We start from the raw sequence: 54,469 nt of genomic DNA, 5'->3' as shown, positions 1-54,469 counted from the left end.
GCGGCAGGCGCTGCCGTTGACGCTGGCGGGCGGGGCCGCGGTGACCGGTCTGGCACTGTTGCGCGGAACCCCGATCCGGGAGGCGGTCAGCGGGGGAGTGGCGGTGGCGGTGGCGGCCGTACCCGAGGGCCTGCCTCTGGTGGCGACGGTCGCCCAGCTCGCGGCGGCCCGCCGGCTGAGCCGCGACGGCGTCCTCGTCCGCACCCCGCGCACGCTGGAGGCGCTGGGCCGCATGGACACCATCTGCTTCGACAAGACCGGCACGCTCACCGAGAACCGGCTGCGCCTGGTCCGCACCGCCGACGCGGAGGGCACCGTCCACCGCGCGGACGACACCGGGTCGGCGGCCACGATCCGCGCCGCGGCCCGCGCCTGCCCCCAGGTCGACAGCGGCGCCGACCGGCCGGTGCACGCCACCGACGAGGCCGTGCTGGCGGCGGCGGGCCCGGACCCCGACTGGACCCAGCTCGCGGATCTGCCGTTCGAGGCGGCGCGCGGATACGCGGCCGCTGTCGGACGCGCCGGGGACGGGCCGCGGGTGCTCGTCGTCAAGGGTGCGCCGGAGACGGTGCTGCCCGGCTGCGCCGGTCTGCCCGCGCATGCCTCGGAGGCGGCCCATGCCCTGGCGGGCGACGGCCTGCGGGTGCTGGCGGTGGCCGAACGGCGGCTCGGGGCGGGCGAGCAGGAGGACGACGTACTCGAAGAGCCGCTGCGGGACCTGGAGTTCACCGGGCTGCTGGCGCTGTCCGACGTACCGCGCGAGACGTCCACGGCGCTGGTGGAGGGCCTGACCGAGGCAGGTGTACGACCGGTCATGCTCACCGGTGACCATCCGCAGACCGCGCGGGCCATCGCCGCCGAGCTGGGCTGGGACGAGGACACCGTCGTGGTCACCGGGGACGAGCTGGCGGCGGCGGACCGGGCGGCCAGGGCTCGGATGCTGCGCGACGCGGGCGTGGTGGCGCGGGTGGCGCCCGAGCAGAAGCTCCAGGTCGTGGAGGCGCTGCGGGACGCGGGCCGGGTCGTCGGCATGGTCGGTGACGGCGCCAACGACGCCGCGGCCATCCGCGCCGCCGACATCGGGGTCGGCATCAACGCGCGCGGGTCGGCCGCCGCGCGCAACGCCGCCGACATCGTCCTCACCGACGACGATCTGACCGTCCTGATCGACGCGGTCGGCGAGGGCCGGGCCCTCTGGCACAGCGTCGCCGACGCCATCGCCATCCTGATCGGCGGCAACGGCGGCGAGGTCGGCTTCGGCATCCTCGGCACGCTGCTGTCCGGCAGGTCCCCGCTGTCCACCCGGCAGATGCTGATGGTGAACCTCTTCACCGACCTCTTCCCGTCGATGGCGGTCGCGGTGACCGAGAAGGACGACGAGCCCGGCGCGCTCCGGCGCACCGGATCGCCGGAGGACGCCTCCGCCGTCCTCGGCGATCCTCTGCTACGGCAGATCCGGCACCGGGCGCTCACCACCTGCCTGGGCGCGGTGACGGCCTGGCTGATCGGCCGGTTCACGCCGGGCACCGCGCGCCGCTCCAGCACGATGGCGCTGTGCGGGGTGGTCGGCACCCAGCTGGTGCAGACCTGGCTGGACCGGCCCGACAGCCGGCTGGTGCAGCTCACCTGCCTGGGCTCGGCCGTGGCGCTGGTCGCGGCGGTACAGATCCCGGGCGTGAGCTACGCCGTGGGCTGCACCCCGCTGGGCCCGGTCGCCTGGACCGGGGTGGCCGCGGCCATCGCCCTGGCCCTGGCGAGCCACCGCTCCCTGCCCCGCCTGGAGCAGACGATCACCCGCCTGCTCCCCGACTGACGCTCACCTGCTGCCCGCCTGCCGACCGGCCCCCGCTTCGGCCGGTCGGCAGGCGGGCAGCCGCAGGCCCCCCGAACCTCACACCGAGCGCAGATACTGATCCGGCACCCGCACCTGGGCGCCCAGTTCGCGGGCTGCGCGGCGGGCCCAGGAGGGGTCGCGGAGCAGCTCGCGGCCGAGGAGCACCACGTCGGCCTCGCCGTTGGCCAGGATCTTCTCCGCCTGTTCCGCCTCGGTGATCAGGCCGACCGCGCCGACCGGCAGCGGGGTCTCGGCCTTCACCCGGGCGGCGAACGGCACCTGGTAGCCCGGGCCGGTGGGGATCTCGACGCGTGCGACATTGCCGCCGCTGGAGACGTCCAGCAGGTCGACGCCGTGGGCGTGCAGGTCACGGGCGAAGCGCACCGTGTCCTCGGTGGTCCAGCCGCCGTCCTGGAGCCAGTCGGTGGCCGAGATGCGGAAGAGGACCGGCTTGTCCTCGGGCCACACCTCCCGTACGGCGTCGACGACGCCGAGGGCGAACCGGGTGCGGTTCTCGTACGAGCCGCCGTAGGCGTCCGTGCGCTGGTTGGAGTACGGCGAGAGGAACTCGTTGATCAGATAGCCGTGGGCGCCGTGGATCTCGACGACCTCGAAACCGGCGGCGAGTGCCCGGCGGGCCGCGGCCGCGAACTGGCCGGTGATCTCCTGGATCTGATCGACCGTCAATTCGGCCGGCACCGGGTGGCCCTCGGCGAAGGGCACCGCGCTCGGGGCGACCGGCTGCCAGCCGTGCGTCTCCGGGCCGACCGGAGCGCCGCCCTTCCAGGGCCGCTCCGTGGACGCCTTGCGCCCGGCGTGGGCGAGCTGGACGGCCGGGACGGTGCCCTGGCCGGCCAGGAAGCGGGTGATCCGGCGGAACGCCTCCACCTGGGTGTCGTTCCACAGGCCCAGGTCGTAGGGGGAGATCCGGCCCTCCGGCGACACGGCGGTGGCCTCGACGATGATCAGGCCGGTGCCGCCGGCGGCCCGCGCCGCGTAGTGCGCGAAGTGCCAGTCCGTCGGCGCGCCGGTGAGCGGGCCCTCGGGAGCGGCCGAGTACTGGCACATCGGGGGCATCCACACCCGATTGGGGATGGTGGTCTCTCGCAGGGTGATGGGCTCGAAGAGCGCGCTCACGACGACTCCATTCGTCACGGGACCGCTGGGATCGCTCATACGATAGTGCTCGTACTACGAGGGATGTCAAACTACGACTGCTCTCGTACGATGGCCGCAACCGAAGAGCCCTCCCACGACGAAAGGCAGTCACCGTGCCCGACACCGCCACCACCGGCCGCGAGCTGCCGCACCCGGCGCGCGACGAGATCCGGCTGGACGCGGTGCTGCACGCGCTCGCCGACCCGGTGCGGCTGCGGATCGTACGCGAACTGGCCGTGAGCGAGACCGAGTTGGCCTGCTCGTACTTCGACCTGCCGGTGACCAAGTCCACCTGTACGCACCACTTCCGGGTGCTGCGCGAGAGCGGGGTCATACGGCAGGTCTACCGGGGCACGGCCAAGATGAACGGCCTGCGCCGGGACGATCTAGACGGCCTCTTCCCTGGCCTGCTGGACAGCCTGCTCGCCGCCGCCGGCCGAGAGGCCGCCCGGCTCGGGGAGGACCTCTGAACCGCCGCGCGCCGGAAGGTGGTTGAAGAGCAGGTTGAGGACGATCGCCGACAGGCAGCCCGCGCTGATGCCGCTGTTCATCACCGTCTGGAACCAGTCGGGGAACCGCGCGTAGACCGTCGGAACCCCCACCGGCAGCAGCCCGATCGCCACCGACACGGCCACCACCGTCAGATTGTGGTTGCCCGCGAAGTCGACCCGGGCCAGGGTCCGCAGTCCGCTCGCCGCGACCGTCCCGAACATCACCAGACCGGCCCCGCCGAGCACCGGCGCCGGGATCGCCGCGACCACCGCGCCCAGCTTGGGCAGCAGCCCGAGCAGCACCAGGATCCCGCCGGCCGCCGCGACCACCCAGCGGCTGCGCACCCGGGTCATGCCGACAAGGCCCACGTTCTGCGCGTACGCCGTGTACGGAAAGGTGTTGAACACCCCGCCGAGCACCGTCGACAGACCGTCCGCGCGCAGCCCGTCGGCGAGTGAGCGCGGCTCGACCGGGCGCTCGGTCAGCTCGCCGACGGCGATCAGATCACCGGTCGTCTCGGTCATGGAGACCAGCGCAACCACCAGCATGGACACGATCGCGGACACCCGGAAGCGCGGCACCCCGAAGTGGAACGGCGTGCTGACCCCGACCCAGTCCGCGTCCCCGACCCCGCTGAAGTCGGTGAACCCGAACGGCACCGCGACCGCGAGACCCACCGCGATGCCGATCAGCACGGCGACCCGGGCGAGCGAGGGGGGCGCGAACCGCTGCACGGCCAGCACCACCAGCAGCACGAAGGCGGCCAGCGCCAGGTTCTTCGGCGCCCCGAAGTCCTGGGAGCCCGCCCCGCCCGCCGCCCAGTTGCCCGCGACGGGCAGCAGCGAAGCCCCGATGACGAGGATCACCGTGCCGGTCACCAGCGGCGGGAAGAAGCGCAGCAGCCGGCCGAAGACCGGCGCGAGCAGCATGATCGCGAGCCCGGCCACGATCACCGCGCCGTAGATCGCGGGCAGTCCGCCGCCCGTCGTCCCGATGAGCACCATCGGGGACACCGCGGCGAACGTGCAGCCCTGCATGACCGGCAGCCGCACCCCGAACCGCCAGCACCCCACACACTGGATCAGCGTGGCGATGCCGCACACCAGGAGATCGGCGGTGATCAGGTACGCCAGGTCGGCGGGCGACAGCTTCATCGCACCGCCCACGATCAGCGGGACGGCGACGGCGCCCGCATACATCGCGAGCACATGCTGGAGCCCGAAGGCGGTGAGCCGGCGTACCGGGGGTATCTCGTCGACGGGGTGCACGTCTGCGGTCGTGGCCATGGGGTCTCCATCAGCGGGGGCGGGGAGTGGCATCCGGACAGGACGAGACCGTAGAGGCCATGAACAGTTTGTTGATTTCGGCGCTGTTGCCGGTCTGTGTCATGCCCATCGACGACGGGCGGGCGGTTCCGCGTCCGTCACGCCGGCCGGGCCGCCGCCAGGAGCGCGTCCCAGTCGGCCAGCTTGACCACGCCCCGCCCCAGCCGGGCCCCCAGCTCCGCCTCGGCCCGTTCGATCGCCAGCCATCCGCTCCACGGCACGGGGTCGAACCCGGCCGCTCGCAGCGCCGCCACGGGATCCTCCGGCACCGCCACGCGGGCGAGGGCGTCCGCGTCCGCGAGCAGCGAGGCCGCCGTCTCCTTGGCGCAGGGCCGGTTGGTGCCGATGACACCGGTCGGGCCGCGCTTGATCCACCCGGCGACGTACTCGCCGGGCACGGGCACGCCGTCGCGCACGACCCGCCCGCCCACATGCGGCACGGTGCCGCGCTCCGCGTCGAACGGCAGCCCCTCCAGCGGCAGCCCGCGATAGCCCACCGAGCGCAGCACCAGCTGTGCGGGCAGCTCCTCGTACCGGCCGGTGCCGGTGACCCCGCCGTGCCCGTCCGGCGCGGTCCGTTCGAACCGTACGGCCCCCACCCGGCCGTCCTCCGCGAGCAGGGCCACGGGCCGCAGGAAGAACCGCACGCCGATCCGCCGGGCGGCCGGCGCGGGCGGCCGGTCCGCCCAGCCGCGCAGCACCTCCAGATTGCGCCGCTGTACGGCGGGCAACGCGGCCGGATCGACCGGCTCCCGCATCAACTCGTCCCGGTCCACGTGCATCTGGCAGTCCGCCAGCCCGCCCAGCTCGCGCAGCTCCTTGGTGGTGAAGCGGGCCTGGGCCGGACCGCGCCGGCCCACCATGTGCACCTCCGCGACGGCGCTCGCCGTCAGCGCGTCCAGGGCCGCCTGCGGCATGTCCGTCGGCCGCAGCTCCGCCGCGGCACGCACCAGCATCCGGGCGACGTCCACCGCCACATTGCCGACGCCGATCACCACCGCGGAACGCACCCCGCGCAGGAAATCGGTGGCCCCGGCGTCCGGATGCGCGCTGTACCAGGACACGAACTCGGTCGCCGACCAGCTGCCCGGCAGCTCCTCGCCGGGGATGCCGAGCCGTCGGTCGCCGGCGGCGCCCACGCAGTACACCACCGCGTGGTACAGCCGGCGCAGCAGCGCCACCGGGACTCCGCCGGGCCCGCCCACCCGGAGTCCGCCGAGGAACCGCACCCGGTCGTGCTCCAGCACCGTGCGCAGACTGCCCTGGAGGGACTTGATCTTCTCGTGGTCCGGGGCGACGCCGTAGCGGACCAGGCCGTACGGGCACGGCAGCCGGTCCAGCACGTCCACGTGGACCCCTGGATCTTCCTGCACCAGGCTCTGGGCGGTGTAACACCCGCTCGGCCCGGAACCGACGACGGCGACACGCAGCACAGCGGTACTCCCTGCCCGAGGGGATGGTGTCCGGACAGCTCCAGCATGGCACCGACGGACCCGCGGGGGGCAGAGGCCGGCGGGGTGATCCGAAAGCGTGTCTTTCGGATGGAATGCCAGGGAATCCGGTCACGCGGTTACGTTGCCCGTGTGCTGGAAGCATCCCCTGGCCGTGGTGCACGAGGGCCGGGTCTCCATCGAGGACGTCAGGGCCCGGCCCGCGCTGCGCACGAGGGCGCGCGGGGCGCGCGGCCGGCCTGGCCGCGCGGGAGCGAGGGGCGCCGGCTGGTGACGCAGGAGTACCGCGCCGCGCAGGACGAGGGCGTCGACCCCGTGCTCGCCGTGATGCACGCGACGGGGCACAGCCGCCGGCGTTCCCTCCGGCTGATCTCCCAGGCGCGGGACGCGGGCCAGCTGACTCCACGTCACGCGCGCGGCTGGAAAGGCGACTTCAGGGCCGGGAGTCCGGCTGCTCCTCGGTGGCGAAGAACCGGGACAGATCCCGTTCCCGGCCGTCCCCGCCCCGCTCGCTCTCCGGCGGCGCGCCCGACTCCCAGTCCAGGCCGTACCGTTGGAACAGCTCGGCGCGCAGGGCCGGGACGGGCATCGGCACGCCCGGTACCAGCGCCGAGTACACCGCACCCATCAACAGGGCCCGCAGCAGGGGGTAGTCCACCACCACCTCCGCGGAGCCGTACCGGGCGACGGTGTCACTGAGCAGCTCGGCCAGCCGCTGCTGCTCCGGACACTGCACGAACCCCTCCGCCTGGAGCAGTCCTGCCATGTGCTGGCGCATCAGCACCGGGCGGTCGCGGGCCAGGCCCAGGATCGCGTCGATGGCCCGGGCCAGGCGCTCCCGCCCGTCCTCCGTGCGCGGCTCCCGCTCCAGCGCCTCCTCCAGAGTGCGGTGCATCAGCCGGTGCACCGCGGACTGCACCAACTGGCGCTTGCCGGGGAAGTAGTACGACACCAGGCCGCGCGCCGAACCGGCCCGGTCCGCGATGTCGCCGAGCGTCGTGGCCTCGAAACCGCGCTCGTCGACCAGCTCCACGGCGGCCTGCAACAGCCGCTCCCGGGAACGCCGCCGCAACTCTTCATTGACCGAGGCGCTGCGCGGGGACATCCTGTAACTCCTGCGTTGACTGGCTGCCAGCCAACTATACTCAACGCACCAGGCACCGCCATGCGCGAGGCCTGTCCAGAGCTGCCGTCCGTCTGGGACGACACGGGGGATCGTCTCAGACGGACGGCGCACACCCTGGCGGTACCGGAAAATACGCGAACTCGCCGCCGCGCCATGCCAGTTGGCGACTCGTCAGCCGACCAGGTCCAGCACCGGGAGCAGGGCGTCGGGCCGGTGCGAGACCGGCAGGTGGTCCACGAAGTGCACACGGCAGCCGAGCGCCGTCGCACCGCCGTCCGCCGGCCTGCTGTCGCCGACCATCAGCACCTGCCGCGGATCGGCGCCCAGCGCCGCACAGGCGGTGGAGAACAGGCGCGGATCGGGCTTCTGCACCCCGTACTCGTACGACAGCACATAGGCGTTCACATACGCGTCGAGCCCGTGCTCGCGGAAGACCGGCCGCAGATCCCAGGCGATGTTGCTGACGACCCCGACGCCGATGCCCCGCTCGCGCAGCGTCCGCAGCACCTTCCCGGCGTCCGGGTACGGCGTCCACGCCGAGGGCGACATGTGCCGCTCGTACAGCGCGTCGTGCAGGGCCGGGTCGGGCAGTGGAACCAGGCGGGACAGGCCCGTGTAGGCGGCCCGGTGCGCCTCCGCGCTCTCGTCCCGCACCGCCCAGACACCGGCCAGCTCGGCCGGCAGCCGCACCGGTTCGGCGCCACCCGGCAGCGCACCGGCCGCCTCCAACGCGCCTGCGGCCGCCGCCAGTTCGGGCTCGCTCAGGGTGAGACCCGTCTCGTCGAGCGCGGCCCGCAGCCAGGATTCGGTGGACTCGACGCGGAACAGCGTCCCGGAGAAGTCGAAGAGTACGGCGGTCATGGTCCGGACTCTATCCGGACCGCACGGCGGCAGTTCCGTCCGGTCCGCCCCCGGCCACTCGCACCCCATCACGGCCGACGCCACCGGCAGCGCACCGAACACGTCCGTGCCGCGGGTGGCCTTCCGCGGTCAGCCCAGTGCGCGCAGCCCCGGGACCAGCGCCACCACGACCGGGACCGCCGGTACCAGCGCGGCGACCGCCGTCAGCCGTAGCCGGTGCAGTGCCGGGAGCCGCTCCCGGGGAGCCAGCAGCCGGTGGACGCGGTGGGGAACGTGGGCCTGCGGGGCCGGCACCGGGCCGAACACGCCCCGCTCCTCGTTGAGTTCGACCAGGGCGAGGGCGGTGGTCAGCCGGCCGAAGCGGCGTGAGGCCATGTCGTCGGCGGCCAGCTCGACCAGCCGGTGCATCTCGTCGCGGAACGCCGCGAACACCGGCACCTGCGGAAAGCCGCCCGCCAGCGCGGCCGAGCAGTGCAGCAGCCAGTCGTGCCGGGCCTGTGCGTGCCCCTGCTCATGGGCGAGCAGAGCGTCCAGTTGACGCCCCTTCAGGCGGCGCAGCGCGGCCGTGGTGACGACCAGCCGGGGCGCGGCGCCGGGCAGCCACCAGGCGTCCGGGCGCTCACCCTCCAGCACCAGCAGCCGGCCACCCGCCGCTTCCTCGCCCGGCAACAGCGGTGCCAGGAACCGGATTTCGGCTCGCCTTGCCTGCGACCGCGCCCGGGCCCGTACGACCTCGCGGACCAGCATCGCAAGGCTCCACAGCCCGCCGCAGGCGAGCAGCAGAGCGGTGGCCGCGGCCCAGGTTCCGGCCGTACCGAGGGTGTACGCGTCCACCACCGCGGGCGGAGCCGGGGCGAACAGATGCCCGCGCACCGCCTGCCAGGCCGCCGCCGCGCTCAGCGTCATCGACAGCGCGCAGCACAACAGCACGGCCGCCACGACGCACTGCCACACCCAGAGGGCGACGACGGGCTCACGGTCCGGCCAGTCGGCCCGGGCGAGCAGCCGCGGGGCGACGACGGCGGTGAGGGCGCCGAGCAGCAGCAGGGTCACGGGGACCATCATGGGCAGCACCCTATGAGCGGGCGGCCGCCCGGCGGTACGGTCCCCGGCGCCGAAGTGACGCAGGCAACGACGGCACGTCCGGCCGGGAACTCACATCGTGAGCAGCATTGCGACCATGCCGATCCCCATCGACAGCCGGCAGGCCCGCGCCAGCTCCGGGCGGTCGCCCCAGCGCCGGTCCGCCGTGCCGCCGGCGGAGGCCGCGGCCGGTACCAGGCGGGCGCCGGAACACAGGACGTACGCCGTGAAGTAGACCAGGAGCGCACCGGTGACCAGCGGCACCCCGGTCCCGCCGTGCACATGGTGGGCGGCGGGCGGCTGCGCGGCCATCGCCGCCGCCATGTAGACCATCGCCGCCGCCCCGACCAGATGGTGCAGATGGCGCGGGCTGCTGCGCGCGGTCCACAGCGCGTGCAGTGCCGCCGCGCCGAACACGCCCGCGTACGCCGGCCACGCCCAGCCCGGGGGAGTGAACGCCGCGGCCGGTACCGCCATCGCGGCCATCCCGAAGCCCATCAGCGCCTCGCCGCCCGCGGCCCGGCGCTGCTCCTCGACGCTGCTGCGCATCCGCACCAGACAGTACGCCCCGGTCGCCGCGCACAGGGCGACCAGCAGCCAGGCGGCAGGAACCGGTCCGTGCACGCGCACCTCCCCGCTCGACGCTGGACGGTCGGTCGAGGGATGCCATGCCCAGGCGGCGCAGAGCGCACCCGAGCGCACGGGTGTACACGGGGGGCACTCGGCGGAGCGCACCCCGCCGGGAGCGCATACTGTTTCACGAGTAAAACACCTGCTAAATTAATGGGATGAGCAGTGCTACTCCCCACCGACTTCCGCTCGCCGGAGCCCTCCGGCTCGGCCGGCCCTCCGACATCTGGTTCAAGCCCGCCCTGAGCGTGGTCGCCGCCGTCGCCCCGCCGAACCTGGCCCTGCTCGCACTCGGCCGTCTCGACCTCGCCATGTACACGATGGCCGGGTCGCTGTGCGCGCTGTACGCGCACAACCGGCCCTACGCCGCCCGGGCACGCACCCTCGCCTGGGTGGTGCTCGGCATGGTCGGTGGCCTCGCCGTCGCCCTGCTCGCCGCCTCGCTCACCAGCGACGCCGTCGTCCTGGTCGCCGTCGGCGCCCTGCTGGCCGCCGCACAGAAGACCGTGTGCGACGCCACCCGGATCGGCCCGCCCGGCCATGTGGTGCTCACCTTCATCAGCTCCGCCGCGCTCTTCGCACCCCAGACCCTCGGCCGGATTCCCGCGCACCTCGGGCTGGCCCTGGCCGCCGGAGCCTGGGCCTGGCTCATCTGCATGGCACCCGGACTGCTCCGCCCGCACGGCCCCGAGCGCCGCGCCACCGCGCAGGCCCTGAACGCCGTCGCCGCATACGCCGCCACCCACGGCACCGGCACCGGTACCGGCGACGGTCACGCCCGGGCCCGCGCCGCGAGCGCCGCCGCCGTGCACGCCGCCTGGCAGGCGCTGCTCGCCGCCGGCCCCCGGCCCGACCGCACCCGCCGCACCCTCGAACGGCTCCTGGTCCGCGCCGAGGTGGCCCTCGCCGCACCCGCCGACACCGACCCCGCACGACTGCGCGCCTGGGCCCGCGCCCTGCGCGGCACCGGCCCGGTCCCCGGCGTCGGGATCCCGGCCGAGGCGGCGGCCGAACTCCTCGGCGTCGACATCGAACTCGCCACCCCCCGGCCGCCGTTGCGGCGCCGCCTCGCCCCGCTCGCGCCGCTCGCCGTCCGCACCGCGACCGGCTGCGCCCTCGCCGGCTACGCCTCCCTCGCGCTCGGCGTCGGCCGCCCCTACTGGGCGCTGGTCACCGCCGCCTCCCTCTACCAGGCCAATGTCACCCTCACCTGGAGCCGGTGCGTCCAGCGGGTCGTCGGCAACCTCGTCGGAGTGCTCGCCTTCGCCGCCGTCGTCCCGCTCACCCGGGTCCACCCGGCCGCCCTGGTGCTGTGCTGCCTCGCCCTCAACTTCGGCGCCGAGGCGCTCATCGGCCGCAACTACTGGCTCGGCACCGTCTGCGTCACCCCGATGGCCCTGCTCATCACCGAGTTCGCTCGCGCCCAGAACCCCGCCGAGCTGATCACCGAGCGGGTCGGGGACACCCTCGTGGGTGCCGTGGCCGGCTTCCTCGCCGCCGTCGTCGTCACCAACCAGCGCGCCGGAGAACGCCTGGACCACGCGTTGACCGCGGCGGACCGCGCCCGGGAGAGCGCCGCCCGGCTGCTCGCCGAACCGGACCCCTCGTCCCGCGCCCTGGAGACCGCCCGCCGCACCCTCGCCGCCGCCCTCGTCGAGCTGCGCGCCGTCGCCGACGCCGCCGCCGGCGAGTGGTGGCAGCGCGCCCTGCCCACGGAGCGGGTCGTGCGCACCGAGCAGTCCGGACACCGTACGCTCGCGGCGACGGTACGGCGCCAGGGCCTCGTACCGCAGGACCACGCACCGGTCCAGGCGCAGGCGGTCGCAGGCCGCGACCCGGACAGCACGACGGAGGACACCAGGCCATGACGGCGACGAACGGCGCACCGGCAGCCGGCGGCGGGGCATCCGGCACCGACACGGCGCGCGGCGACACGGTCGCCGCCGTCGTCCGGCAGTGGCGCGCCGTCCACCCGGAACTGCCCACCGGGCCCATGGAGATCATCGGCCGGATCAACCGCTGTGCCGCGCTCCTCCAGCAGGCAGAGGACGCGCCGCTGCGCCGGGCCGGGCTCAGCCGAGCCGAGTTCGACCTGCTGGGCGCGTTGCGCCGCACCGGCCACGAGCTGACGCCGGGGGAGCTGGCCCGGGAGACCTTCTCCTCGGGGGCCGCCGTCACCAAGCGGCTCAAGCAGCTGACGGAGCGCGGACTGGTCGAACGGCGCGGCGACACCCGGGACCGCCGGGTCGCGCACGTCCGGCTCACCGACGCCGGCCGCGACCTCGTCGACGGCATCCTCCCCGAGCAACTCGCCTACGAGACGGCCGTACTGTCCGTCCTCACGCCCGACGCCCAGCACGAAGTGGCCTCCCTCCTCTCCGAACTGCTCACCGGCCTCGAGGGCCGCTCTCCGTGGTAGAGCGAAGCGGCCGCAGCCCGGGCGGGGTCGCAGCCGACCTCCAGCACCCGCCCGCCTCTCGGGCAGCGACGGCCGCGGGCTAGGGCCTTTCTTTCGGATCAGGTCGGCTGCGGCGCCGGCGCCTTCTCGGCTGACCTGTGCGTGCCAGGGCCCGCGACGCCGGCAAGATCCGAAAGAGAGGCCTTAGATCCCCGGCCGGTACCGCAGTGGATGGTCCGCCGGGATCTCCACCAGGACGATCGGGACGCCGTCCGGGTCGGCGATCCACATCTCGATCAGGCCCCAGGGCTCCCGCACCGGCGGCCGTACGATCTCCACGCCCTTGGCCCGCAGTTCCTCGGCCGCGGCCGAGGCGTCCGCCACCTGGAGCCACAGCCGTACGGCGGGGGAGGGCGGGGTGTCGGAGCGGCCGGAGACCTCCAGGAAGCCGCCACCGAGGAAGTAGACCGTGCCGCGCTCGGAGCCCTCGCCGAACTCCCGGTAGACGGAGAGGCCGAGCTGCCCGCCGTAGAAGGCACGGGAACGCTCGGGGTCGGTGGGCCGCAGAAGCGTCCGGCTGCTGAGAACGTGCACCATGCAGGCGGAGCCTAGTGGCAGGGTTACCCTCGGACCAGCCCGAGCCACGCCCGAGATCGGAGAACGCCCCATGGACACCGCCGCCACCGGACTCGTCTTCCGGGACGCCACGGACGCCGACGTCGACGCCCTCGTCGCGTTGGTCGAGTCGGCCTACCGCGGGGACGCCAGCCGGGCCGGATGGACCACCGAGGCGGACATTCTGGAGGGGCAGCGGACCGACCCCGAGGGCGTGCTGGAGATCATCAAGTTGCCCGACAGCCGGTTGCTGACGGTCGAGCAGGACGGCCGGATCGTCGCCTGCTGCCAGCTCGAACACCGCGGCGCGCACGCCTACTTCGGCATGTTCGCGGTCAGCCCGGAACTCCAGGGCGCGGGACTCGGCAAGACCGTCATAGCGGAGGCCGAGCGTCAGGCCGCCGCGACCTGGGGTGCCACGGAGATGCACATGACGGTCATCTCGGTGCGCGAGGACCTCATCGCCTGGTACGAGCGCCGCGGCTACCGCCGTACGGGACGGATGACGCCGTTCCCGTACGGCGACGAGCGCTTCGGCATCCCGCAGCGCGACGACCTCCGGTTCGAGCTGCTGGTCAAGCAGCTGGGCTGAGCACCGCGGAGGGCGTCAGGCCGTGAAGCGGCCGGTGCGCTTGATGTCGGGGTAGTCGGTGGTCGCGCCGTCCAGCTCCAGCGCGCGGACCAGCCGCAGGTGCTCCTGGGTGTTGACCACCCAGCCGAAGATCCGCAACCCGGACGCGCGCGCGTGCTCGACGATCTCCAGGGTGATCCGGCGGATGTTCAGGCACAGGGTCGCCGCGCCCACCGCCACCGCGCGCTCCACCACGTCCGTGCCGTACCGGCCGGCGACCAGCGCCGTGCGCACGCCCGGTACCAGCCGGGCGATCTCGGCGACCGCCGCGTCGTGGAACGAGGACACCTCCACCCGCCCCACCAGGTCCCGCGCGTGCAGCACCTCGGCCAGCGCGCGGGCCGCCGCCACATCCTTGATCTCGGCCTGCACCGGCAGGCTCACCGCGTCCAGCACCTCCTCGAACACCGGCACCTGCTCCCCGCGCCCCGCGTCCAGGGCGCGCAGCTCGGCGAGGGTCTTCTCGGCGATCGGCCCGGTGCCGTCGGTCGTCCGGTCCACCTCGGCGTCGTGCATGACGACGAGCGCGCCGTCCTTGCTCAGATGCAGATCGAGTTCGATCAGGTCCAGGCCGGCCTGCTGCGCGGCGACGAAGGAGCGAAGGGTGTTCTCGGGCTCGACGCCCATGACCCCGCGGTGACCGATGGTGAGGAAGTTCAAGGCTCGACTCGCTTCCGTCGACAGCGGCTCGGCGACGCTCGCAGCCTAACCGCCGGGGATGCGAAGACCCCGCATGCGCGCGGGGCGGGCGCCCGGCGCGCGTCGACTGGCCGGTTTCCGACTGGGCCGTCACCCTGTGGCGGGCGCGTCGCTCCCCGCCGCGGCGACCGGATCGGACCCCTCTCGTGCCCTCGCCCGCACCGACGGAAGTGACCGCCGTCACGGTTTCAGACCGCAAAAACATCCGTCACCAAGGGTCTCCGCAGAAAAATTTCCTGGTCAAGCTCTTGATGAGTGAAACGGGGTATGCATACGGTGTCCATACGCGAGGTTCTCCCGTGGAGGATGGGACATGACGGAAATTCTTGTGCAGGCGAGTGCGGAGGAGCGGCTTTCTCCGCTGACCAGGGTGGTTGAGCACCCGGCCTGGCCTCAGCTCAAGGATGCCGTGGAGCAGATTCGGCCATGGCAGTCGAAGGACGGGTCGATCGACTTCGACGCCGAGGGTGCCCCGGCGAAGGCGGACGCGGAGGCGGCCGTGCACCGGGTCATCGACGCGGTCGAGCAGCTCTCCCCGCTGCTCCCGCACGACGCCGCGTACCACACGGCGCTGGTGCAGGACCTGCGCCGGTGGGCCGAGGGCGGCTTCGAGGTGCCGGACTTCCTGGACTCCCTGCTGGCCTTCCAGCCCGCCGCCCAGCGCGCGGACGGCCTTCAGCACCTGGTCGTCTTCCCGATGTACACGCAGAACGGCAACCCGGACCGCAACCTCGAGGCGGTCGTGCTGCGCATGGTCTGGCCGGAGTGGCTGGCCGAGCTGGAGCGCACCCGCTACGACAACCCGCTCTTCTGCGGCATCACGTTCGAGGACTTCACCTCCGGCTACGACACCAACTCGGCCGTCCTCTTCCCGGAGACCATCGCCGTCCGCGAGGCGCCGGAACGTTTCTCCTGGGGTGGCATCTTCTGTGACCGCGAGGCCGCGCGCTTCCGCCGGGTCACCGAGGCCGCCGTCGACCTGCTGGGCCTGGAGCTGCCCGAGGACATCGCCGCGATGGTCCACGACCAGAAGCGCTGCGAAGAGGCCTTCGTGCTGTGGGACATGGTCCACGACCGCACCCACAGCCACGGCGACCTGCCGTTCGACCCGTTCATGATCAAGCAGCGCCAGCCGTACTGGATGTACGGCCTGGAGGAGCTGCGCTGCGACCTCACCGCCTTCAAGGAGGCCGTGAAGCTCCAGGCGGACGGCGTCCCGCAGGCCCGTGACGTGCAGTACGCGGTCCTCTTCGACCGGATGTTCCGCTTCCCGGTCACCGGCGACCGCAACCGCAACTACGACGGCCTCGGCGGCCAGCTGCTCTTCGCCTACCTGCACAAGCACGAGGTCCTGCGCTGGACCGACAACAAGCTCTCCATCGACTGGGAGCGCGCCCCGCAGGTCACCAACCAGCTGTGCGCCGAGATCGAGAAGCTCTACAAGGACGGCATCGACCGCCCGAAGCTGGTGCACTGGTTCGCCGGCTACGAGCTGGTCTCCACCTACCTCGCCCCGCACCCCGGCTCCACGTGGGCCAAGGGGCCCGACGCCCTGGACCTGACCCAGCCGCCGCGCAAGCTGGTGGACGACGTGCTGCCGGACGAGTTTCCGCTGAGCATGTTCTATGAGGCCCTGTCCAAGAAGCTGAAGAACGTGATCGCCTCCACCAAGGGCATCACGGCCGACAGTGCCGAGCGGATCGCCGCGTGAGCGACCGCGTCCAGAACACGCTTGCTCTGAAGGGGAAGAAGATGGCGGGGAACGGGGCTCTCAGCGGTGCGGTGATCGCGGTGGCCGGTGCGGGCGGGCCCGCGGGGCGGGCGGCGCTGATCCGGCTCGCCGAGGCCGGTGCGACGGTCGTCGGCTCTGACAACAACCCCGAGCGCCTGGCGGAGGCCGTGGACGCGGCCCGCTATGCGCGCGGCGGTGCCACGGTCACCGGTGAGACGGTGGACCTGCTCGACCTCGGCTCGACCCGGGAGTGGGCCGCGCGCATCGAGAAGGAGCACGGCCACGTGGACGGTCTGGTCCACCTGGTCGGCGGTTGGCGCGGCGGCGCGGCCTTCGCCGACTCCAGCCTGGAGGACTGGGACCTGCTGGAGAAGCTGCTCGTCCGTACCGTGCAGCACACCTCCCTGGCCTTCTACGAGCCCCTCCAGCGCAGCGACCGGGGCCGCTATGTGCTGATCAGCGCCGCCGGGGCGTCGAAGCCCACCGCGGGCAACGCGGCCTACTCCGCGGCCAAGGCCGCCGCCGAGGCCTGGACGCTCGCCATGGCCGACGGCCTCCGCAAGGCCGGGGGCGAGGAGGGCCCGCGGTCGGCGGCTGCCATCCTGGTGGTGAAGGCACTGGTGCACGACGCCATGCGCGCCGAACGCCCCAACGCGAAGTTCGCGGGCTTCACGGACGTCAAGGAGCTGGCCGAGGCCATCGAGGGCGTCTGGAGCAAGCCCGCCGCAGAAGTGAACGGAAACCGTCTGTGGCTGACCGAGAAGCCGTGAACCCTCCCAAGACCGACGCGCGTCGTCATCACGACCCCGAGGTCCGCGGTTTCGCCAGTGACAACTACGCCGGCGCCCACCCGGAGATCCTGGCCGCCATAGCCCTGGCGAACGGCGGCCACCAGGTGGCCTACGGGGACGACGACTACACGGAGAACCTCCAGAAGATCATCCGCAGCCACTTCGGTGCCTCCGCGGAGGCCTTCCCGGTCTTCAACGGCACCGGCGCGAACGTGGTCGCGCTCCAGGCGGTCACCGACCGCTGGGGCGCGGTGATCTGCGCGGAGAGCGCGCACATCAACGTGGACGAGGGCGGCGCCCCCGAGCGGATGGGCGGCCTGAAGCTGCTCACCGTGCCCACGCCCGACGGCAAGCTCACGCCCGAGCTGATCGACCGGCAGGCCTGGGGCTGGGAGGACGAGCACCGCGCCATGCCCCAGGTGGTGTCGATCACCCAGAGCACGGAGCTGGGCACGCTCTACACGCCCGAGGAGATCCGCGCGATCTGCGAGCACGCCCATGCGCACGGCATGAAGGTGCACCTCGACGGCTCCCGGATCGCCAACGCCGCCGCCTCCCTGAACGTGCCCATGCGCACGTTCACCAACGCGGCCGGCGTCGACATCCTGTCGCTCGGCGGTACCAAGAACGGCGCCCTGTTCGGTGAGGCCGTCGTGGTCCTCAACCCGGACGCGGTGCGCCGGATGAAGCATCTACGCAAGCTGTCCATGCAGCTGGCGTCCAAGATGCGCTTCGTGTCGGTGCAGCTGGAGGCGCTGCTCGCCAAGGACCTGTGGCTGCGCAACGCCCGGCACGCCAACGGGATGGCCCAGCGGCTCGCCGAGGGCGTCCGCGCGGTCCACGGCGTGGAGATCCTCTACCCGGTGCAGGCCAACGGCGTCTTCGCCCGGCTTCCGCACGACGTGAGCGAGCGTCTGCAAAAGCGGTTCCGGTTCTACTTCTGGGACGAGGCCGCCGGCGTGGTGCGCTGGATGTGCTCCTTCGACACCAGGGAAGAGGACGTCGACGCGTTCGTGGCGGCGCTCAAGGAAGAGATGGCGCGCTAGAACGGAGTGCATAGATATGCGGTCACCCGAAAAGTCATTGACTGGCGGGTGATCGCATTTCTATGCTCTGCGGGCATGGAGCTGATCCAGCACACCGCCGACCTGTCCGCATATCTGGCCGCCGACGAGGCCATCGACCACCAGCATCCGGTGGTGCGGGAGACGGCCGCCCGTCTCGCCCAGGGGGTCGCGGACTCGTATGCCTATGCGCAGGCCGCCTTTGAATTCGTCCGGGACACCATCCCGCACTCCGCCGACGCCGGCGATCCGCGCGTCACCTGGCGCGCCTCCGACGTCCTGGAGCAGCGCACCGGCATCTGCTACGCCAAGGCGCACGCGCTGACGGCCCTGCTGCGGGCGGAGGACATCCCCACCGCCCTGTGCTACCAGCGGCTGATGCACGACGACGGCAGCGGCCACGCCCTGCACGGCCTGGTCGCCGTGCGCTTCAACGGCGCCTGGCACCGGCAGGACCCCCGCGGCAACAAACCCGGTGTGGACGCGCGCTTCTCCCTGGACGGCGAGCGGCTGGCCTGGACCGCCGACCCCGCGCGCGGTGAGCGGGACTATCCGGGGCTGTTCCCTGCCCCGCACCCGGCGGTCCTCGACGTGCTCGAAGCAGCCCCGGACCGGGCCTATCTGTGGGAGACGCTCCCCGACGCCCTCTGACGCTTCACCTGGGGCACGCCGTCGCCCGGGCGCTCGCGCGCCGCAGTGGCCGCAGGGGCGGCCTGGGGTCAGTGCGCCTCGGCCGCGCGCAGCTGGTCCGCCGTCGGCGCCGTACCGCCGAGGTGCGCGGGGAGCCACCAGGAGTCGCCGGAGTCCTTCGGGCGGCCCGGGTAGGCGCGCTGCGCGGCCTCCAGCAGCTCCTGGACGCGCTCGCGCAGCCGCCGGGTGATGGCGCCGGCGTACTGGTCGCGGGGCGCCTCGACGGGCTCGCCGACGCGGATGGTGACGGGCAGGTGGCTGCGCTTGAAGTTGCGCGGCTGACCCTTGGTCCACAGCCGCTGGGTGCCCCACACCGCCATCGGGACCAGCGGCACACCCGCCTCCTGGGCGAGCCGCGCCGCACCCGACTTGAAGCTCTTCAGGGTGAAGGACTGCGAGATGGTGGCCTCCGGGAACACCCCGATCACCTCGCCGGAGCGCAGCGAGTCCAGGGCGTGCGCGTACGCCTCCTCGCCCTGCTTGCGGTCCACCGGGATGTGCTTCATGCCGCGCATCAGCGGCCCGGAGACCTTGTGCCGGAAGACCGACTCCTTGGCCATGAAACGCACCAGGCGCTTCTGCGGCAGCGCGGCCAGACCGTTGAAGATGAAGTCCAGGTAGCTGATGTGGTTGCTCACCAGGACGGCACCACCGGACCGTGGGATGTTCTCCGAGCCCTGGCAGTCGATCTTGAGGTCCCAGACCTTGAACATCGTCTTGGCGAAACCGACGACGGGACGGTAGACCAGCTCTGCCATAGGTGGGACAGGCCCTTTCTGCTCTGCTCGGGAAAGGGGCTCCCGGCGGGAAAGTTACGCAGCCGTAGGTTTACGGCGTCTCGCAGATCGTGCCCGAAGAACGGACGGACAGCCAGTCCTGGTGCCCCGGAGTCGCGAGATCCTCGTCACGTCGGCCTACATCCCACCTCGTATCTTTAAGTCCCCTTTACGCTGGTGTCGCCACGGAAGAGGCGGTGGAACGGGAGGTCAAGGTGCGTCAGCGGGACGACGTGAGGCGGCTGGAGGCGGCCGAACTGGGCGGTGAACTCGGTGAGCGGGCCACCCTGGTCCAGTTCTCCAGCGCCTTCTGCGCACCCTGCCGGGCCACCCGGCGCATCCTCGGCGAGGTCGCCGCCATGGTGCCCGGCGTGACCCACGTGGAGATCGACGCGGAGGCCCGCCTGGACCTCGTACGCGCCCTGCGGATCGTCAAGACCCCCACCGTGCTGGTGCTCGACGCGGCGGGCCGGGAGGTGCGGCGCGCCGCCGGACAGCCCCGCAAGGCCGACGTCATCGCGGCCCTGGGAGAGGCGGTCTGAGGGGGTTTCGGATCACCGTGAGGGATCTCCCAGTTCGCAGGCCGCACTTGACGGCGCACACCGGCTATCGTCAGCCTGACCGTATGCCGATCGATCTCCTTCTCCACGGACGGGCCCACGTCGACCTCGCCCGCACCGCGAGCGCCTGCTGTCCGGGGCGTTGAGCAGCCACCGACCCGCTCGTCCCGCCCGGCAGAAGGACAACTCCATGACGGCCACGCCCGATCTCGGCACCCACCAGCTCGCCTCCCCCGACCTGCTGCGCTCCACCTTCCGCCGGCACGCCGCCGGTGTCGCGGTGATCACGGCGCGCGGCGCCTCCGGCCCGGTCGGCTTCACCGCCACCTCCCTCACCTCGGTCTCCGCCGAACCGCCGATGATCTCCTTCGGTATCGGCACGGGCGCCTCCAGCTGGCCCGCGATAGCCGAGACGGACCACGTCGGCATCCACCTGCTCGGCGAGCACCAGACCGAGCTGGCCACCACCTTCGCCCGCAGCGGCGCCGACCGCTTCGGCGCGCCCACCGCCTGGCGCGAGGGCCCGGAGGGCGTTCCCCTGCTCGACGACGTGCTGGCCTGGCTGGTCTGCCGGATCGTCGGCCGGGTGCCCGCCGGTGATCACCGCATCGTGCTGGCCGAGGTCGTCCTCGGCGACCCCTCCGGCTCCGGCCGCCCGCTCCTCTACCACCAGGGGCGCTTCAACGGTCTGCGGGATTGATCACGTCCTCCCCGCCTGCGCGGCCGTCCAGTTCCGGTTACGCTGCGTTGCGAAGGTCACAGTTCAAAGCGCTTGCTTAGCGGGCATGAACTGGGTGTACTGACGAGTAATATTTCGGTCGGAGCGCGCCGACGCCCCGACCGGGATCGGCCGCTTCAGGCGCCTATGCTGCCTGCAAGAGGCAGCCAGGAAATGACGATGCAGTAGGAGAGCCGGCGTGAGCTTGAGGATCGTTGTCACTGTGAAGTACGTGCCCGACGCCACTGGCGACCGGCACTTCGCCGATGACCTGACCGTCGACCGCGACGACGTGGACGGTCTGCTCTCCGAGCTGGACGAGTACGCGGTCGAGCAGGCGCTGCAGATCAAGGAGAACGCGGACGACGACGCCGAGATCACCGTTCTGACGGTCGGTCCGGAGGACGCCAAGGACGCGCTCCGCAAGGCCCTGTCGATGGGTGCCGACAAGGCCATCCACGTCGAGGACGACGACCTGCACGGCACCGACGCCATCGGCACCTCCCTGGTGCTGGCCAAGGCGATCGAGAAGGCCGGTTTCGACCTGGTCGTCTCCGGTATGGCCTCCACCGACGGCACCATGGGCGTCGTACCGGCGCTGGTCGCCGAGCGTCTGGGCGTCCCGCAGGTCACCCTGCTGTCCGAGGTCTCGGTCGAGGACGGCGTGGTCAAGGGCCGTCGCGACGGCGACGCGGCCTCCGAGCAGCTCGAGGCCTCCCTGCCGGCGGTCGTGTCCGTCACGGACCAGTCCGGCGAGGCCCGCTACCCCTCCTTCAAGGGCATCATGGCGGCCAAGAAGAAGCCGGTGGAGTCCTGGGACCTGTCCGACCTGGACATCGAGGCCGAGGAGGTCGGCCTGGAGGGTGCGTTCACCGTGGTCGACGCCGCGAACGAGCGCCCGGCGCGCACGGCCGGCACCATCGTCAAGGACGAGGGCGAGGGCGGCAAGCAGCTCGCTGAGTTCCTCGCGAGCCAGAAGTTCATCTAAGGGCTCGCCCCCGCTGACCGCCCCTCAACTTCGTTACGCAGGAGAGCAATCCCATGGCTGAAGTCCTCGTCTACGTCGACCACGTGGACGGTGCCGTCCGCAAGCCCACCCTGGAGCTGCTGACGCTGGCCCGCCGCATCGGCGAGCCCGTCGCCGTCGCGCTGGGCAACGGCGCCGCCGACACCGCCGCCGCGCTCGCCGAGCACGGCGCGGTGAAGGTCCTCACCCACGACGCGTCCGAGTACGCCGAGTACCTGGTCGTGCCGAAGGTGGACGCCCTCCAGGCCGCCTACGAGGCCGTCTCCCCGGCCGCCGTGCTGGTCCCGTCCTCCGCGGAGGGCAAGGAGATCGCCGCCCGTCTGGCGCTGCGCATCGGCTCCGGCATCATCACCGACGCCATCGACCTCGAGGCCGGCGACGAGGGCCCGGTGGCCACCCAGTCGGTGTTCGCCGCCTCCTTCACCACCAAGTCCCGGGTCGTCAAGGGCACCCCGGTCATCACGGTCAAGCCGAACTCGGCCGCCGTGGAGGCCGCCCCGGCCGCCGGTGCGGTCGAGGCCCTGTCCGTGTCCTTCTCCGAGAAGGCCACCGGCACCAAGATCACCGGCCGTACGCCGCGTGAGTCGACGGGCCGCCCGGAGCTGACCGAGGCCGCGATCGTGGTCTCCGGTGGCCGCGGTGTCAACGGCGCCGAGAACTTCTCGATCATCGAGGCGCTCGCCGACTCCCTCGGTGCGGCCGTCGGTGCCTCGCGTGCCGCCGTCGACGCCGGCTGGTACCCGCACACCAACCAGGTCGGCCAGACCGGTAAGTCGGTCTCGCCGCAGCTGTACATCGCCAACGGCATCTCCGGCGCGATCCAGCACCGCGCCGGCATGCAGACCTCGAAGACCATCGTGGCCGTCAACAAGGACGCCGAGGCCCCGATCTTCGAGCTGGTCGACTACGGCGTCGTCGGCGACCTGTTCGACGTCGTCCCGCAGCTGACCGAGGAGATCAAGGCCCGCAAGGGCTGAGCCTTCCCACGGCTGACCGAAGGCCCCTGTGACCGCGCTGGTCACGGGGGCCTTTCGTGCATCCTGAAGACGCGCCGGTGGGTGTTGACCAGCGGGAACCCGGCCGGATAACTTCATTCTGCGGATTATCGATTCCGTACAGCGGAAAATTGGAGGGTCTGGGATGGGTCAGCAGGAGAAGGTGGCGACGAGCCTCGCGGGCGCCGTCAGCGAGGAGATCAGCGCCTCCCTGGCACCGGTCGACGCGGAGCTGGAGCGCCGCTACCCCGGGGACCCCGGCACCCGGCAGCCCGTACACACCGTCTACGTACCCGGTGACGCCTTCGCCGCCGACACCCTCCGCACCTGGGGCGACCAGGCCCTCGCCCTGCTCGACGAACACGCCCCCGACGCCGCCTCCTTCGCCGCGGTCCTCGGCCTCGCCGACGACCTCGCCGAGCCGGTCTACTCCCGCGTCCGCGCCAAGCTGGAGCGCGAACCGATCGAGGACCTGCGCGTCGACTTCGAGGACGGCTACGGCCCCCGCTCCGACACCGAGGAGGACGCGGCCGCCGCCCGCGCGGCCCGCCTGATCGCCGAGGCCTACCGGAACGGCACGGCGGCGCCGTACATGGGCATCCGCATGAAGTGCATGGAGGCCGCGGTACGCGACCGGGGCATCCGCACCCTCGACGTCTTCCTCACCGGGCTGATGGCGGCCGGCGGCCTGCCCGAGGGCCTGGTGCTGACCCTGCCCAAGGTGACCTACCCCGAGCAGGTGAGCGCCTTCGTCCGGCTGCTGGAGGCCTTCGAGAAGGCGCACGGCCTGGACGCCGGCCGGATCGGCTTCGAGATCCAGATCGAGACCAGCCAGTCCATCCTCGCCACCGACGGCACCGCCACCGTCGCCCGGATGATCCAGGCCGCCGAGGGCCGCGCCACCGGACTGCACTACGGCACCTTCGACTACAGCGCCTGCCTCGGCGTCTCCGCCGCCTACCAGGCCAGCGACCACCCGGCCGCCGACCACGCCAAGGCGATCATGCAGGTGGCCGCCGCGGGCACCGGCGTCCGGGTCTCCGACGGCTCCACCAACGTCCTGCCGGTCGGCCCGACGGAGAAGGTCCACGACGCCTGGCGGCTGCACTACGGCCTCACCCGCCGCGCCCTCGGCCGCGCCTACTACCAGGGCTGGGACATGCACCCCGGCCACATCCCCACCCGCTACGCGGCCGTGTTCGCCTTCTACCGGGAGGGCTTCGAGCAGGCCGCCGCCCGGCTCGCCCGCTACGCCAACCACACGGGCGGCGACGTCATGGACGAGCCCGCCACCGCCAAGGCGCTCAGCGGCTACCTGCTGCGCGGCCTGGACTGCGGCGCCCTCGACATCGCCGAGGTCGCCCGGCTCACCGGCCTGACCCGCGCCGACCTGGAAGGCTTCGCGGCCCCCCGACGCGGCGACCTGACGGCCTCCGCGAAGTAGGCCTCCAGGGCCTGTCTTTCGGACCCTGCCCGCGTCACGGGGCGCCGGCGCCGCGGCCGACCCGATCCGAAAGGGAGGCCCAGCCCCTCTCCCCGCCCCGCCGGGCCTCGGCGTACGGTTCCAGGCCGGACTCCGTCACCCACCGCTGCTCGGCGAAGAGCCGGGTGCCCCGGGCGCACAGCGCCGCGTCACCGCGGGCCCGGCCGGCGAACTCCTCCGGTGTCTGCCCGAACAGCTGCCGTAACCGGGCCGACCGCCCGAGCAGTTCGGTGAGCAGGGGCCGCTGGCCGGGGTGCCGGCGGGGAGCGCCGTCGCCGTTGCGCAGCACGCCGTGCCGGTTGACGTACGCGTACACGCCCGGCAGCACCGAGCCGTCCGCCAGCTCGACCCGTACGTCCGGTGCGGGCAGCCACGCCCGCCGGAAGTTGCCGTCGGGCAGCGGCACCCCTTCGCTGGCGTCGATCGCCTCCAGCTGCCGCCGGTCGAGCCAGATGACGAACAGTTCGCACCACCCGCGCCGCGCTCGCACGGGGGAGGCGGACACATAACCCAGCCGGCTCACGTGCGCCGAGACGCCGACGTCCACGCCGGACACCCGGGCCCGCACCATGGGCAGCGGCGCGTCGATGCGGAACTCGGCCATCTTGTGCCGCAGTTGGCCGGGGCCGGCGTTGGAGCCGACCGCGAGCACCGGCGCCCGGTCGGCGTGCACCAGGCGCTCCAGCGGCAGCATCCGGTCGCCGTGCAGCAGCCCCGAGTCGGCGGGCCAGGCGCCGGGATAGGCCAGCGGATGGTCGCGCGGAGCCACGGCGAGGCCGAGTTCCTCCAGGGTGCGCCCGGTCATCGGCGGCTCAGTCGGCGGGCGGCAGCTCGCCCGAGCCCCGGGTGATCAGCCGGGTCGGCAGCTCGATCCGCTCCGGCGCCACCAGTGTGCCGTCGAGCTGGCGGAAGAGCCGGTCGGCCGCGGTACGGCCCAGGGCGGCCGCGTCCTGGGCGACCACCGTGACACCCGGCTGGAGCAGGTCGGCCAGTTCGAAGTCGTCGAACCCGACCAGGGCGACCGGACGGGACCGCTCGGCGAGCACCCGGACCACCGTCACCGTCACCCGGTTGTTGCCCGCGAAGACCGCGGTGACCGGGTCGGGCCCGCCGAGCATGTCCTCCGCCGCCCGGCGCACCCGCTCCGCGTCCGTCGCCCCGAGGGACATCCAGTGCTCCGCGACGGGTATCCCCGCGTCCTCCATCGCCGCCCGGTAACCGCGCAGCCGCTCGGCCGCGGTGTGGATGCGCGGCATGTCGCCGATGAAGCCGATCCTGCGGTGGCCGTGGGCGATGAGATGGGCCACGCCGTCGCGGGCGCCGCCGTAGTTGTCGGACAGCACCACATCCGCGTCGATCTTCCCCGCCGGACGGTCCACGAACACCGTCGCGACGCCCGCCCGGATCTCCGGCTCCAGATAGCGGTGGTCGTCCCCGGCCGGGATCACCACCAGACCGTCCACCCGCCGGGCGCACAGGGCCAGCGCCAGCTCCTGCTCGCGCTCCGGGTCCTCGGCGCTGGAGCCGTTGATCAGCAGGGCGCCGTGGGCGCGCGCGACCTCCTCGACGGCGCGGCTCAGCGGGCCGTAGAACGGGTCGGCCAGATCCTCCAGCACCAGCCCGATGCTGGCCGTACGGCCCTTGCGCAGCACTCGCGCGCTGTCGTTGCGGCGGAAGCCGAGAGCGTCGATCGCCTCCTGCACCCGGCGCTCGGTGTCGGGCGTGACCCCCGGTTCGCCGTTGACCACCCGGGAGACCGTCTTCAGCCCGACCCCGGCCCGGGCCGCCACGTCCTTCATGGTGGGGCGGGTGCCGTAGCGGGTGCCGGGGACGCGGTCTGCGCGGCGGGTGGTCTCGGGCACGGTGCGCCGTCCTGTCTGATCGTCGGTCATGTCCGCCACCGGGATGCATGATCCGTGGGCTTGTATGAGGATGTGGCGTCGAGCATAGAGTGTGGACAACGTTGTCAGATGCGCGAGAGACTGTCCACCGCTGTCTGTCGGCCTGCGCCCCACCGCTTGACCGGCCTGTCTCATTCTGGGTTCTCGAGCTTCAACGGGGAGATCTGACTCTGATGCACACCGACCTCGTGGCAGCACTGGACATCGGCGGCACCAAGATCGCCGGCGGGCTGGTGGACGGCCGTGGCCGGATCCTGGCCCGCGCTCAGCGCGCCACCCCCGCCCAGCAGGACGGAGAAACGGTCATGCGGGCCGTCGAGGAGGTGCTCGGCGAGCTCGCCGGATCGCCCCTGTGGGACCGGGCCGGATCCGTCGGCATCGGCAGCGCGGGCCCGGTGGACGCCTCCGCGGGCACCGTCAGCCCGGTGAACGTGCCGGGCTGGCGGGACTATCCGCTGGTCGACCGGGTCGGCGCGGCCACCGGGGGACTGCCGGTCGAGTTGATCGGCGACGGCGTCGCCATCACCGCCGCCGAGCACTGGCAGGGCGCCGCCCGCGGCCACGACAACGCCCTGTGCATGGTGGTCTCGACCGGCGTCGGCGGCGGCCTGGTCCTGAACGGCCGGCTGCACCCTGGCCCGACGGGCAACGCCGGGCACATCGGCCACATCAGCGTCGACCTCGACGGAGACCCGTGCCCGTGCGGCTCGCGCGGCTGTGTCGAGCGGATCGCCAGCGGCCCCAACATCGCCCGCCGGGCCCTGGAGCAGGGCTGGCGGCCGGGTCCCGACGGGGACACCTCGGCCGCCGCGGTGGCCGAGGCCGCCCGGGCGGGCGACCCGGTCGCCCGGTCCTCCTTCGAGCGAGCGGCACGGGCCCTGGCCGCGGGTATCGCCGCCACCGCCACGCTGGTGGAGATCGACATAGCGGTGATCGGCGGCGGCGTGGGCAAGGCGGGCGACATCCTCTTCGCCCCCCTGCGCAAGGCCCTCGCGGACTACGCGACCCTGTCCTTCGTCCGCCGCCTCACGGTCGTCCCGGCCCGGATGGGCACGGACGCGGGCCTGGTCGGCGCGGCAGCGGCGGCCCTGACCCGGGGACCGGCTGTCCACGGCTAGGCGCTTCCGCCGGACGTCAGCAGCTCAGCAGCTCAGCCGTGCATCCGCCCAGTCCGCGTGGTCGGAGTCGACGCCGTCGCCGCCGTCGGTGACGACGAGCCGGATCACCTGGGCACCGGTGACGTCCGCGGTGACCGGCCGGGCCGGCATCGCGTTGGTCAGCACTCCGGTGGAGGCGACCTTGGTGCCGTCCGCCCAGATCTCGAAGGCCACGGTGCCGTCCGTGCCCTTCTCGTCGTCCACTCCCACCTCCGCGGTCACCTCGGTGCAGCTCCCGCCGGTGTAGAAGGAGACGTCGCTCAGGGCGTGCACCCCGAGCCCCTTGGCGTGCACCGCCCCGCCGATGGTGATCGGATGCCCGTCTCCCGCGGCGCTCTCCCCGTTGCTGGTGTCGCGCTCCACCGGCCCCCAGCCGTTGACCGCGGACAGCCACGGCAGATCGCTCAGGTAGGACGTCCCGGAGGGCGGCGGTACGACGACCGTGGCGGTCAGCGGCAGCACGCCGTCGACCCGCTCCCCGGACGGCCCGCGGTAACTCGTCCTGAGGGTGAGGTCGTAGGACCCGGTCGGGGTGCCGGCCGGGGCGGTCACCCGCCAGCCGGTGCGCAGGGAGCGGCCGGTGGCGAGGGTGGTGGCCGTGGTCGCGGAGGCGGGCCGTACGGTCCACCCGTCGGGGCCGGTCAGTGAGACGGACACCGTGTGTGCCGGGGTACGGCCGAGATCGGTCGCGGTGCTGGTCAGGGTGGCCGGGGTGCCCGCCTTCAGCAGGGGGCTGCCGTCCAGGCCGAGTTCGACCGCGGGCGGATGAGCCGCCCAGCCCGGGTCGGCCGAGACGCGCAGCAGGACGGTGCCATGGGCCGGAACGGTGGCGGCGAGGGTGCCGGCGGTGTTGTAGCTGCGGTGCTGCCACAGGTCCCGCAGGGTGTAGGCGTCGGCGGCGGGCAGGCCGACCGCGCTCGCGGTGGTGCCGATCCGCTGGGCGGTGCCGGACTCGTTGAACAGGGCGACCGCGCGGCTGCCGTCCCGCATCTCCTTGGCGACGACCCAGCGTCCGCCCGCCGAGGAGACGACCGTGCCCTGCTTGCCGAGCGGGTCCTGGTCGACCGCGATGACCTCCTTGTTGCCGAGGATGCCGAAGGTCGCGGGGGATGCCTTGCGCAGATCGGTGCCGATGAGCAGCGGTGCGGCCATGACCGACCAGAGCGAGAAGTGCGAGCGGTACTCGGTGTCCGTCATGCCGCCGTTGCCGACCTCCAGCATGTCCGGGTCGTTCCAGTGGCCCGGGCCCGCGTACGGCGCGAGCGGGAGGTTCTGCTTCAGGATGGACAGCATCGAGGACCAGTTGTCGCTGATGTCACCGGTGGTCCGCCACAGGTGGCCGACGTCCGAGGCCCACTCCCAGGGCTTGTTCTCCCCCCATTCGCAGATGCTGTAGACGATGGGCCGCCCGGTCGCCTTGAGCGCGTCCCGCATGGTCCGGTAGCGCGTCCGGGCGTCGACGCCCTGGTTGTTGCAGTTGTCGTACTTGAGGTAGTCCACGCCCCAGTCGGCGAACTGCCGGGCATCGCTGTACTCGTGGCCCAGCGCGCCCGGGAAGCCCGCGCTGTTGCAGGTCCTGGTGCCGGCGCTGGTGTAGATGCCGAGCTTGAGCCCCTTGGCGTGGACGTAGTCGGCGACCGCCTTGATGCCGTGCGGGAAGCGGGCCGGGTCGGGCACCAGCTTGCCGTCCGCGTCCCGCTGCGGCAGTGCCCAGCAGTCGTCCAGGTTGACGTACTGGTAGCCGGCGTCCTTCAGTCCCTTCGCCACGAAGAGGTCCGCGATGCCCTCGACCATGGTCTCGTCGAAGTCCGCCCGGCAGTGCGTGGAGTTCCAGTTGTTGAAGCCCATGGGCGGGGTGGCGGCAAGGCCGTCGGCCAGGGCGGGGGCGACGGGTTCGGTGACCGGGGCCGCGACGGCGGGGGCGGCCAGCCCCGCCGTGCACAGCAGGGCGGCGGCGAGCGCTCCGGCCGCTCTTCGCAGGGGTGTGCGGGTCGTGCGGGGGTGAGGCTGACGCATCGTCGATCCTCCGACTCGCGAAAAGGCGGGATGACGGCAGGCGCTGCCCGAAGGGCATGCACGCGTCATCGGTGCGCGTTTACGGTAGGACCTGTCGGACTCTGTTGGAAGAGCTGTGCCCGCTGTGCTCGATGACCCGTCAGAACACCTGATTGCAGCGGATGGTGGACGGCAGGGCGTTCGGATCTGTTCGGCCCGGCGGTGGTCAGGGTTCGTCGCCGACCCGGCCCCAGCCGGGCAGCGGCGGCTGGGGCCAGACGGGCGGCTCGGGCAGCGGGCCAGCGGGTCCGCCCACCGTCAGGGCGTGGGCCGAGGTGCGGCCCGCGAGCCAGCCGAGGAGCTGGTGACCGGCCCCCGCGACCGAGGGGCCGTCCGCCGAGACGGACCAGCGCCGGCCGAGATCGACGGCTTCGGCCGAGCCGATCGGGAATCCCTGGGCGCGCAGCGTGGCGAGGGTGTCGTCCAGGGCCCGGACGACGTACAGATCCGGCCAGTCGGCGGTGGCGTAGCCGGTGTCGAGGTCCAGGTGATGGGTCTCCAGCTCGCGCAGACAGCGCAGCAGCAGGTACCGGGCCGGGTGCCGCCAGCCCGCCAGCGCGGGGACGAGCCGGTCCCAGGCGGGCGCGGGCAGTGCGTGCGCCTCGGCCGCGAACCGGTCGAGGCTCTCCCGCAGGCGGGCCGTCAGGTCGCCAGGGGGCAGTACGGCGTCCCGCTCGACGCCCGCGGCCAGGGCCGCCGCGTCCGCGCGGGGCCCCGGCGCGCGGCCGGTGTGCGCGAGCCGCAGCAGCCACACATAGGCGTCCGCGCTGTGGGCGACATGCGCGAGCAGATGGCCGCGGGTCCAGGGCGCGAGCGCCGTGGGAGCCCGCAGCTCCGCGGCGGTCAGGCCGGCCGCGGCACGGACCAGCCGCGCCGCCGACCGCTCGGCCTCCGCCAGCAGGTCCGCACCGGCCGTGCCGGATGCGAGGGAACCGTTCACACACACTCCCGATCCGTCGCGCTCCGGCTCACCGGAACTCGTGTACGACCTCGATCCGGCCCACGATATGGCGGTTGAACTCGTCCAACTCCTCGGCGGGAACCCACAGTTCGAGGATCGTCTCGCCTCCGGCCCGCTGCACCGGGTACCGGCCCAGAAACTCCGAGTCCACCTCGAAGCGGGTCACGAACCCCGCGCCGTCGTGCCTGACGTTCCAGTCCCGGGCGATGCGGATCGCGTAGTCCTCGTTGAGGACGGGGTAGAAGATCGGCTGCTCGGGCAGCCGGGGCGGCCAGGCACGCCACTCCGTCGCACGCACCAGCTCCAGCTCCTCGGGGCCGGTGGGGCGCCAGAGGGTCGTGGTGGGGCGTGGGCCGGTCATGGTGCGCTTCCTGAGGTCGGGGGCGAGACGCCCGCAGTCGGCGCGGGCGGTACGAGATGCCGGACGATACCGGCGTGCCGAGCGCCCCGGCCAGCCGTTTTCGGCGCACCGGGGGTGGGCGGCCCCGGTGGGCGGCGGCCGCGGCCCCGCCCAGGTTCGGCCGCCGTTGGATTGCCGCGTGACTCCTGGCCGTCCCGGCAGTTGATCAGCACATGAAGAAGCGCAGCATGCTCGCCCTCGCGACCCTCGCCACCGGATTCGTCGTGGCCGCCGTCACCCCGTCCCACGCGGCCGCCCCCGCCGCGGAACCGGGCCCCCTCGGCGGCCTCAATCTCCCGGACACCCTCGACTCCGCCGGCCACCTCGTCAGCCAGGACAGCTTCTCCGTCGACGACCACGCCCCCGGGCAGAACTAGGGCCGACCCCACGGCCGTACGGCGTGTGTGCCGGTGTCCCCGCCGCCGGGGGCACCGGCACTGCTGTGCGGGCGCCCTCACCGGGAGGGGGTTTCCGTGGCAGGGTGTTGCGGGCAAGCCACAGGGGGCCGACACAGGAGGGGGAGTCCGTGACCGTCGTCTGGATCAACGGCGCATTCGGTGCGGGGAAGACCGCGACCGCACGGGAACTGATCGAGCTGGTCCCGCACAGCACGCTCTTCGACCCCGAGGTCGTCGGGGCGGCGCTGCCCCACCTGCTGCCGCCGAAGCATCTCGCCGAGGCCGGCGACTTCCAGGACCTGCCGATCTGGCGCCGGCTCGTGGTGGACACGGCGGCCGCGATGCTCGCCGAGCTGGGCGGCACCCTCGTGGTCCCCATGACCCTGCTGCGTCAGGAGTACCGCGACGAGATCTTCGGCGGCCTGGCCGCCCGCAGGATCCCCGTGCACCATCTGCTCCTCGCCCCGGCGGAAACGATCCTGCGCGAGCGGATAGCCACCCGGGACGTCCCGCCGGACCTGCCCGACGGCGAGCTGAGGACCCGCCAGTGGGCCTACGACCACCTCGACCCCTACCGCGCCGCGCTCGCCTCCTGGCTGACCGCCGACGCCCACCTCCTCGACACCAGCGAGCTCACCCCGTACGAGACCGCCGTGCGCATCGCCGATGCCGTGGGCAGCGGCGCCGTACCCGCCTGCGACATCGTGCAGACACCCGAGCCGACCGCTGAGACGCTCGCCGCGGGGGTGCTGCTCTTCGACGAACAGGACCGGGTGCTGCTGGTCGACCCCACCTACAAGCCCGGCTGGGAGTTCCCCGGCGGAGTGGTGGAACCGGGCGAGGCCCCGGCCCGCGCTGGCATGCGCGAGGTCGCCGAGGAGACCGGGATACGGCTGGCCGAGGTGCCCCGGCTGCTCGTCGTTGACTGGGAGCGGCCCGCGCCGCCCGGCTTCGGCGGACTGCGGCTGCTCTTCGACGGCGGCCGGCTGGCGGCCGATGCGGCGTCCCGGGTGCTGTTGCCGGGGCCGGAGCTGCGCGGCTGGCGCTTCGCCAGCGAGCAGGAGGCCGCCGAGATGCTGCCGCCGGTGCGGTACGAGCGGTTGCGCTGGGCCCTGCGTGCCCGTGAGCGCGGCACCGCGCTCTATCTGGAGGCCGGGGTACCGGTCGGCTGAGGCCCGCTCCCGGGATTCAGCCGGCGGCCGCCCCGCGCAGCGCGGCGGCGGCGCCCCCCAGAACGGGGTCGCCGTGCCCGAAGCACGCCACGTCCGCGTCCAGCCCGGCCAGCCGCCCCAGCGAATCGAGCAGGCGCGGGCGGTCGAGGTTGAACACCCCCGGGATCACCGTGCCGTCCACCGGCGACGCCGCCACCGTGTCCCCGGTGAACAGCACGCCCTCATCAGGAAGGAACAGGGCGATGCTGCCGTCGGTGTGCCCCGGCACATGGACGACCCGCGCACCCCCGCCGAAATCCAGCACCGCGCCGTCGGGGACACCGGTGACCGCGGGCGGGGGCACCGGCGGATCCCCGGGCAGGGCGGCGAGCGCCGCGGCGTGCAGCGGCCGCTCCCACTCCACCAACCGCGGTGGGGGGCCCGCGAGTTCACCCCGGACGAACGGTGCGTCCAGGGGATGCGCCAGCACCTCGGCACCGCTCAGCGCGGCGAACTCGCCCGCCCCGCCCGCGTGATCCTCATGGAAATGGGTCAGCACGATCCGCCGTACGTCCCCGGGGGCGCGCCCCAACGCCGTGAGCGCCTCGGCGATGACCCGCCCGGACCCGACCGGCCCCGCGTCGATCAGCGTCGACTCCTCGCCGTCGGACCAGAGATAGGCCTGACCGACCGGGAAGCGGAACAGGTGCAGGTGCGGCAACAGCGCGATGACGTCCATGCGCCGACGGTAGGCAACACCGCCGCCGGAGCACGAGAGCGCTCTGCCGTGGGCAGAAGAGGTCAGCGCATGGAGGGGGCTGGGGGGAATGCCGTCGCCCGAGGGCACCAGTGCTTGGGAAGCCATCGGCGGAGGGCGTCAGCGCACGGCGTGCTTCCCGGGGGAGCCGTCGGAACATGGCGTCAGCTCGCGCCGCTGTTACCGAGTGGCCTCGGCTGACGCCGCTGTCGCCGGGCAGCCGTCGGCAGATGGCATGAGCGCGCGGCGTGGTCGCCGGAATGCCGGGGGCGGAAGGCGTCAGCGCCTGGCGGAGTCGCCGGGGAGCCGTCGGCAGATGGCGTCAGCACACGCCGCTGTCACTGAGCGGGCTCGGCTGACGCCGCTGTCCTTGGGCCGCCGTCGATGGAAGGCGCCGGCCCTCGGTGTGGTCGCAGGGGCGCCGCCGGCCGGAGGCATCAGCCCACGCCCCTGTCGTCGTACAGCCGTCGGCGGAAGGCATCAGCCACGCTGCCGACACCGCGCAGCCTTTGGCAGATGGCACCAACGTGCAGCGTGATCGCCGGAATGCCGTCGTCAGACGGCGTCGGCTCACCCCGCTGTCGTCGTACAGCCATCGGCCGAAGGCATCAGCCCGCGCCGCTGGCACCGCGCAGCCGTCAGCAGATGGCCTCGGCCCGCCGCGCGGTCACCACCCTGCCGGCGGCAGATCGCCTCAGCTCACCGCCCGCCACCACCCCGTCGGCGGCAATCGCCTCAGCCCGCCGCGTAGTTGCGCAGGAACAGGGCCTCGGCGACCGACAGCCGCTCCAGTTCCTCCGGGGACACGCTCTCGTTGACCGCGTGGATCTGTGCCTCCGGCTCGTTCAGGCCGATGAGCAGGATCTCCGCCTCCGGGTAGAGCCCGGCGAGGGTGCTGCACAGCGGGATGGAGCCGCCCTGGCCGGCGTATTGGAGGGTCTCGCCCGGGTAGGCGACCGCCATCGCGTCGGCCATCGCCTGGTAGGCCGGGCTGGAGGGGTCGGCGCGGAAGGCCTGGCCCTCGCCGATCTGCTCGGTGGTGACCCGGGCACCCCACGGGGTGTGCGTCTCGAGGTGGGCCTGGAGCAGCTTGCTCGCCTGCGCCGCGTCCACGCCCGGCGGCACCCGCAGGCTGATCAGCGCGCGGGCGCTGGCCTGCACGGACGGGGTGGCGCCGACGACCGGCGGGCAGTCGATGCCGAGGACGGTGACCGCGGGGCGGGCCCAGATGCGGTCGGCGACCGAGCCGTCACCGATCAGCTCCACGCCGTCCAGCACCTTGGCGTCCGCGCGGAACTGCTCCTCGGTGTACTCCAGGCCCTCCCAGGTCTCCGCCGCCCCGAGCCCGTCGACCGTGGTGGAGCCGTCCTCGGCGCGCAGCGAGTCCAGGACCCGGATCAGCGCGGCCAGCGCGTCCGGGGCGGCCCCGCCGAACTGGCCCGAGTGCAGGTTGCCCGCGAGGGTGTCGATCCGGACCCGGACCAGGGTCATGCCGCGCAGGGTGGTGGTGACCGTCGGCAGACCGACGCGGAAGTTGCCCGCGTCGCCGATCACGATCGAGTCGGCCGCCAGCAGCTCCGGGTGCTGCTCGGCGTACCGCTCCAGGCCGCCGGTGCCCTGCTCCTCCGAGCCCTCGACGATCAGCTTCACGTTCACCGGGACTCCGCCGTTCGCCTTCAGGGCGCGCAGCGCGAGCAGGTGCATGATGAAGCCGCCCTTGCAGTCGGCGGTGCCACGGCCGTACCAGCGGCCGTCCCGCTCGGTCAGCTCGAACGGCGGAGTGGTCCAGCCGCTCTCGTCCAGCGGCGGTTGCACGTCGTAGTGGGCATACAGAAGAACCGTTTTTGCGCCCTCGGGGCCCGGCAGATAGCCGTACACCGACTGGGTGCCGTCGGGCGTGTCGAGCAGGGCCACGTCGGTGCAGCCCTCGGCGCGCAGCGCGTCCGCGATCCAGTTGGCGGCGGCCTCGCTCTCGCTCCTCGGGAACAGCGTGAAGTCCGCCACCGACTTGAAAGCGACCAGCTCGCCCAGCTCCGCTTTGGCCCGGGGCAGCAGCGAGGCGACGGTCTCGGCGACCGGATTCGACGACATGGGCACGCTCCTCGTGGGTGCGACGTTTACCTGGTGAGTAACCCGATCCTCCCACAGTGGCCTGCGACGACGGCCGCCGTAGGATGCGGGGGACACTTCGGCAGCGGCTTGATCGGAGCAGTAGACCATCGTGAGCGGCGAGAACTCTTCGGCAGACGACGTGCAGCAGGTCTGGGACGTCGTCGTGGTGGGCGCGGGACCCGCGGGGGCCTCGGCGGCCTACGCGGCGGCGGTCGCGGGGCGCCGCGTCCTGTTGCTGGAGAAGGCCGAGTTGCCCCGCTACAAGACCTGCGGCGGCGGCATCATCGGCCCCTCGCGCGACGCGCTGCCGCCCGGATTCGAGCTGCCGTTCCGGGACCGGGTGCACGCGGTCACCTTCTCGAACAACGGCCGCTTCACCCGCACCCGCCGCTCCAAGCAGATGCTGTTCGGGCTGATCAACCGGCCCGAGTTCGACCAGCAGCTGGTCGAGCACGCCCAGAAGGCGGGCGCCGAGCTGCGTACGGGCGCCACCGTGCAGCGGGTCGAGCAGCACGGCTCGGCGGTGCCGGACCGGCGCACGGTCGCCGTGGTCCTCCAGGGCGGGGAGACGGTGCTGGCCCGCGCGGTCGTCGGCGCCGACGGCAGCGCCAGCCGGATAGGGGCCCATGTCGGGGTCAAGCTCGACCAGGTGGACCTCGGCCTGGAGGCGGAGATCCCGGTCCCCGAGCCGGTCGCCGAGGACTGGAAGGGGCGGGTGCTCATCGACTGGGGCCCGCTGCCGGGCAGTTACGGCTGGGTGTTCCCCAAGGGCGACACGCTCACCGTGGGAGTGATCTCCGCGCGCGGCGAAGGCGCGGCCACCAAGCGGTACTTGGAGGACTTCATCGCCCGGCTGGGGCTGGCCGGCTTCGAGCCCGCCATCTCCTCCGGGCACCTCACCCGCTGCCGTGCCGACGACTCCCCGCTCTCCCGCGGCCGGGTCCTGGTCTGCGGCGACGCGGCGGGACTGCTGGAGCCGTGGACCCGTGAGGGCATCTCCTTCGCGCTGCGCTCGGGCCGGCTGGCGGGGGAGTGGGCGGTCCGCATCGCCGAGGCGCACGACGGCGTCGACACCCGCCGCCAGGCCCTGAACTACGCGTTCGCGATCAAGGCCGGGCTCGGCGTCGAGATGAGCGTCGGCAAGCGGATGCTGGCCCTGTTCGAGCGGCGCCCCGGCCTCTTCCACGCGGCCCTCACCGGCTTCCGCCCGGCCTGGCGGGCGTTCCGCGACATCACCCAGGGCTCGACCTCGCTCGGCGAGATCGTCCGCACCCGCCCGATCGCCCAGCGCGCCCTGACCGCGCTGGACCGGGGCCCGTCGGCTCCGGTGGAGGCGGAGGCGGAGGACGCGTCCGCCTCCTGAGGAACGGGCCGGCGGGCCGGGGGCACGTCCCTGCCGCGCCGGAGTACCGAGGGGGCGTCCGTCGACCGGGTCGGCGGGCGCCTCACCGGGTGACGGTGATGCGGAACACCGGGTGATCGGGGGCGGCCGCGAGCAGCTCCGCGTCGGAGGACGCGGCCGTCACCCCGTTGAAGTAGTCCTTGACCTGCCAGCCCCACCGCTCCAGGTAGGTCCGCAGCACCGGCACCTTCTCCGCGTCGGGCAGCTCCACCGCGGTGAAGGTGCGCACCCCGCGGCCGACGCGCAGCTCCCCGCCCCCGGCGGCGCGCATGTTCCGCACCCACTGCGAGTGCCCGCGCGCCGAGACCAGATACTGCCCGCCCTCGTACGTGTGCGGGTTGACCGGGATGCGCTGCATCCGGCCGCTCGTCCGGCCCCGCACGGACAGTTCCGCGGAGCCGGCGAGGCTGAGGCCGTGCCGGGCCAGCCAGCCGATCACGCTGTTCAGGCGGACGGTCATCGGGCTGCCCTTGAGGTAGTACGGCGAAGACGACGACATGGTGACCCCCACGGTCCGGGAGAGCGGTGCTCTCGCTTGCCCTCAGTCTGGAGCAGATCGGTGCTCCGGTGCAAGAGCAGTGCTCTCTTTTGTGTGCACCGATCTCGTTCGTGGCACACTGCTGGCATGAGCACTGCACAGGGCGCCCGCGCACGGGTCAGGTCGGAAGTCACCGCGGCCATCAAGGAAGAGGCCCGCAGACAGCTCGCCGCACAGGGGGCGGCGAAACTGTCGCTGCGTGCCGTGGCTCGCGAGCTGGGCATGGTCTCGTCGGCCCTGTACCGCTACTTCCCCAGCCGTGACGACCTGCTGACCGCCCTGATCATCGACGCCTACGACTCCCTCGGCGAGGCGGCGGAGAAGGCGCTGCGCGCCGCGAGCGACGCCCCCGCGGTGGCCCGCTGGACCGCGGTGTGCGAGGCGGTGCGCGGCTGGGCACTGGCCCATCCGCACGAGTACGCGCTGATCTACGGCTCGCCCGTGCCCGGCTATGCCGCCCCCGAGACGACCGTCCCGGCCGCCTCCCGGGTCGGCCTGGTCCTCATCGGCATCGTCCGGGACGCCCATCAGAGTTCCGGCCTCGCCGAGCTGAGCCTGTCCGACGGGCTGCGCCCCGAGGCCGAGCGCATGGCGGCGGACCTCGTCCCGGACCTGCCCCCGGAGGCGGCCGCGGCGCTGGTGGCGGCCTGGGCCCAGCTGTTCGGGCTGGTGAGCTTCGAGCTGTTCGGCCAGTTCAACAACGTGGTCGAGGACCGGGCCGCCTTCTTCCGCCACGCGGCGGCGGGACTCGCCCACGGCGTGGGGCTGTGCTGACGCGTGGGGCTGCGCTGACGGGCGGTGCCGCGCTGACCCGGCCGCCGATCGTCGCCGTACTCCCCGGGGCGTACCCGTGATCACCCTGTCGCGGCCCACGGCCGGCGGCACCGGCTGGGCGCCCCGGACCGCGCCCGACTCGCCGCCCTCGCCTACGAGTTCGGGTGGGTGCGCCCCGGCCGGCCGGGCCGAGCCGACCGGCGGAAGCGCCGCAGCACACTCACCACCCGCACCACGAACACGGCCAGCGCCAGAAACAGCCCCAGCCGCGGCAGCACCAGGACCATCGGCTTCGGCAGGTCGAACAGCAGCACCGGCCCGGCCACGGCCCCCAGCACCACGAACGCCGCGAACGCGGCGCTGGCCAGCGCGTACCCGATCTCGACCGTCGCTGCGTCCCGCTCGGCCGCGCTGCGGCGTCCCCCGTACGTGTCCATGACCCCAGTGTGCCCCAGCGCCCGCCGCCGATACGCGGGCGCGCCCGGGGCGGGCAACTGCCGCCGCCGGGCGCGCTGTCGGGCTGTCGTCGGGGACGGCTCAGTCGTGCACCGCCACGCGCTCCCCCTCCGTCTGTGCCGCGGCGGACCGGGCCACCACGAGGGAGGGCTGGGTACGACGGCTGCGCAGCCCGGGGAGGGTGAGCAGCAGCCCGGCCAGGGCGATGCAGGCGACCACGGCGAAGCCGGGCCGGTAGCTGTCGAGGACGGCCTGCGGGGTGGGATGCGCCGGGGTGTGCGCGGTCACCACGGCCGTCACCACCGCCAGGAAGATCGCGCCGCCCACCTGTACGGAGGTGTTGAGCAGCCCGGAGACCATCCCCTGCTCATGGTCCTCGACGCCGTTGGTGGCCTGGATGTTGAGCGAGGGGAAGACCAGCGCACAGGCCGCGCCGATCAGCAGCATGGAGGGCAGCACGGCCGCCGCGTACACCGGGTGCAGGTCGACGCGCAGGAACAGCGCGTACCCGAGGACCATGAACGCGAAGCCGGCCGCGATCAGCCGCGGGGTGCCGAACCGGTCGACGATCGCGCCGACCTTGGTGGAGGACACCGCCACCAGCGCCCCTGCCGGCAGGAAGGCGAGCGCCGTGTGCAGCGCCGACCAGCCGAGCAGGGACTGCATGTAGAGGGTGGTCAGGAACTGGAAGCCGACGTACGACCCGAAGAAGGCGACCGCGCCCAGCTGGGCCCGCAGCTGGCTGCCCGAGCGCAGCACGCCCAGCCGGATCAGCGGGCTCGGCGAGCGCCGTTCCACCCGCACGAACGCGGTCAGCAGCACCACCACGGCCAGGAAGGACAGCAGGGTGCGGGGCGTGGTCCAGCCGGTGTCCGGAGCCTGCACGACGGTGAAGACCAGGAGCAGCATCGACGCGGTGCCGAGGACGGCGCCCGGGATGTCGTAGCCGGCGTGCTGCTCCTCGCGGGCGCTGCGCGGCAGCAGCCGCAGCCCCGCGGCGAGGGCGATCAGCGCGACCGGCGCCGGCAGCAGCATGGTGAAGCGCCAGCTGGCCTCGGTGAGCAGGCCGGAGAGGACCAGGCCCATCGAGAAGCCGGTGGCGGCGCAGGTGGTGTAGATCGACAGGGCCCGGTTGCGCAGCGGGCCCTCGGGGAACGTCGTGGTGATGATCGACAGGCCCGCCGGTGCGGTGAAGGCCGCGCTCAGACCCTTGATGAAGCGGCTGGCGATCAGCAGTGGCCCGGAGTCCACGACCCCGCCGAGCAGCGAGGCGAGCGCGAAGACGCCGAGCGCGACGAGGAACACCTGGCGCCGGCCCAGCAGATCGGCGGTACGGCCGCCGAGCAGCAGCAGACCGCCGTAGCCCAGGATGTAGCCGCTGACGATCCACTGCAATGTCGAGGTGGACAGATGCAGGTCGGAACCGATGGACGGCAGGGCGACACCGACCATCGACACATCCAGCGCGTCCAGGAACATCGCGGCGCACAGCACCAGCAGGGTGCCCCAGAGCCGGGGCGTCCAGCGCCCGTCGGACGGGGTGGGGGTGAGCGGAGAGGTCATGACCGAGACACTACATGCGCATGCATTGGATGCAAATGCATTTAATGCCGGTGCAACAAAATCGTTTTTCTGCTACGGTGCGCTCATGGCGGCTAAGAAGCCTGAGCAGGCGCTTGTGGAGCAGTGGCGGGACCTTCTGTCCCTGCATGCCCGCACCCAGTGCGAGGTGGACCGGGCGCTGCACCAGCACGGTCTGTGCGCCAGCGACTTCGAGGTGCTCGACCTGCTGGCCGAGGGTGCGGCGGCGGACGGCGGCTGCGCCTACCGGGTGCAGGAGATCTCCGAGCGCGTCCATCTCAGCCAGAGCGCGCTGTCCCGGCTCATCGGCCGGCTGGAGAAGGACGGCCTGGTCGAGCGGGGCATGTGCGCGGAGGACCGGCGGGGCGTCCGGGTCGCCCTCACCGCGAAAGGGCGCGCGCTGCACGGCGAGGTACGGCCGGTGCAGCGCGCGGTACTGGCCCGGATGCTGTCCGACGCGGACTGACCGGGCGCCGGATCCTCCGGCGGGGCGTCAGATCGCGGACGTCTCCCGCCACAGCTCGGCCAGCGACCGGTCGCCGGTCACCTGCGGCACCGGCACCCGGTTCCACAGCGCCAGGTACAACTGGTCGGCGGGGCCGGACAGTTCGGCCTCGGCCGGGCCCGACTCCGCCCGCTCGGCCACCGGCGGCTGGTCCGACAGCCGTACGGTCCACACGGCGTCCGGTCCCGCGTCCGTCGCACGCACCCGCAGCACCCGCGGCTGCTCGGTGCGCACCCGGCTCCGCTCCCGGGCGTGGAAGCCGCGCAGCAACTCGTCGATGCCGTCGGCCGCGAAGTCCACGGCGATCGGGGACGCCACACCATCGCGCGCCATCTCGGCGTCGTACCGGTGGACGGCCGTCTCGTGCGCCTGGCGCCGGGTCCAGAAGGCGAGCGGGGAGGGGCTGTTGGGCAGGAAGGTGAAGCACTCCACGTCGGCGGGGGCGGCCGCGAGGGCGTCGACCAGCAGCCGGTGACTGTCCCGGTACCAGTCGACCAGCTCGGCCCCGTCCAGGTCCGGCTGCTCACCGAAGGGCTGCGGCTCGCGGTGCCCGTCGGTGATGAACGACGCGGCCCACCGGTGCACCGCACCCGTGTGCCGCAGTAGGTCCCGCACCTGCCACTCGGGGCAGGTCGGCACCTTGGCCTCGGTGCCCGATACGGCGGCGGCCGCCGCGAGCAGCCGGCCCTCGCGGTCCAGTGTCTTCAGGAAGTCGGCAGTGTCCATGGGGCGAGTGTGCCGGATGGAGCGCGCTCGAGGACCACGATTTTCCGGCGCCGGCCGCCCCTGCCGCGCGGCCCGGCGCACCACCGCCGCAGCCGCGTCAGTCGCCCAGCGCCCGCCGCGTCGACACCCCGACGGCGGCGGCGACCGCGGCGAGCGCGGCCACGCTCGTGAGCGCGGCGGACAGCGAGAACCACTCGGCCATGAAGCCGATCGCGGGCGGTCCGAGCAGCATGCCGCCATAGCCCAGCGTGGAGGCGACGGCCACCCCGGACGGCCCGGTCAGCGCACCGGCCCGCTCCACGGCGACCGGGAAGAGATTGGCGAGCCCGAGCCCGGTGACGGCGAAGCCGGCCAGCGCGGCCCACACGGAGGGGGCGAGCGAGCCGAGCAGCATGCCCGCCGCCGCGACCGTGCCGCCGGCGATCACGGTCCGGGCCCGGCCGAGCCGGGCCAGCAGCGTCGTCCCGGTCAGCCGGCCCAGGGTCATGGCGAGCGCGAAACACGCGTACCCGACGGCGGCCGTGCCCGCGGAGGCCGCCAGGTCCTGCTGGAGATGGAGCGCGCCCCAGTCGGCCATGGCACCCTCGCCGTAGGCGGTGCACAGCGCGACCAGCCCGAACACGAAGACCAGTCGCCGGGATCCGCCGGGCCGGGGTGCCCGCCCCTGGTCCGACGGCGCCGGACGCGTCCCCGGCGCGGGCGTGGGCGGCTCCAGCCGCAGCAGGGCGCGCCCGGCCACGGCGGTGACGAGCAGCCCGATCACCGCCAGGCCGAGCAGATGACGGGTGGGGGAGAGGGCGCCGGCGACCAGCCCGCCGAGCCCCGCGCCCAGCATTCCGCCCAGGCTGAAGGCGGCGTGGAAGCTGGGCATGACCGGCCGGCGCAGGGCGGCCACCAGATCGACGGCGGCACTGTTGAAGGCGACGTTGATCCCGCCGTACGCGCCGCCGAACAGCAGCAGTACGGCGCCGAGGGCAGGCGCGGAGTGGGTGAGCGGGGGCAGGGAGATGCTGAGCGACAGCAGCACGGCGCAGACCACGGTGACCGGATGGCTGCCGTAGCGGCGGCACAGGCGCCCGGTCAGGGTCATGGTCAGCACGGCCCCCGCGGAGACGCCGAGCAGCGCGAGCCCGAGCGCGCCGGCGGAGGCGTGCGTCTGGTGCTTGATGTCGGGGATGCGGACGACCCAGCCCGCGAAGAGGAAGCCGTCGACGGCGAAGAAGGCGGTGAGCGCCGTGCGCAGGCGGCGCAGGGAGCTGCCGGGACCCGGCACGACGCTGTGCGTTCGGGTTTTGTTTATTTGCGGCACAAATTCAGCGTAGGGTTGCCCCGGGCGACACCGCAAGGGCGGGGCGGCGCCCGCGGAAACGGTCGCGAAGGGGTACGGCGATGACGGGCGGTGCCGGGTGCAGGGCCGCCGATGTTCCGGGAGGGACCCTCGCCGCGGAGTGCCTCCGCCGAACTCTGCCGGCTCCGCACCGACTTCCCGAGGGGTGCGGCCGCAGGGCCTCACCCGGCAGGGGGCTGCCCCGACGACGGACGGGTTCTCGCCGTCACCCGGTCCGGGGACTGCCCTCCCTTTCGCCGGTGTACGGCACACCGGTTGCCCCGGCGCCCGGCTCCGGGCGTCCATGGACCCCCGAGACCGCCTTGACCTGCGGCGACTTGGAGCCGCTGGCCGGAATGCGCGGTCAACATGGCCCGCTGCGCGGCCGCTTAGGGCCCGTCGCCCACAGTCCCCGCGCGAATACAGGTCGGTTAATGCTTGCGCACGAGCTGGTTGCGGGCGGGTGAGCGCGCCATGATGGCCCCATGACGTTGGCCTCGCGCGCATTCGCGCAACTGGCGACCTGGCCGGATCTGAATCAGGCGGTACCGAGCTGCGGGCTGGGACAGGCCGTCAGCTCGGCGCAGGGCGAGATCGCCCACTTCCACTCGGACCGTGATGTCGATCTGCGGCTGACCGACCGGTGCATCCGGCGGTTCGCCAAGGACCTCCGGGGCTCGGGCGCCATCCGGATCGTGCCGGGCTCCCAGTGGGTGACCCTGCGCCTCGACGCCGCGAGCGACGTCGACCTGCTGCTCACCCTGGTGAGCGTGGCACTCCAGGCCCAGCAGTCCTGGCCCGACCCGGCCGACCGGCCACCGGTGGGGTGCAACGACCAACGCGGGGCGGGGTTCGTCAGCGCCGACCACAGCGGCAGGTGAGGTCCGGGCCGACGGTGGCTCGGCGGTTCACACGGCGAGGACGCCGACGCCCGCCTCCTCGAAGCGCTGCACCATGCGCTCGTCCACCGCCGTGTCCGTCACCAGGGTGTTCACCAGTTCGGTGCCGCAGATCCGGGCGAACGCCCGCCGGCCCAGCTTGCTGGAGTCCGCGGCGACGACAACCCGCTCCGCGCGCTCGCACAGCAGGCGGTTGATCGCGGCCTCCGCCTCGTCGTGGGCCGCCGCACCGTGCCCGGCGTCGAACGCGACGACACCGAGCACGGCCACGTCGAGCGTGATCTGCCCGAGCACCCCGTCCGCGAGCGGGCCGATGAGTTCGTACGACTGCGGGCGCGCCACCCCGCCGGTCACCACGATCTTGAACTGGGGGCGGACGGCCAGCTCGTTGGCGATGTTCAGCGCGTTGGTGACGACCGTCAGCGCCGGTGAGCCGGTGGCCAGATCCCCGCGTACGGCGAGCGCGCGGGCCACCTCCGTGGTGGTCGTGCCGCCCGTCAGTCCCACCGCCTCGCCCGGCGCGAGAAGGCCGGCCACCGCCTTGGCGATCCGCTGCTTCTCGGAGGCGCGCCGCGCCGTCTTGTAGCGCAACGGGAGTTCGTACGACACCCCGTGCACCACCGCGCCGCCCCGGGTGCGGACCAGCATCTGCTGTTCCGCGAGCTGGTCGAAGTCCCTGCGGATCGTCGCCGCCGACACCGCCAGCTCGGCCGCCGCCTCCTCGACCTCCAGCCGGCCGCGCTCGACGAGCAGCTCCAGCAGCGCCTTCCAGCGGGCGTCCCGGGACATCCCCACCCTCCGTTCTCCGGTCGTTCTTTCGACCTCCCGTGACCCTAGCGCACCTCACTCTGCGCCCGGATGCTTGATTGTGCTCGAAAATTCGCTATATCTTGCAGGAACAATCAGCAGGGAGGGTGTCGGCATGACATATGTCGAGGACGAGCTGAACAGCCAGCCCGAGTGCTGGACCCGGGCGGCGGCCGAGGCCGGACGGCACCGCGAGGCGCTCCCGCGGCCCGGCGAGCGGGTCGCCGTCGTGGGCTGCGGGACCTCGTACTTCATGGCGCAGGCGGTGGCCGCGCTGCGCGAGGGCGCCGGGCAGGGCGAGACCGACGCGTTCGCCGCCTCCGAGTTCCCGCACGGGCGGTCGTACGACCGGGTCGTCGCCCTCACCCGCTCCGGCACCACCACCGAAGTGCTGCGGCTGCTGGGCGAGTTGGGCGACCGTACGGTCACCACCGCGATCACCGCCGACCCGGACACCCCCATCTCCTCCGCCGCCGGACACCTCGTCGTCCTGGACTTCGCCGACGAACGCTCCGTCGTCCAGACCCGGTTCGCCACCACCGCCCTCACCCTGCTGCGCGCCCACCTCGGCCTGCACAGCGAGTCCACCGTCACCGACGCGCGCACGGCCCTCCGGGAAACCCTGCCCGAACAGCTCGTCAATCGCACCCAGTTCACCTTCCTCGGGCGCGGCTGGACGGTCGGACTCGCCCATGAGGCCGCGCTGAAGATGCGCGAGGCCGCGCAGTGCTGGACCGAGTCCTACCCGGCGATGGAGTACCGGCACGGACCGATCAGCATCACCACCGAGTCCACCGCCACCTGGATGTTCGGCGAGGCACCCGACGGGCTCGCCGAACAGGTCCGCGCCACCGGCGGACTGTGGACCGCGGGCACCCTGGACCCGCTCGCCGAACTGGTCCGCGCCCAGCGGCTCGCGGTCGCCGTCGCCGCTGCGCGCGGCCTCGACCCGGACCGGCCCCGCCACCTCACCCGCTCGGTGATCCTCGCCTCCTGACACCGCGCCCGGAAGGACACCCCCGTGCCTCTCGCGTCAACCGGTGAGCTGGTCGCCCGGGCCGCCGCGGCCCGCTCCGCCGTCGCCGCGTTCAACGTCATCACCCTGGAACACGTCGAGGCCGTCATCGCCGGCGCCGAGTCGGCCGGGGCGCCCGTCGTCCTCCAGGTCAGCGAGAACGCCGTCAAGTTCCGCTACGGACGGCTGCTGCCGCTGGCCCGCGCCGCGGTCGCCGCCGCCGAACGCGCCGCCGTGCCCGTCGCGTTGCATCTCGACCATGTGCAGAGCGACGACCTGCTCCGCCAGGCGCCCGGCGCGGGCTTCAGCTCGGTGATGTACGACGCCGCCCGGCTGCCGTACGCCGAGAACCTCGCCGCCACCCGGGCCGCCGCCGACTGGGCGCACGCCCAAGGGCTCTGCATCGAGGCCGAGTTGGGACAGATCGGCGGCAAGGACGGCCGCCCCCCGCTGGACGCCCACGCCCCCGGCGCCCGCACCGACCCCGACCAGGCGCGGGACTTCGTCCGCCGGACCGGGGTCGACGCCCTCGCCGTCGCCATCGGCAGCGTGCACGCGATGACCACCCGCACCGCCGCCCTCGACCACGCCCTGCTCAAGCGGCTCTCCGCCGCGCTGCACATCCCGCTCGTGCTGCACGGCTCCTCCGGCGTGCCGGACGACGGACTCGTCGCGGCGGTCGCCGGCGGCATCGCCAAGGTCAACGTCGGCACCGCCCTCAACGCGGCCATGACCCGCGCCATCCGCACCTTCCTCGCCGCCCGCCCCGAAGCCGTCGACTCCCGCACCTACCTGAGCGTGGGCCGCGAGGCGATGGCCACCGAGGTACGCCGCATCATCGGCGTGCTGGGTGCGAGGGCGACGGGGCGGTGATGGGTTGGTGGTTGTCGGGGGTGGTGCGGCGGTGGGGTTGCTGGTCGTCGGCGGGTGTGTCGGTGCGGTAGGCACACCGACTGGCCACACGCCCGCGCACGCCTCCGTGAGATGCTCAGCCCCGCTTGATCGCCCGCAGCACCACGAACTTCGGGTCGCTGGCCACCAGCTCGCTGTTGCCGAACAACCGCTTCAGCTTCACGTGGTACCCCAGGTGCCGGTTACCGATCACCCACAGCTCGCCGCCCGTCCGCAGCGCCCGCTTCGCCCCGGTGAACATGCGCCACGCCGTTGCGTCGGTCGTCGCCTGGTGGGAGTGGAACGGCGGATTGTTCAGGACCAGGTCCACACTGTCGTGGGCCACCCCGGCCAGCCCGTCCCCGACCCGGAACTCCGCGTGGCCGGGTACCCCGTTGGCCTTGTACGTCGCCTCCGCCGAGGCGACGGCCTGGAACGACTCGTCCACGAACAGCACCTCGGCCGACGGATCGGCCAGCGCCACCGCCGTACCGACGACACCGTTGCCGCACCCCAGGTCCACCACGCGCCCCGCGCCCGGGGCGGGCAGATGCCCCAGGAGGAAACGGGTGCCGATGTCGAGCCGGTCGGCGCAGAACACACCGGCTTGGTTGACGACCGTACGGCCGGAGATCGCGCCGATGCCGTCCGGCAGCGCGTAGCTGTACGGCCACGGGTTCGCGGGCCGCTCCAGCGCCGGGTCCGGGGTGCAGAAGATCAGCCGGGCCTTCTGCCGGGCCAGCGAGGTCCGGGTCGGCCCGAGAATCCGCTCGAACAACTGGAGCGTGGAGGTGTGGATCTCCTTCACCATGCCGGTGCCGACCACGACCGTGCCCGCGTGCACCCCGGGCGCCAGCCGCAGCAGCTGGTCCTCCAGCAGCGCCAGGCTCTTCGGCACCCGCACCAGCAGCACGTCCACCCGCTCCGGTGGCGGGTCCTGGGTGGTGAGCAGCTGGACCGCCCCGGGCTGCACCCCGGCGCGCGCCAGGTTGACCCGGGTCGCCTCCTGGCTCAGGAAGGAGTCGGTGATCTGCGTCGGCCGGTGCTCCGCCAGGGCGGTCACCAGCGCACCCCAGCGGTCGCCGACCACGACGACCGACCCGGTGAGCGGCACCCCCTCCTCGGCCAGATGGCTCAGCAGGTACGCGTCGGAGGCGTCCCAGGCACGCAGCCGGTCGCGGGGATCCTCGGGGAAACGGGTCAGCTCGACCTCGCCCCACGGTGTCGTCATACGCTCGCTCATCGTGCCTCCAGGCTAGCGGAGCCGCAGCTCAGCGAGGGTGGGGGCAGGATGGGGGCATGGATGCGGAGCTGTTTCCGAGGGAGCGCGCGCAGGTCGCGCCGGGCGCCGTGCACGTCCCGGACTGGCTCGACCCCGACCGGCAGCGCGAACTGCTCGCCGCCTGCCGGGCGTGGGCGCGGCCCCCGGCCGGCCTGCGCACGGTGCACACCCCCGGCGGCGGCACGATGACCGCGCGGCAGGTCTGTCTGGGCTGGCACTGGTATCCGTACACCTACGCCCGTACGGCCGTCGACGGCGACGGCGCGCCCGTGAAGCCCTTCCCGGCCTGGCTCGGCGCCCTGGCCCGGCGCGCCGCCGCCGACGCGCTCGGCCCGCAGGACCACCACGCCTACGACATCGCACTGATCAACTTCTACGACGGCACCGCCCGCATGGGGATGCACCGCGACAGCGACGAGCGGGCGGACGCGCCGGTGGTCTCGCTGAGCCTCGGCGACAGCTGCGCGTTCCGCTTCGGCAACACCGGGACCCGCGGCCGGCCGTACACCGATGTGGAGCTGCGCAGCGGCGACCTGTTCGTCTTCGGCGGACCGTCCAGGCTCGCCTATCACGGCGTGCCCCGCGTGCACCCGGGCACCGCACCGCCCTGGCTGGGCCTGACGGGACGGCTGAACATCACCCTGCGGGTGAGCGGCCGGTAACCGGCGGCGCGGGCCACCAGCGGAGCGGATCATGGGAGACTCGCCCTCATGAGCGGCAAGGATTCCCGGACGGCGGGGGAGCGGACCACCTCGAGGGCGCGGCTGGACCGGGGGCGCGGTGCGCTCGGACCCGCGCTGGAGCTGGTGCACACCGGACGCGCCCCGACCCGGGCCGTGCTCACCGCCGAACTCGGCGTCACCCGGGCCACGGCCGGAGCCGTCGCCGCCGAACTGGAGGCGCTGGGCCTGATCCGGGTGGACGCCCGGCCGGGCGCGCCGGCCGGCGCCCAGGGCCGCCCCTCGCACCGGCTGGAGGTCGCCGAGGACGGCCCGGTGGCCCTCGCCGCACAGGTCCACGCCGACGGCTTCCGCGCCGCACTCGTCGGCCTGGGCGGACGCATCGTGGCGACCGCGCCCGGCTGCGAGACCATCGACGCCGACCCGGCGAAGGTGCTCGGCTCCGTGGTGGAGGCGGGCGCCGAACTGCTGCGCAGCACCGGCCGCCGGTGCGTGGGCGCCGGACTCGCCGTGCCGTCCGCCGTCGCCGAACCCGACGGCCTCGCCCTCAACCCGCTGCACCTGGCCTGGCCCGTGGGCGCCCCGGTCCGCCGTATCTTCGCGGAGTGCGTCCGCGAGGCCGGGATCACCCAGCCCGCCTTCGCCGGCAACGACGTCAACCTCGCCGCCCTCGCCGAGCACCGGCACGGCGCCGGCCGGGGCGCCCGGGACCTGCTGTGCGTGGCCACCGGCCACCGGGGCGTCGGCGGCGCGCTGGTGCTGGACGGCCGTCTGCACACCGGGAGTTCGGGTCTCGCCCTGGAGGTCGGCCACCTCACCGTGAACCCGGAGGGCCGCCCCTGCCACTGCGGCAGCCGGGGCTGCCTGGACGTCGAGGCGGACCCGTTGGCGCTGCTGGTCGAGGCGGGCCGGGAGCCGGGCCCCGAGGTCTCCCTGCTCCAGCAGGCCAACGACCTGCTGCGCACCCAGTACGACGATCCCGCCGTCCGCACCGCGGCCGAGGCCCTGATCGACCGCCTCGGCCTCGGCCTGGCCGGGCTGGTCAACATCCTCAACCCCGACCGCATCATCCTCGGCGGCCTGCACCGCACCCTGCTGGACGCCGACCCCGGCCGGCTGCGCGCGGTCGTCGCCGACCGCAGCCTGTGGGGGCAGAGCGGCGGGGTGCCGATTCTGCCGTGCACCCTGAACCACAACAGCCTGGTCGGCGCGGCGGAACTGGCCTGGCAGCCGGTGCTGGACGACCCGCTGGAGGCACTGCGGTGACCCGTGACCAGGCCGCCGACGGTCTCCCTTCGAAGGACCTGCCCACTCCCGTACCCCCTTCGAAGGACCTCCCCGCGGTGGAACTGCTGCCCGCCGGACGCATCCGGCTGGTGGAGACGGCCCCGCCCGGGCTGTCACCGCAGCACCGCTCACTGATGGACCGCCGCTGGGCGGAGGCGGTACGGGCCAACCCCGCGCTGTTCGACGGCCCGGTGGCCGCTCTGACCGGGCTGGCCCGTGACGGATCCGACGGCGTGGTCCTGTCCTGGGCCCGGGCCACCTACCGCTGCCGGACCCTGCGCGGCGTACCGGACGCCCCCGCGCTGTGCTCGCTGTTCGTGTCGGTGGTGCAGCCGTGCCCGGACGGGCGGGTGCTGGTGGGCCGCATGTCCGCGTCGACGGCGACACCGGGCCGCTGGCAGCTGCCCGGCGGAACCCTCGAACCCCCGCCCGCCGACGCCGGGCTGGACGGCACGAGCCTGCGCCTGCACGCGGCCCGCGAACTGGCCGAGGAGACCGGATCCGGCACCCCGGCCGACGCCCTGACCCCCTGGCTGACCACCCGGAGCGCCCGCGGCAGCGTCGGCGTGCTGTTCCTGGCCCCGCCCCGCTCGGAGCGCGAACTCCGCGCCGACTACGCTCAGTTGGTGAGCCGGGAGACCGCCCGCGGCGCGGACCCCGAGTTCGACCGCGTCGAGCTGATCGGCTCCCCGGCCGGCCTCGCCCGCCTGCCCGGCCCCCGCACCGACTACCTGGAACCGGTGCTACGGCACTACACGCGGACCTCGCCCTGAACCAGGGGATCACCCGCACCCGTACCCGGCACGTCCCCCGGCCGGGACCGCTGCGCCCAGCGGACCGCCGGCGGCGCCAGCAGCCCCGCACAGACGAACACGGCGCCCATGGCGATCCAGCCCGGCTCGCCCGCACCGAGACAGAGCCAGGCCAGTGCGGACGGCGCCGCCACGCCGGCCAGTCCGCTGCCGAAGCTGAACACCCCCGAGTACTGGCCCTGTGCATGGGCCGGGGCGAGCGCGTAACGCAGCTCGAACGAGCCCGCGGCATGGCGCAGTTCACCGAGGGTGTGCACGCCCACCCCGGCCAGGATCAGCAGCACCGCGGCCCAGCCGGGCAGGCCGGCGGCCAGACCCATGAGGGACATCCCGGCCAGGAAGGCGAGGCCCGCCTGCCGCCAGGCCCGTGCGGCCCTGTCCGTGGTGTCGACCCGGCCGCCGGTCCTGACCTGGAGGAAGATCACCATGACGGTGTTGAGCAGCACACCGGCGCCGGCGAACCAGCGCGGCGCGTGCGTGTGACCGACGATCCACAGCGGCAGCGCGAAGAGCAGCACCGCGCCGTGCAGGGACATGATGCCGTCGAGCACGGTGATCAGCAGGTACCGGTGGTCCCTGAGCGCCGTCCAGCGGCCCGGGCCGGCCGCGCCCGTCGGGACCGGCACGGCCGGCAGCCCGGGCAGCCGGCTGACGATCGCGGCGGTGGCCAGGAAACTGAGGGCGTTGCCCAGCACGAGACAGAGATACGCCGTGTGCGTGTCCAGCTGCACGACGAGCGCGGCCGGCAGCGCAGCGAGGGTGTGGGCCAGGTTGACGGCGGCACGCAGATAGGCCCTGAATCGCGCCGGTTGCGGACCGGCGAGACCGCGCACCAGCGGTGCACGGGCCGCCCGACTGGCCGAGCCGGCCAGCTCGGTCAGGCAGACCACCACCGTGAACAGCCAGAACGAGCGGACCAGGACCAGCATCGACATGGCCACGGCCTGCGCCGTGAGCGTCACCAGATACACCCCGCGCGGGCCGCGCCGGTCGGCGATCCGCCCCACCGGGATCCCGGACAGCAGCCCGACCAGGGCACCGACACCCATGCCGAGACCGACCCGCGCCGCCGACAGGCCCACGGAGCGGGTGAAGAAGACGGCGGCCGTCAGCGCGAACACGCTGCTGCCGAGCATGTTCACAAAGCTGGCGACCGCCAGGGTCCGCCTCGGGCCCGGCTCCGGCAGGATGCCGCGCGCCACGAGCCAGGACGTCTCGTGGCCGCGGTTCGATGCCTGTGTTCTCAACGGTCCCCCATCTCCGCCCGTCGTCGTCCGACGGAGCCCACTGCGCCGACGGGGGAGTATGCGGAGCGCGGAGCGGCCAGCGAAAGGCCTGCTCAGCGGGGGAAGAGTCACATCCGGAACGGGAACGATCCCGGCTGCCCGCAGCGTTGGAGATACACGAGAGGGTCGCCCGGAAGGCGTTGTTGGCCGGTCGGGGCGGTGTGCTCAGACGGCCCCCGCAGGCCTACGCGGGCGCGCGACCAGTTCCCCGCCGCAGTTGGGGCAGACCTGCGCCAGCGCCTCGCCGCACGCCTCGCAGAACGTGCACTCGTACGAGCAGATCAGGGCCGGCCCGTCCGCCGGCAGGGCGGTGGTCGTACAGCGCTCGCAGCGGTCGCGCATCTCCAGGGGCATGGCGGATCGTCTCCTCGGCATGAACAGGCGGTATGTCCCGCCCATCCTCCGAAGCCGGGGATCGCGCCGAAACCAGCGGCCGGGACAGGAACCGACATGATCGAGCCACGGTCCGCCCCGCCGCCGGCTCACTTCCAGTCGACGCCGAACGCCCTCCCGGGGTGCTCGCCGAGGATGCGGTCCACCAGTTCCGCACCCACCGCCGCCACCAGCCGGTCCCGCACCCGGCGCAGCAGGTACGGCATCCCCGGCCCGCCGTCGACCGAGCGCGCACCGGCGACGACGGTGTCCCCGCCGAGGAGCAGCCGGTCCCCGAACCCGGCCTCGGCCAGCGCCCGTACGGCCTCCGGCATCCGCCAGTCCGTGGCGTGATGGGCCCGGGACGGCCCGTCGAAGGCCAGCCAGCAGCCGGACGCGGCGGCCTCCCGCTGCACCACCGGATCGGGCGAGCGGTTCAGGTGCCCGAGCACCACCCGGTCACCGGGCACCCCCAACTCGCCGCACAGCAGGTCGAGTACGTCCAGTGGACCGGTACCCATTTCCAGGTGTACGGCGATGGGCGCGCCGGTGGCATGGTGTGCCTCGGCCGCCGCGGCCATGGTCCAGCGGGCGTGCGCGTCGAGGGAATGGAAGCCACCCGCCACCTTGATCAGCCCGGCCCGCACCCCCGTCGTACCGATGCCCTCGGTCAGTTCGGTGACGAACACCTCGGCCAGCCGGCCACGCAGCCCGTCCAACAACTCCGCGCTGTAGTGCGCCGCCTGGTGCAGCCCCGTGGCGCACACCAGCCGTATCCCGGACCTCAGGGACAGCGCGGCCAGCTCCGCCGCCCGCCGGCCCATGCCGTACGGCGTCCACTGCACGACCGCGGCGCCGCCCGCCGCCCGGAACGCCTCCAGCTCGGCCTCGGCGGCGGCGACATCGGCCAGCTCCTGCCCGGGCAGCAGCGGACTGCGCAGGAAGAGATGGTCATGCGCGTCGCACAGGCCCAGCTCCTCGGGCCGGATGTCCCCGAGGACCGTGCGGACGCCGGTCACCACTGCCGGCCGCGGGGGAGCAGGGCGCGACCGGGGGCGGAGAGATGGAGCACCTGGAAGACATCGCCGTCGGCCTTCGGCGTGTCGTGCTCCCAGAGGGAGAAGTGGACGACCTCCCAGGCGCGCGTGTCCACGGCGGACGCCGCCAGCACCGCGCCGTCCTCCGCAGCCAGCCGCTCGGTCTCGGCCGCCGCGTCCGCCATGAACGCGGCCAGCTCCACGCCCTCGGGCACCGGCAGCCGCCTGCGTACGGCGTACGACGCGGCGGAACCGGAGGCGCTGCCCTCCTCGAACGCCAGACCCGACCACTGCCGTATCTCCGGCCGCCCGAAGCTGTCGACCGGACCCTGGAACAGCCCTCCCCACAGGAAGCTGTTCATGCCTTCCATGGTGTTCCAGAGGTAGAACGGTCCGTACTGGTTCACCGGGGAGCCGTGCACCCCCCGCTCGCGCATCACATAGGTCTTGATGCCCAGGCCGTCCCAGTCGTCCAGGAGATGGCCGACGCGGCCGACGCGGGAGCGGATGACGCCCATGTCGTAGTCCGCGGGCAGGGTGAACTCGTACTGCATCGCATGCATGCGGGCTCCCTCTCAGGCGGGGTAGTCGTCGTGGACATGGGCGTCCCACTCGGTCGTGGTGCCGTCCGCGGCGGCCTCCACCACGGCGAGGTGGGTCATGAACGTGCGCGGCCCGGCGCCGTGCCAGTGCCATTCCTCCGGCTCGATCCAGACGGTGTCGCCCGCGCGGATCTCCTCCACCGCACCGCCCCTGCGCTGCACCAGCCCCTCGCCCTCCAGGACGTGCAGCACCTGTCCGTGCGGATGCCGGTGCCAGGCCGTGTGGGCGCCCGGGGCGAAGTGGACGTTGAACATGCGCAGCCGGGAAGGGGCGGCCGGGGCGGCTATCTCGTCCAGCCAGACCGTGCCGGTGAAGTTCTCCGCCGGGCCCCGCACGGTGTCGGGACGCCGTCTGGTGATGTGCACGTGGCTCACTTCTCCTGTCGGGGGGTAGGGGCGAGCAGGGAGAGCAGTCCGCGGACGCCCGCGTCGAAGGCGGCGGGGGAGCCGGAGGCCCGGGCGAGGACATAGCCGCCCTGCACGGTCGCGACGACCGCGGCACCGATCTCCGCGCCGTCCAGCTCGGGCGCGAACTGCCCCTGCTGTTTGCCCTCCTCGACGATCCCGGCGATCCGCGACCGGATCCACGCGATCGTCTCGTCCACCGGGGCGCGCAGCTCGTCGCTGGCGATCACGTCCGGGTCCATGGTCAGCCGGCCGATCGGGCAGCCGCGCAGCACATCGCGTTCGCGCAGCAGATACGCCTCGATCCGCTCGTACGGCGTGCCCGGACCGTCCAGGGCCCGCTCGGCGGTGGCGCGCAGCTCCTGCGCGGTCCGCCGGATCGCGGCCAGGGCGAGGTCCGGCTTGCCCTTGAAGTGGTGGTACATGCTGCCCTGGCCCGCGCCGGCGCGCTCCAGGATCGCTTTGGGGCTCGTGCCCACGTAGCCGCGCTCCCACAGCAGCTCGCGGGTGGACTCGATCAGTCGTTCCGGGGTGCTCATGAGATCACTGTACATACTAGTAGTTACAGTCCGCCAGTCCCTGTCCCGGAACAGGGGGCCGCTTCGCCTCCGGCGAGATACGGCAGAACGCCGCGCGCCCCGCGGGCCGTGGCCCGCGGGGTCGACGCGAGGGCGGGGTCACCGCCCGGTCAGCCGGGGACGGCCGACCGGGCGGGAGCTGGCGCGGCGGCGGCGTGCGCCACCGCGGGTGCGGT

At 73.2% G+C, this 54,469-nt stretch carries 56 protein-coding genes and 1 pseudogene (1 of these 57 cut by a window edge); 27 read left to right on the top strand and 30 right to left on the bottom strand.

Features of this window, described 5'->3' with window-relative positions:
• Positions 1-1,813, top strand: the 3' portion of a protein-coding gene (locus ACWCV9_RS14685; RefSeq protein ID WP_450786693.1) for an HAD-IC family P-type ATPase. Its footprint begins 2,480 nt before the window's first position; the window shows 1,813 of its 4,293 coding nt (coding positions 2,481-4,293); the start codon falls outside the window, past its left edge; its stop codon occupies positions 1,811-1,813.
• Between the two features lie 78 nt (positions 1,814-1,891).
• Here the strand turns inward: ACWCV9_RS14685 and ACWCV9_RS14680 are convergent, their stop codons facing one another.
• Entirely contained in the window at positions 1,892-2,971 is a 1,080-nt protein-coding gene (locus ACWCV9_RS14680; protein WP_450786691.1) for an NADH:flavin oxidoreductase/NADH oxidase, read from the bottom strand.
• A gap of 134 nt (positions 2,972-3,105) precedes the next feature.
• On the opposite strand from ACWCV9_RS14680, the gene ACWCV9_RS14675 reads away from it, so the two are divergent.
• Positions 3,106-3,462, top strand: a complete 357-nt coding sequence (locus ACWCV9_RS14675) for an ArsR/SmtB family transcription factor (protein ID WP_450786690.1) — start codon at positions 3,106-3,108, stop codon at positions 3,460-3,462.
• Here the strand turns inward: ACWCV9_RS14675 and ACWCV9_RS14670 are convergent.
• Together ACWCV9_RS14670 and ACWCV9_RS14665 are read right to left on the bottom strand one after the other, a co-directional pair.
• Positions 3,379-4,770, bottom strand: coding sequence for a nucleobase:cation symporter-2 family protein (locus ACWCV9_RS14670; RefSeq protein ID WP_450786688.1), 1,392 nt, complete (start codon positions 4,768-4,770; stop codon positions 3,379-3,381). The genes ACWCV9_RS14675 and ACWCV9_RS14670 overlap by 84 nt on opposite strands.
• Before the next feature lie 137 nt (positions 4,771-4,907).
• Entirely contained in the window at positions 4,908-6,242 is a 1,335-nt protein-coding gene (locus tag ACWCV9_RS14665; RefSeq protein ID WP_450786686.1) for an FAD-dependent oxidoreductase, read from the bottom strand.
• A 234-nt stretch (positions 6,243-6,476) separates the two neighbouring features.
• Between ACWCV9_RS14665 and ACWCV9_RS14660 the strand changes: the two are divergent.
• Positions 6,477-6,677, top strand: a pseudogene (locus ACWCV9_RS14660) (DUF6214 family protein); the annotation flags it as partial.
• Between the two features lie 16 nt (positions 6,678-6,693).
• Here the strand turns inward: ACWCV9_RS14660 and ACWCV9_RS14655 are convergent.
• The 4 genes from ACWCV9_RS14655 to ACWCV9_RS14640 all read right to left on the bottom strand — a co-directional run bounded on the left by ACWCV9_RS14655 (position 6,694) and on the right by ACWCV9_RS14640 (position 9,954).
• Positions 6,694-7,365 carry a TetR/AcrR family transcriptional regulator gene (locus ACWCV9_RS14655; protein WP_450786685.1) on the bottom strand — a complete coding sequence of 224 codons (672 nt, stop codon included), beginning with the start codon at positions 7,363-7,365 and terminating at the stop codon, positions 6,694-6,696.
• 192 nt (positions 7,366-7,557) lie between these two features.
• Positions 7,558-8,247, bottom strand: a complete 690-nt coding sequence (locus ACWCV9_RS14650; protein ID WP_450786683.1) for an HAD family hydrolase — start codon at positions 8,245-8,247, stop codon at positions 7,558-7,560.
• 129 nt (positions 8,248-8,376) lie between these two features.
• Positions 8,377-9,312, bottom strand: a complete 936-nt coding sequence (locus ACWCV9_RS14645; RefSeq protein WP_450786681.1) for a M56 family metallopeptidase — start codon at positions 9,310-9,312, stop codon at positions 8,377-8,379.
• 90 nt (positions 9,313-9,402) lie between these two features.
• On the bottom strand, positions 9,403-9,954 hold the full coding sequence (locus tag ACWCV9_RS14640) for a DUF5134 domain-containing protein (protein WP_450786679.1): 552 nt from the start codon (positions 9,952-9,954) through the stop codon (positions 9,403-9,405).
• A 164-nt stretch (positions 9,955-10,118) separates the two neighbouring features.
• On the opposite strand from ACWCV9_RS14640, the gene ACWCV9_RS14635 reads away from it, so the two are divergent.
• Both ACWCV9_RS14635 and ACWCV9_RS14630 read left to right on the top strand, forming a co-directional pair.
• Positions 10,119-11,828 carry an FUSC family protein gene (locus ACWCV9_RS14635; protein WP_450786677.1) on the top strand — a complete coding sequence of 570 codons (1,710 nt, stop codon included), beginning with the start codon at positions 10,119-10,121 and terminating at the stop codon, positions 11,826-11,828.
• Entirely contained in the window at positions 11,825-12,379 is a 555-nt protein-coding gene (locus tag ACWCV9_RS14630; RefSeq protein ID WP_450786676.1) for a MarR family winged helix-turn-helix transcriptional regulator, read from the top strand. The genes ACWCV9_RS14635 and ACWCV9_RS14630 overlap by 4 nt, the downstream gene beginning before the upstream one ends.
• A gap of 183 nt (positions 12,380-12,562) precedes the next feature.
• On the opposite strand, the gene ACWCV9_RS14625 is transcribed toward ACWCV9_RS14630, so the two are convergent.
• Complete coding sequence (locus tag ACWCV9_RS14625) at positions 12,563-12,955, bottom strand: VOC family protein (RefSeq protein ID WP_450786674.1); 393 nt, start codon at positions 12,953-12,955, stop codon at positions 12,563-12,565.
• Between the two features lie 70 nt (positions 12,956-13,025).
• On the opposite strand from ACWCV9_RS14625, the gene ACWCV9_RS14620 reads away from it, so the two are divergent.
• Positions 13,026-13,565 carry a GNAT family N-acetyltransferase gene (locus tag ACWCV9_RS14620; RefSeq protein WP_450786672.1) on the top strand — a complete coding sequence of 180 codons (540 nt, stop codon included), beginning with the start codon at positions 13,026-13,028 and terminating at the stop codon, positions 13,563-13,565.
• 15 nt (positions 13,566-13,580) lie between these two features.
• Here ACWCV9_RS14620 and ACWCV9_RS14615 read toward each other — a convergent pair whose 3' ends face one another.
• Positions 13,581-14,264, bottom strand: coding sequence for a glycerophosphodiester phosphodiesterase (locus ACWCV9_RS14615; protein ID WP_385842376.1), 684 nt, complete (start codon positions 14,262-14,264; stop codon positions 13,581-13,583).
• 352 nt (positions 14,265-14,616) lie between these two features.
• On the opposite strand from ACWCV9_RS14615, the gene ACWCV9_RS14610 reads away from it, so the two are divergent.
• The 4 genes from ACWCV9_RS14610 to ACWCV9_RS14595 all read left to right on the top strand — a co-directional run bounded on the left by ACWCV9_RS14610 (position 14,617) and on the right by ACWCV9_RS14595 (position 18,541).
• Positions 14,617-16,014 (top strand): DUF6421 family protein, encoded by a 1,398-nt coding sequence (locus ACWCV9_RS14610; RefSeq protein ID WP_450786670.1) that lies wholly within the window; start codon positions 14,617-14,619, stop codon positions 16,012-16,014.
• Positions 16,015-16,055: 41 nt separating this feature from the next.
• Complete coding sequence (locus ACWCV9_RS14605) at positions 16,056-16,805, top strand: SDR family NAD(P)-dependent oxidoreductase (protein ID WP_385842478.1); 750 nt, start codon at positions 16,056-16,058, stop codon at positions 16,803-16,805.
• The gene (locus ACWCV9_RS14600; RefSeq protein WP_450786668.1) at positions 16,802-17,872 is read left to right on the top strand and encodes a threonine aldolase family protein; all 1,071 of its coding nucleotides are present in this window, start codon (positions 16,802-16,804) and stop codon (positions 17,870-17,872) included. The genes ACWCV9_RS14605 and ACWCV9_RS14600 overlap by 4 nt, the downstream gene beginning before the upstream one ends.
• Positions 17,873-17,947: 75 nt before the next feature.
• A complete protein-coding gene (locus tag ACWCV9_RS14595) occupies positions 17,948-18,541 on the top strand; it encodes a transglutaminase-like domain-containing protein (protein WP_450786666.1) in 594 nt (197 codons plus the stop codon).
• A gap of 68 nt (positions 18,542-18,609) precedes the next feature.
• Here ACWCV9_RS14595 and ACWCV9_RS14590 read toward each other — a convergent pair whose 3' ends face one another.
• A complete protein-coding gene (locus ACWCV9_RS14590; RefSeq protein WP_385842380.1) occupies positions 18,610-19,338 on the bottom strand; it encodes a lysophospholipid acyltransferase family protein in 729 nt (242 codons plus the stop codon).
• Positions 19,339-19,553: 215 nt separating this feature from the next.
• On the opposite strand from ACWCV9_RS14590, the gene ACWCV9_RS14585 reads away from it, so the two are divergent.
• The 5 genes from ACWCV9_RS14585 (at position 19,554) to ACWCV9_RS14565 (ending at position 24,100) form a co-directional block, all read left to right on the top strand.
• Complete coding sequence (locus ACWCV9_RS14585) at positions 19,554-19,898, top strand: TlpA family protein disulfide reductase (protein WP_450786664.1); 345 nt, start codon at positions 19,554-19,556, stop codon at positions 19,896-19,898.
• A gap of 208 nt (positions 19,899-20,106) precedes the next feature.
• The gene (locus ACWCV9_RS14580; protein WP_450786662.1) at positions 20,107-20,616 is read left to right on the top strand and encodes a flavin reductase family protein; all 510 of its coding nucleotides are present in this window, start codon (positions 20,107-20,109) and stop codon (positions 20,614-20,616) included.
• 217 nt (positions 20,617-20,833) lie between these two features.
• Complete coding sequence (locus ACWCV9_RS14575) at positions 20,834-21,622, top strand: electron transfer flavoprotein subunit beta/FixA family protein (RefSeq protein ID WP_450786661.1); 789 nt, start codon at positions 20,834-20,836, stop codon at positions 21,620-21,622.
• Positions 21,623-21,675: 53 nt separating this feature from the next.
• On the top strand, positions 21,676-22,638 hold the full coding sequence (locus ACWCV9_RS14570) for an electron transfer flavoprotein subunit alpha/FixB family protein (protein ID WP_450786659.1): 963 nt from the start codon (positions 21,676-21,678) through the stop codon (positions 22,636-22,638).
• A gap of 163 nt (positions 22,639-22,801) precedes the next feature.
• Entirely contained in the window at positions 22,802-24,100 is a 1,299-nt protein-coding gene (locus ACWCV9_RS14565) for a DUF6986 family protein (protein WP_450786657.1), read from the top strand.
• A gap of 34 nt (positions 24,101-24,134) precedes the next feature.
• On the opposite strand, the gene ACWCV9_RS14560 is transcribed toward ACWCV9_RS14565, so the two are convergent.
• Together ACWCV9_RS14560 and ACWCV9_RS14555 are read right to left on the bottom strand one after the other, a co-directional pair.
• Positions 24,135-24,944, bottom strand: coding sequence for a hypothetical protein (locus ACWCV9_RS14560; RefSeq protein WP_450786655.1), 810 nt, complete (start codon positions 24,942-24,944; stop codon positions 24,135-24,137).
• Positions 24,945-24,951: 7 nt separating this feature from the next.
• Positions 24,952-26,031 carry a LacI family DNA-binding transcriptional regulator gene (locus ACWCV9_RS14555; RefSeq protein WP_450786653.1) on the bottom strand — a complete coding sequence of 360 codons (1,080 nt, stop codon included), beginning with the start codon at positions 26,029-26,031 and terminating at the stop codon, positions 24,952-24,954.
• Between the two features lie 182 nt (positions 26,032-26,213).
• Here ACWCV9_RS14555 and ACWCV9_RS14550 point away from each other — a divergent pair, with 182 nt between their 5' ends.
• The gene (locus ACWCV9_RS14550; RefSeq protein WP_450786651.1) at positions 26,214-27,158 is read left to right on the top strand and encodes an ROK family protein; all 945 of its coding nucleotides are present in this window, start codon (positions 26,214-26,216) and stop codon (positions 27,156-27,158) included.
• A gap of 24 nt (positions 27,159-27,182) precedes the next feature.
• Here ACWCV9_RS14550 and ACWCV9_RS14545 read toward each other — a convergent pair whose 3' ends face one another.
• From ACWCV9_RS14545 to ACWCV9_RS14535, 3 genes are all read right to left on the bottom strand, one after another.
• Entirely contained in the window at positions 27,183-29,213 is a 2,031-nt protein-coding gene (locus tag ACWCV9_RS14545; RefSeq protein WP_450786649.1) for an NPCBM/NEW2 domain-containing protein, read from the bottom strand.
• 205 nt (positions 29,214-29,418) lie between these two features.
• Positions 29,419-30,192 (bottom strand): maleylpyruvate isomerase family mycothiol-dependent enzyme, encoded by a 774-nt coding sequence (locus tag ACWCV9_RS14540; RefSeq protein ID WP_450786647.1) that lies wholly within the window; start codon positions 30,190-30,192, stop codon positions 29,419-29,421.
• 28 nt (positions 30,193-30,220) lie between these two features.
• Positions 30,221-30,574, bottom strand: a complete 354-nt coding sequence (locus ACWCV9_RS14535) for a hypothetical protein (RefSeq protein WP_450786645.1) — start codon at positions 30,572-30,574, stop codon at positions 30,221-30,223.
• Positions 30,575-30,786: 212 nt separating this feature from the next.
• Between ACWCV9_RS14535 and ACWCV9_RS14530 the strand changes: the two genes are divergently transcribed.
• A complete protein-coding gene (locus ACWCV9_RS14530; RefSeq protein WP_450786643.1) occupies positions 30,787-30,990 on the top strand; it encodes a hypothetical protein in 204 nt (67 codons plus the stop codon).
• 149 nt (positions 30,991-31,139) lie between these two features.
• Positions 31,140-32,183, top strand: coding sequence for an NUDIX domain-containing protein (locus ACWCV9_RS14525; RefSeq protein WP_450786641.1), 1,044 nt, complete (start codon positions 31,140-31,142; stop codon positions 32,181-32,183).
• 16 nt (positions 32,184-32,199) lie between these two features.
• Here the strand turns inward: ACWCV9_RS14525 and ACWCV9_RS14520 are convergent, their stop codons facing one another.
• Both ACWCV9_RS14520 and ACWCV9_RS14515 read right to left on the bottom strand, forming a co-directional pair.
• Positions 32,200-32,901: an MBL fold metallo-hydrolase gene (locus ACWCV9_RS14520; protein WP_450786640.1), complete on the bottom strand. Its 702-nt coding sequence runs from the start codon at positions 32,899-32,901 to the stop codon at positions 32,200-32,202.
• Positions 32,902-33,654: 753 nt separating this feature from the next.
• The gene (locus ACWCV9_RS14515) at positions 33,655-35,010 is read right to left on the bottom strand and encodes a M20/M25/M40 family metallo-hydrolase (protein WP_450786638.1); all 1,356 of its coding nucleotides are present in this window, start codon (positions 35,008-35,010) and stop codon (positions 33,655-33,657) included.
• Between the two features lie 130 nt (positions 35,011-35,140).
• Here ACWCV9_RS14515 and ACWCV9_RS14510 point away from each other — a divergent pair, with 130 nt between their 5' ends.
• A complete protein-coding gene (locus tag ACWCV9_RS14510; RefSeq protein ID WP_385842396.1) occupies positions 35,141-36,394 on the top strand; it encodes a geranylgeranyl reductase family protein in 1,254 nt (417 codons plus the stop codon).
• Between the two features lie 82 nt (positions 36,395-36,476).
• On the opposite strand, the gene ACWCV9_RS14505 is transcribed toward ACWCV9_RS14510, so the two are convergent.
• A complete protein-coding gene (locus ACWCV9_RS14505) occupies positions 36,477-36,932 on the bottom strand; it encodes a nitroreductase/quinone reductase family protein (RefSeq protein ID WP_450786635.1) in 456 nt (151 codons plus the stop codon).
• 126 nt (positions 36,933-37,058) lie between these two features.
• Between ACWCV9_RS14505 and ACWCV9_RS14500 the strand changes: the two genes are divergently transcribed.
• Entirely contained in the window at positions 37,059-37,745 is a 687-nt protein-coding gene (locus ACWCV9_RS14500) for a TetR/AcrR family transcriptional regulator (protein ID WP_450786633.1), read from the top strand.
• Positions 37,746-37,897: 152 nt separating this feature from the next.
• On the opposite strand, the gene ACWCV9_RS14495 is transcribed toward ACWCV9_RS14500, so the two are convergent.
• Positions 37,898-38,182 (bottom strand): DUF6332 family protein, encoded by a 285-nt coding sequence (locus tag ACWCV9_RS14495; RefSeq protein WP_450786631.1) that lies wholly within the window; start codon positions 38,180-38,182, stop codon positions 37,898-37,900.
• A gap of 100 nt (positions 38,183-38,282) precedes the next feature.
• Positions 38,283-39,764 carry an MFS transporter gene (locus ACWCV9_RS14490; RefSeq protein ID WP_450786629.1) on the bottom strand — a complete coding sequence of 494 codons (1,482 nt, stop codon included), beginning with the start codon at positions 39,762-39,764 and terminating at the stop codon, positions 38,283-38,285.
• An 85-nt stretch (positions 39,765-39,849) separates the two neighbouring features.
• Between ACWCV9_RS14490 and ACWCV9_RS14485 the strand changes: the two genes are divergently transcribed.
• Positions 39,850-40,248, top strand: coding sequence for a MarR family winged helix-turn-helix transcriptional regulator (locus ACWCV9_RS14485; protein WP_387056518.1), 399 nt, complete (start codon positions 39,850-39,852; stop codon positions 40,246-40,248).
• A 27-nt stretch (positions 40,249-40,275) separates the two neighbouring features.
• Here ACWCV9_RS14485 and ACWCV9_RS14480 read toward each other — a convergent pair whose 3' ends face one another.
• Entirely contained in the window at positions 40,276-41,013 is a 738-nt protein-coding gene (locus ACWCV9_RS14480) for a maleylpyruvate isomerase family mycothiol-dependent enzyme (RefSeq protein WP_450786627.1), read from the bottom strand.
• A gap of 97 nt (positions 41,014-41,110) precedes the next feature.
• Positions 41,111-42,286 carry an MFS transporter gene (locus ACWCV9_RS14475; RefSeq protein WP_450786625.1) on the bottom strand — a complete coding sequence of 392 codons (1,176 nt, stop codon included), beginning with the start codon at positions 42,284-42,286 and terminating at the stop codon, positions 41,111-41,113.
• 539 nt (positions 42,287-42,825) lie between these two features.
• Here ACWCV9_RS14475 and ACWCV9_RS14470 point away from each other — a divergent pair.
• Complete coding sequence (locus tag ACWCV9_RS14470) at positions 42,826-43,221, top strand: luciferase domain-containing protein (RefSeq protein WP_450786623.1); 396 nt, start codon at positions 42,826-42,828, stop codon at positions 43,219-43,221.
• Positions 43,222-43,248: 27 nt separating this feature from the next.
• Here ACWCV9_RS14470 and ACWCV9_RS14465 read toward each other — a convergent pair whose 3' ends face one another.
• On the bottom strand, positions 43,249-44,028 hold the full coding sequence (locus ACWCV9_RS14465) for a DeoR/GlpR family DNA-binding transcription regulator (protein WP_450786621.1): 780 nt from the start codon (positions 44,026-44,028) through the stop codon (positions 43,249-43,251).
• A 133-nt stretch (positions 44,029-44,161) separates the two neighbouring features.
• On the opposite strand from ACWCV9_RS14465, the gene ACWCV9_RS14460 reads away from it, so the two are divergent.
• Positions 44,162-45,043: an SIS domain-containing protein gene (locus ACWCV9_RS14460; protein WP_450786619.1), complete on the top strand. Its 882-nt coding sequence runs from the start codon at positions 44,162-44,164 to the stop codon at positions 45,041-45,043.
• A 24-nt stretch (positions 45,044-45,067) separates the two neighbouring features.
• The gene (locus ACWCV9_RS14455; RefSeq protein ID WP_450786617.1) at positions 45,068-45,934 is read left to right on the top strand and encodes a class II fructose-bisphosphate aldolase; all 867 of its coding nucleotides are present in this window, start codon (positions 45,068-45,070) and stop codon (positions 45,932-45,934) included.
• A gap of 115 nt (positions 45,935-46,049) precedes the next feature.
• Here the strand turns inward: ACWCV9_RS14455 and ACWCV9_RS14450 are convergent, their stop codons facing one another.
• A complete protein-coding gene (locus ACWCV9_RS14450) occupies positions 46,050-47,183 on the bottom strand; it encodes a methyltransferase (RefSeq protein ID WP_450786900.1) in 1,134 nt (377 codons plus the stop codon).
• Between the two features lie 68 nt (positions 47,184-47,251).
• On the opposite strand from ACWCV9_RS14450, the gene ACWCV9_RS14445 reads away from it, so the two are divergent.
• From ACWCV9_RS14445 to ACWCV9_RS14435, 3 genes are read left to right on the top strand one after another with little or no spacing between them, the layout of a single operon-like run.
• Positions 47,252-47,896 carry an alpha-ketoglutarate-dependent dioxygenase AlkB family protein gene (locus tag ACWCV9_RS14445; RefSeq protein ID WP_450786615.1) on the top strand — a complete coding sequence of 215 codons (645 nt, stop codon included), beginning with the start codon at positions 47,252-47,254 and terminating at the stop codon, positions 47,894-47,896.
• Between the two features lie 48 nt (positions 47,897-47,944).
• A complete protein-coding gene (locus tag ACWCV9_RS14440; protein WP_450786613.1) occupies positions 47,945-49,180 on the top strand; it encodes an ROK family protein in 1,236 nt (411 codons plus the stop codon).
• Positions 49,177-49,974: an NUDIX hydrolase gene (locus ACWCV9_RS14435; protein WP_450786611.1), complete on the top strand. Its 798-nt coding sequence runs from the start codon at positions 49,177-49,179 to the stop codon at positions 49,972-49,974. The genes ACWCV9_RS14440 and ACWCV9_RS14435 overlap by 4 nt, the downstream gene beginning before the upstream one ends.
• Here the strand turns inward: ACWCV9_RS14435 and ACWCV9_RS14430 are convergent.
• The 6 genes from ACWCV9_RS14430 to ACWCV9_RS14405 all read right to left on the bottom strand — a co-directional run bounded on the left by ACWCV9_RS14430 (position 49,953) and on the right by ACWCV9_RS14405 (position 54,269).
• Positions 49,953-51,260 carry an MFS transporter gene (locus ACWCV9_RS14430; RefSeq protein ID WP_450786609.1) on the bottom strand — a complete coding sequence of 436 codons (1,308 nt, stop codon included), beginning with the start codon at positions 51,258-51,260 and terminating at the stop codon, positions 49,953-49,955. The two genes, ACWCV9_RS14435 and ACWCV9_RS14430, sit on opposite strands and share 22 nt — an antisense overlap.
• A gap of 204 nt (positions 51,261-51,464) precedes the next feature.
• Positions 51,465-51,653, bottom strand: coding sequence for a DUF1272 domain-containing protein (locus ACWCV9_RS14425; RefSeq protein ID WP_450786607.1), 189 nt, complete (start codon positions 51,651-51,653; stop codon positions 51,465-51,467).
• 128 nt (positions 51,654-51,781) lie between these two features.
• Positions 51,782-52,690 carry a phosphotriesterase family protein gene (locus ACWCV9_RS14420; protein ID WP_450786606.1) on the bottom strand — a complete coding sequence of 303 codons (909 nt, stop codon included), beginning with the start codon at positions 52,688-52,690 and terminating at the stop codon, positions 51,782-51,784.
• Entirely contained in the window at positions 52,687-53,271 is a 585-nt protein-coding gene (locus ACWCV9_RS14415; RefSeq protein ID WP_450786604.1) for a DUF4865 family protein, read from the bottom strand. The genes ACWCV9_RS14420 and ACWCV9_RS14415 overlap by 4 nt, the downstream gene beginning before the upstream one ends.
• A 12-nt stretch (positions 53,272-53,283) precedes the next feature.
• On the bottom strand, positions 53,284-53,676 hold the full coding sequence (locus ACWCV9_RS14410; RefSeq protein ID WP_450786602.1) for a (R)-mandelonitrile lyase: 393 nt from the start codon (positions 53,674-53,676) through the stop codon (positions 53,284-53,286).
• Between the two features lie 5 nt (positions 53,677-53,681).
• Positions 53,682-54,269, bottom strand: coding sequence for a TetR/AcrR family transcriptional regulator (locus ACWCV9_RS14405; RefSeq protein ID WP_450786600.1), 588 nt, complete (start codon positions 54,267-54,269; stop codon positions 53,682-53,684).
• Positions 54,270-54,469: the final 200 nt, after the last annotated feature.

It is taken from the genome of Streptomyces sp. NPDC001606 (assembly GCF_053596835.1).
The sequence above is the reverse complement of the archived record's forward strand: the minus strand, read 5'-3'. Positions and strand labels throughout refer to the sequence as shown.

Excerpts from the sequence above, each read along its gene's own strand:
- ACWCV9_RS14555 (WP_450786653.1), bottom strand. The coding sequence starts at position 26,031 with ATGACCGACGATCAGACAGGACGGCGCACCGTGCCCGAGACCACCCGC.
- ACWCV9_RS14655 (WP_450786685.1), bottom strand. The coding sequence starts at position 7,365 with ATGTCCCCGCGCAGCGCCTCGGTCAATGAAGAGTTGCGGCGGCGTTCC.
- ACWCV9_RS14500 (WP_450786633.1), top strand. The coding sequence starts at position 37,059 with ATGAGCACTGCACAGGGCGCCCGCGCACGGGTCAGGTCGGAAGTCACC.
- ACWCV9_RS14405 (WP_450786600.1), bottom strand. The coding sequence starts at position 54,269 with ATGTACAGTGATCTCATGAGCACCCCGGAACGACTGATCGAGTCCACC.
- ACWCV9_RS14550 (WP_450786651.1), top strand. The coding sequence starts at position 26,214 with ATGCACACCGACCTCGTGGCAGCACTGGACATCGGCGGCACCAAGATC.
- ACWCV9_RS14495 (WP_450786631.1), bottom strand. The coding sequence starts at position 38,182 with ATGGACACGTACGGGGGACGCCGCAGCGCGGCCGAGCGGGACGCAGCG.
- ACWCV9_RS14440 (WP_450786613.1), top strand. The coding sequence starts at position 47,945 with ATGAGCGGCAAGGATTCCCGGACGGCGGGGGAGCGGACCACCTCGAGG.
- ACWCV9_RS14470 (WP_450786623.1), top strand. The coding sequence starts at position 42,826 with ATGACGTTGGCCTCGCGCGCATTCGCGCAACTGGCGACCTGGCCGGAT.
- ACWCV9_RS14605 (WP_385842478.1), top strand. The coding sequence starts at position 16,056 with ATGGCGGGGAACGGGGCTCTCAGCGGTGCGGTGATCGCGGTGGCCGGT.
- ACWCV9_RS14520 (WP_450786640.1), bottom strand. The coding sequence starts at position 32,901 with ATGGACGTCATCGCGCTGTTGCCGCACCTGCACCTGTTCCGCTTCCCG.
- ACWCV9_RS14465 (WP_450786621.1), bottom strand. The coding sequence starts at position 44,028 with ATGTCCCGGGACGCCCGCTGGAAGGCGCTGCTGGAGCTGCTCGTCGAG.
- ACWCV9_RS14545 (WP_450786649.1), bottom strand. The coding sequence starts at position 29,213 with ATGCGTCAGCCTCACCCCCGCACGACCCGCACACCCCTGCGAAGAGCG.
- ACWCV9_RS14415 (WP_450786604.1), bottom strand. The coding sequence starts at position 53,271 with ATGCATGCGATGCAGTACGAGTTCACCCTGCCCGCGGACTACGACATG.
- ACWCV9_RS14425 (WP_450786607.1), bottom strand. The coding sequence starts at position 51,653 with ATGCCCCTGGAGATGCGCGACCGCTGCGAGCGCTGTACGACCACCGCC.
- ACWCV9_RS14460 (WP_450786619.1), top strand. The coding sequence starts at position 44,162 with ATGACATATGTCGAGGACGAGCTGAACAGCCAGCCCGAGTGCTGGACC.
- ACWCV9_RS14505 (WP_450786635.1), bottom strand. The coding sequence starts at position 36,932 with ATGTCGTCGTCTTCGCCGTACTACCTCAAGGGCAGCCCGATGACCGTC.
- ACWCV9_RS14480 (WP_450786627.1), bottom strand. The coding sequence starts at position 41,013 with ATGGACACTGCCGACTTCCTGAAGACACTGGACCGCGAGGGCCGGCTG.
- ACWCV9_RS14530 (WP_450786643.1), top strand. The coding sequence starts at position 30,787 with ATGAAGAAGCGCAGCATGCTCGCCCTCGCGACCCTCGCCACCGGATTC.
- ACWCV9_RS14620 (WP_450786672.1), top strand. The coding sequence starts at position 13,026 with ATGGACACCGCCGCCACCGGACTCGTCTTCCGGGACGCCACGGACGCC.
- ACWCV9_RS14580 (WP_450786662.1), top strand. The coding sequence starts at position 20,107 with ATGACGGCCACGCCCGATCTCGGCACCCACCAGCTCGCCTCCCCCGAC.
- ACWCV9_RS14570 (WP_450786659.1), top strand. The coding sequence starts at position 21,676 with ATGGCTGAAGTCCTCGTCTACGTCGACCACGTGGACGGTGCCGTCCGC.
- ACWCV9_RS14610 (WP_450786670.1), top strand. The coding sequence starts at position 14,617 with ATGACGGAAATTCTTGTGCAGGCGAGTGCGGAGGAGCGGCTTTCTCCG.
- ACWCV9_RS14595 (WP_450786666.1), top strand. The coding sequence starts at position 17,948 with ATGGAGCTGATCCAGCACACCGCCGACCTGTCCGCATATCTGGCCGCC.
- ACWCV9_RS14635 (WP_450786677.1), top strand. The coding sequence starts at position 10,119 with ATGAGCAGTGCTACTCCCCACCGACTTCCGCTCGCCGGAGCCCTCCGG.
- ACWCV9_RS14590 (WP_385842380.1), bottom strand. The coding sequence starts at position 19,338 with ATGGCAGAGCTGGTCTACCGTCCCGTCGTCGGTTTCGCCAAGACGATG.
- ACWCV9_RS14565 (WP_450786657.1), top strand. The coding sequence starts at position 22,802 with ATGGGTCAGCAGGAGAAGGTGGCGACGAGCCTCGCGGGCGCCGTCAGC.
- ACWCV9_RS14650 (WP_450786683.1), bottom strand. The coding sequence starts at position 8,247 with ATGACCGCCGTACTCTTCGACTTCTCCGGGACGCTGTTCCGCGTCGAG.
- ACWCV9_RS14645 (WP_450786681.1), bottom strand. The coding sequence starts at position 9,312 with ATGATGGTCCCCGTGACCCTGCTGCTGCTCGGCGCCCTCACCGCCGTC.
- ACWCV9_RS14670 (WP_450786688.1), bottom strand. The coding sequence starts at position 4,770 with ATGGCCACGACCGCAGACGTGCACCCCGTCGACGAGATACCCCCGGTA.
- ACWCV9_RS14625 (WP_450786674.1), bottom strand. The coding sequence starts at position 12,955 with ATGGTGCACGTTCTCAGCAGCCGGACGCTTCTGCGGCCCACCGACCCC.
- ACWCV9_RS14490 (WP_450786629.1), bottom strand. The coding sequence starts at position 39,764 with ATGACCTCTCCGCTCACCCCCACCCCGTCCGACGGGCGCTGGACGCCC.
- ACWCV9_RS14445 (WP_450786615.1), top strand. The coding sequence starts at position 47,252 with ATGGATGCGGAGCTGTTTCCGAGGGAGCGCGCGCAGGTCGCGCCGGGC.
- ACWCV9_RS14515 (WP_450786638.1), bottom strand. The coding sequence starts at position 35,010 with ATGTCGTCGAATCCGGTCGCCGAGACCGTCGCCTCGCTGCTGCCCCGG.
- ACWCV9_RS14630 (WP_450786676.1), top strand. The coding sequence starts at position 11,825 with ATGACGGCGACGAACGGCGCACCGGCAGCCGGCGGCGGGGCATCCGGC.
- ACWCV9_RS14450 (WP_450786900.1), bottom strand. The coding sequence starts at position 47,183 with ATGACGACACCGTGGGGCGAGGTCGAGCTGACCCGTTTCCCCGAGGAT.
- ACWCV9_RS14560 (WP_450786655.1), bottom strand. The coding sequence starts at position 24,944 with ATGACCGGGCGCACCCTGGAGGAACTCGGCCTCGCCGTGGCTCCGCGC.
- ACWCV9_RS14485 (WP_387056518.1), top strand. The coding sequence starts at position 39,850 with ATGGCGGCTAAGAAGCCTGAGCAGGCGCTTGTGGAGCAGTGGCGGGAC.
- ACWCV9_RS14535 (WP_450786645.1), bottom strand. The coding sequence starts at position 30,574 with ATGACCGGCCCACGCCCCACCACGACCCTCTGGCGCCCCACCGGCCCC.